Source organism: Pseudomonas sp. JL2 (genome assembly GCF_031570495.1).
GTDB classification, from domain to species: Bacteria; Pseudomonadota; Gammaproteobacteria; order Pseudomonadales; family Pseudomonadaceae; genus Aquipseudomonas; species Aquipseudomonas rhizophila.
The window spans coordinates 1-57671 of record NZ_JAKUDH010000019.1 but is presented as its reverse complement, the minus strand read 5'-3'; the positions used below and the strand labels follow the sequence as shown (position 1 = coordinate 57671).

The window sequence follows — 57671 nt, the reverse complement described above, 5'->3', positions numbered from 1 at the left end:
CCTGCGCACAACCACCATCGAGTGCAGGGATGAGACACCTGACTGACGGAGCTTGTGAACCTGCTGAAAACCTCGGGCGACTAAACCCGATCACTGATGGGCAGTGACGGGATTCAAGTTACCGACGGCCTCCAAGGCGCACAAGCCAGCGGATTCTGGCGTAGTTGTAGGCAGCGGCGCAAGGTGACGTAGCTTGCTGGCGTAGTTCCGACAGGACAGGCTTGTAGGACGGTGCAGGTTTCTGTCAGACCAAATGCCGAAGCCCCTGCAACACCTCATCCACCGTCCCAAATTCCCGATCCACCCCCGGCAACACCGGCCGCTTCAACACCAGCACCGGCAGCCCCCGCTCCCGCGCCACTTCCAGCTTCGGCTCGGTGGCCGTGCTGCCGCTGTTCTTGCTGATCAGCACATCGATCCGCCGCCGTTCGAACAGTTCGCGCTCACCGTCAATATGAAACGGTCCACGGGCACCTATGACTTCGCAGCGCTCATTACCGGGGTAAACCTCCAGGGCCCGCAGGGTCCAGAATTGCTCGGGCGGGATTTCGTGCAGGTGTTGCAGCGGCTCGCGGCCAAGGGTGAAGAGGGGGCGGTGGAACGGCAGCAGGGACTGGATCAGTTCGGCCCAGTCGGCCACTTCGCGCCAGTCATCCCCGGCCTGGGGTTGCCATGCCGGACGGCGCAGGGCCCAGCAGGGAATGCCGCAAGCGCGGGCTGCGTGGGCGGCGTTGTGGCTGATTTGTGCGGCGTAGGGGTGGGTCGCATCCAGCAACAGGTCGATGCCTTGGTCTCGAATGAATTGCGTCAGCCCTTCGGCGCCGCCGTAGCCGCCGACGCGCACCTGACAGGTCAGGTCGGTGGGAACGCGGCCGATCCCCGCCAGGCTGTAGAGGTGTGTTGGGCCCAGGGTGCGGGCGATGGCCAGGGCTTCGGTGATCCCCCCCAGCAGCAGGATGCGTTTCATTTGAAAGCTCCGGCGTGACCGACGATGCCGCCCTGGCGGTCGATGGCGAAGACTTCGACCTGGACCTGGGCCGGTACGATGCCGCGAGCGAAGGCCAAGGCGTGTTCGCAGACTGCGTCGCCGAGGGCGATGCCAGCGGCGCTGGCCATCGCCAGGGCTTGTTGGCTGGTGTTGGCCTGGCGAATGCCTTGCTGCAATGCCTCATCGGCACCGATGGCGGCTGCCCATTGCGCCAGTTGTGGCAGGTCGATACTTGAATGACGGCTGTGCAGGTCCATGTGACCGGCGGCCAATTTGCTGATTTTGCCAAAGCCGCCACAGAGGCTGAGCTTCTCCACGGGCACCTTGCGCACATGCTTGAGCACCGCCCCGACAAAATCGCCCATTTCGATCAGGGCGATTTCCGGCAGGTTGTAGACCCGGCGCATGGTGTCTTCGCTGGCGTTGCCGGTGCAGGCGGCGATGTGCAGGTAACCGTTGGTTTTCGCCACGTCGATGCCCTGGTGGATCGAGGCAATGTAGGCCGCGCAGGAGAATGGTCGGACGATGCCGCTGGTGCCGAGGATCGACAGGCCGCCGAGGATCCCCAGCCGGGGATTCATGGTTTTCAGCGCCAGCGCTTCGCCGCCCTCAACGTTGACCGTGACCTCGAAGCCGCCGGCATACCCGGCTTGCTCGGCCAGCCGTCCCAGGTGGTCGCCGATCATTTTACGTGGTACCGGATTGATCGCCGGCTCACCGACGTCCAATACCAATCCTGGCCGCGTCACGGTGCCCACGCCACGCCCGGCAATGAAGCGCACCCCAGGCTCGGCTGTCAGCCGCACTTGGGAAAACAGCAGCGCGCCGTGGGTCACGTCCGGGTCATCGCCGGCGTCCTTGATCGTCCCGGCTTCGGCGCCTTGCTCGGTCAGGCGGCAGAATTCCAGGCGCATCTGCACGTGCTTGCCTTTGGGCAGCACGATCTCCACGGCATCGGCCTGGATGCCGCAAAGCAGCAGCCGGGCGGCCGCCAGACTGGTGGCGGTGGCGCAACTGCCGGTGGTCAGGCCGCTGCGCAGGGGCGCGGGTTGTTCGGCGGTTTCGTCACGCATCGAAGGGTTTGACCAGGTCGAGCAAGGTGATGGGCAATGCCTGGCGCCAGGTGTCGAACTCGCCCAATGGCTGGGCCTGGGCGATGTGGATACGGGTCAGTTCGCCGCCATGAAGTTCGCGCCAGTTCATCAGCGTCATCTCGCTCTGCAGCGTCACGGCGTTGGCCACCAGCCGTCCGCCGGGCTTGAGTCGAGCCCAGCAAGCGTCGAGCACGCCCTCGCGGGTTACGCCGCCGCCGATGAATACCGCGTCCGGCGGCTCCAGTCCTTCCAGAGCCTGCGGTGCCCGCCCGCGGATCAGTTGCAGGCCGGGCACGCCTAGGGTGTCGCGGTTTCGTTCGATCAACCCTTGGCGGCCTTCGTCGGCCTCGATGGCCAGGGCTCGGCAACTGGGGTGGGCGCGCATCCATTCGATACCGATGGAGCCGCTGCCCGCCCCCACATCCCAGAGCAATTCACCGGGCATCGGGGCCAGACGGGCGAGGGTAATGGCGCGCACGTCACGTTTGGTGAGCTGGCCGTCATGTTCAAACGCAGTGTCCGGCAAACCGGCCAGGCGCGACAGGCGCAACGCCGAGGGTTCGGCGCGGCATTCGACGGCGATCAGGTTCAGGTCCGCGACGGTGGGATCGGACCATTGTGCCGCACAGCTTTCGATCCGCCGTTCGGCGGCGCCGTCCAGATGTTCGAGCACGGTCATGGGGCTGGGGCCGAAGCCGCGCTCGCGAAGTAGCGCCGCCACGGCGGCAGGACTGTGGCGGTCGTTGCTCAGCAGCAACAGCCGGACGCCTGTGGATAAGTGAGCGCAGAGTGCCGCCAGGGGCCGTGCCACCAGCGACAGGGTGACCACCTCCTGTAAGGGCCAACCCATGCGGGCCGCCGCCAGCGAACAGGACGATGGCGCTGGAATGACCCGCATCTGCTCGCCAGGCAACTGTTTGGCGAGGCTGGCGCCTACGCCATAGAACATGGGATCGCCGCTGGCCAGCACGCACACGGGGTCTCCGCGCCGTGCCAGCAGCGGTTCGAGGGAAAATGGACTGGGCCACAGCTCCCGTTCACCGCGGATGCACAGCGGCAATAGCGCCAACTGGCGCTCACTGCCCAGAATACGCGAGGCCTGCAGCAAAGCGTGGCGAGCCGCTCGGCCCAGGCCCTTGAAGCCGTCTTCACCGATGCCCACTACGGTCAGCCAGGGGGTCATCTCTGTTCCTCGAATGGATAGGTTTGATCGGCGGGCTTGTTGCGCACGCGAACCGGGCCGCCATCATACCGTGCGCCTTCGGTTATGGCGTGGGCCGTTGGGAGCCTGCCGGCGTGCGGCACCGATTCAGACAGACCGCTTCGCGAGCAGGCTCGCTCCCACAGTTGTGATTGGGGGAGGCACTAGGTCTGTGTTTGCCACAGGTCCCCTGTGGGAGCGAGCCTGCTCGCGATGGCGTCGGCACATTCAACATCACCTTCTCAAGCAGGCAGCCGATTCATCGGTAGACGTATTTGAGGATATAGGCATACAGATCGTTGTAGACCGAGTCGGGTACGTGTTCAGCATGGGGCTGGGTCTTGAGCAGTGTCAGGTGGCACTCCTTTACCATTTCTTCGCGGTCGCCGATGAGGTGGAGGCGGTTGTTGGTGATGATCTCGAAGGCATTTGCATACACCACCTTCGGTCCCGCGATGAGCAAAGTCCCGTCCGGATCGAGGGTATAGGTGCTTTGGGTGCGCAGGATCCGTTCCTTCAAAGGGCCGAACCCGCGCTCGTACAAGTATATCTGCGAGCCGCTGACTGCTTTGGCCGCCGTCTCGATAGCCAGCAGGGTCGGCTGGGCGTTGCCCAGGCTGGCATTGAGCGCCGATAGCGTGACGAACCTTTCCATCTCCTGTTTTTCCAGGCTTCTGAGGGCTCTTTTGATACTCGATAGATGAGCGAACTCTTTTTTGCAGGCGATGATGTGGGTTTCCAGCTGATAGCCCGCTGCCGTGGCCATCGCCGGGAAGGCCGCGAAATCGATGCTGTCGAACGCGCATTCCATGATGATGTTGTATTTTTTCCTGAACGCCTCTGCGAAGATTTTCGAGCAAACCTCTCGAACAAAGGCCTCTGTATGCTCATAAGCATGCAGCACACCGCGTTTGATCATTTCGGCGTAGTGAGGGTGTTTTTCCCGGTACTCGGGCAGGTACAGGCGCACATGATTGTCGTAGCGTTGGGAGGGCAGGAGGCTTTTTTCCAGCAGATAGGTTTTACCCGATCCCTGCGATCCGGCGACGATCAGCATTTTGGGGACGGACTCGACCGTAATGCCATTGAACAGCGTGTCGGTGATTTCGGTGAATGCGGTCGTGACCTGTTCCGGGGTGTAGGCGTAATTCGATGCGTGTGGCATATCCTGATGTCCTTATCAAAGATTCCCATGAAGTGAAGTGAGTGGTTGCCCTTTGAATAAAGCGGGGTTTTGCGGCTTGTTCAAATGAGCGTGTGTTCCAAGATATATGCCTGTTTTTTAAGGTAAAAATCCCTACATGGAAGGCGCCGTAAACTTACGTCAGCGTGCCTGACACCGAACCCCTTTGGCGTGCTTGCTCGCGAAGGCGTTGGCACATTCAACATCACCCTTTCAGGTGGACCGCTATCGCGAACAGGCTCGCCCCCCCCGTTTTGTGGCCGTGATCGGCTCCCTGGCGCAGCGCGATGCCCGCAATCCGACCAGCAAGCTTTTCATGCCCCCCGGCAAAGCAGGCATAATGGCGGGCCTTCGCCGTTGCGGCGTGCCTTATCGACCGGTTTGCCCTTGAACGAACGTCCATCATCCAGCGTCATACGCCCCTCGGGTTGTCCGGGGTTGCTGCGTGTCGTCCAGGCGCTGGACGGAGGGATCTGCCGGATCAAGCTCGACGGTGGTTCCATCCAGGCGGATCAGGCCGACGCCGTGGCGTTGGCGGCCGAGCGGTTCGCTGGTGGCGTCATCGAGGCGACCAACCGCGCCAACCTGCAAATCCGTGGGATTGGGCCCCAGCACGATGCGTTGATCGAGCCCTTGCTGAACGCCGGACTTGGCCCCCGCAAACTGGCCGGCGATGACGTGCGCAACCTGATGCTCAGCCCCACGGCCGGGATCGACCGGCAGATGCTGCTCGATACCCGTCCGTTGGCCGCGCGGATTCTTTTCACCCTGCAAACCCATGAACGCTTCCATGAGCTGTCGGCCAAGTTCGCCGTGCAATTGGACGGCGGGGAAGGGTTGGCGATGCTTGAACATCACCATGACCTGTGGCTCTCGGCGCTGGTTCGCAACGGCGAACCGTGGCTGGCCTTCGGGCTGGCCGGCACCCCGCTGGATAAGCCGGACGGCGCTGTGCGCCTGGCCCAGGGACATGATTTGGTGGTGGCGGTGCTGGAGTTGTTTCTCGACCTGGCCCGTCCCGACCAGACGCGCATGCGTCACGTGCTGGCCGAAATCCCGAGGGATGAGTTCCTTGTCCAGTTGGCCCGCCGCGTGGCGTTGCAGCCCCCTCCGGATTGGCGGCGGGGCGAGTCCATCGACGGATTGCACATCGGCATCCATTCCCAGCACGACGACCAGGTCTACGTTGGCGCGGCGGCGCCTCTGGGCCGACTCGACGCCGTCATGCTGCGCGGGGCCGCGCAATTGGCGCGGGACAAGGGCGACGCCAGCCTGCGTTTCAGCCCCTGGCAGAGCCTGTTGCTGCCCAACGTGCGCCGCGAGGATGCGCCCGGTGTGCGGGCGCGGCTCGAGGAGCTGGGGCTGTTGTGCTCGCTCGAGCAACCCCTGGCGCAACTCATCGCGTGTACCGGCTCCAGTGGCTGCGGCAAAGCCCTGGCCGACACCAAGGCCGATGCTCGTCAATTGGCCGAGCTGCTGCAACGCCAGGGCCGTGCCCTGAAGATCCATCTCTCGGGCTGTCCGCGTTCCTGCGCAGCGGCCCATGTCGCGCCCGCCACCTTGCTGGCGGTCGCCCCCGGTCGTTACGACCTGTATTTTCGCGATGCGACGCTGCCGGGTTTCGGCGCGTTGCAGGCGCACGATCTAACTATTGAAGCGCTCGGCCACTGGCTCGACGCTCGCCCCCGGAGCCCCCTTGATGCTTGATTACATCCGCGACGGTCAGGAGATCTATCGCAACTCCTTCGCGATCATTCGCGCCGAAGCCAACCTGGCGCGCATTCCGGCCGACTTGGAAAAACTCGCGGTGCGGGTGATTCACGCCTGCGGCATGGTCGAGGCCGTCGATGGCCTGCAGTTTTCCGAGGGCGCCGGCACGGCGGGACGCCAGGCGCTGGCCGCCGGTGCGCCGATCCTGTGCGATGCGCGGATGGTCAGCGAAGGCGTGACCCGGGCTCGCCTGCCAGCGAACAATCCGGTGATCTGTACCTTGCGCGACGAGAGCGTGCCGGCGTTGGCCCTTGAATTGGGCAACACCCGTTCGGCGGCCGCCCTGGAGCTTTGGCGTCCGCATCTGGAAGGCAGTGTCGTGGTGATCGGCAACGCGCCGACCGCCCTGTTCTACCTGTTGGAAATGCTCGATGCCGGCGCGCCGAAACCGGCACTGATCCTGGGCTTCCCGGTGGGCTTCGTCGGGGCCGCCGAGTCCAAGGCGATGCTGGCAGCCAACAGCCGTGGCGTGCCGTTCGTGATCATGCAAGGCCGGCTCGGCGGCAGCGCCATGGCCGCCGCCGCCGTCAACGCCCTCGCTACGGAGATTGAATGATGCAGCAGCCTGGACGTCTGATCGGCCTCGGCGTAGGCCCCGGTGACCCGGAACTGATTACGGTCAAGGCCCTGCGCCTGCTGCGCGAATCGCCGGTGGTGGCGTACTTCGTCGCCAAGGGCAAGAAGGGCAACGCTTTCGGCATCATCGAGGCGCATTTGCAGGAGGCGCAGACGTTGCTGCCGCTGGTCTATCCGGTGACCACCGAAGCGCTGCCGGCCCCGCTGTCCTATGAACAGGTCATCGCCGACTTCTACGACACCGCTGCCGAGCAGTTGGCCGTGCATCTGGATGCCGGTCGTGATGTGGCGGTGATCTGCGAGGGCGATCCGTTCTTCTACGGCTCTTACATGTACCTGCACGATCGCCTGGCCGAGCGCTATGACGCTGACGTGATTCCTGGCGTGTGCTCGATGCTCGGGGGCGCCTCGGTGCTGGGTGCGCCGCTGGTCTATCGCAACCAGAGCCTGTCGGTGCTCTCTGGCGTACTGCCCTTTGAGGAGCTCAAGCGCCGCCTGGCCGACGCCGATGCGGCGGTGATCATGAAGCTGGGGCGTAACTTCCCCAAGGTTCGGCAGGTGCTCCAGGAACTGGGCCTGGACGGTCGGGCGTTGTACGTCGAGCGGGCAACCATGGCCAACCAGAAGATCGTGCCGCTGGATGAAGTCGAGCCGATGTCCTCGCCGTACTTCTCGCTGATCATCGTGCCCGGCGAACGGTGGCAGGGTTGATGACTTCCAAAGTGCCGGCCATTGTCATCCTCGGCCCGGGCAGTCTCGCCACCGCCCGGCGAATCCAGCAGCGCTACCCTGACGCCCTGATTCACGGCCTGAGCGGACGGGTCGAGGGTGTGGATCGTCAATACACCGAGTTCGGCACAACGCTGCGCGAGCTCTACCAACAGGACACGCCGATCATCGCCCTGTGCGCGGCCGGCATCGTCATCCGCACGCTGGCGCCGCTGCTGCTGGAAAAAGGCGTCGAGCCGCCGGTGCTGGCGGTGGCCGAGGACGGCAGCGCGGTGGTGCCGCTGCTTGGCGGGCTGGGCGGGGTCAATGTCATGGCCCGTGATATCGCCACAGCACTGCAAGTCACCCCGGCGATCACCACCAGCGGCGAATTGCGTTTCGGCACCTGCCTGCTCAATCCGCCGAGTGGCTACAGCCTCGGCGATCTGGAGCAAGGTAAGCGTTTTGTCTCCGATCTGCTGGCAGGTGAATCGGTGCGCATCGAAGGCGCCGCGCCGTGGCTGGTTCAGGCGCAGTTACCCGAGGATGAACGGGCACGGTTGGCGATCCGTATCGACAGTGCTGCGGGTACACCGGCGGCGGATGAGCTGCGTATTTATCCGCGCAATGTGCTGGTGGCGTTGAGTGCAGGGGCGTCGGCGGACATCGGCGCGATACTGGAGCAGGCCGGCCTCGCGCCGCAGTCGCTGGCGTGCCTGTTGGCGGCGGACAGCGACATGGCCCGTCCTGAGCTGCACGAAACGGCATCGGCCTTGGGTGTGCCGCTGCGTTTTGCCGCAACCAATGGCAACCTCGTAACATGGTTGAGCGATGCCCTCGGCCAACCGGCATCGCTACAGGTCATGGGCAGCCATGCCATCGCCGTGACTGAGCAGCCCCTCGACCCCGACCAGATTGGCCGCCCGCGCGGGCGTCTTGCCGTGATCGGCCTTGGCCCCGGCGCTGCCGAGTTGATGGTGCCGGCCGTGCGCGCCGAACTCGACCGTGCCACCGATGTGCTGGGCTACGAAACCTACGTGCGCATGGCCGGTCCCTTCCGGTCCGATCAGGTGCAGCACTGCACCGACAACCGCGAGGAAATGCAGCGTGCCCGTCATGCCTTCGAACTGGCGGCCCAGGGCCGTTCCGTGGTGGTGGTGTCGTCCGGCGATCCAGGCGTGTTCGCCATGGCCGCTGCGGTGCTCGAAGCGCTGCACGAGTCGACGGATGCCCATTGGCATGGCGTCGACCTGCAAATCCTTCCGGGCGTCTCGGCTTCCCTCGCCACCGCCGCCCAGGCCGGTGCGCCGCTGGGTCATGATTTTTGCGTGATGTCTCTGTCGGACAATCTCAAACCGTGGTCGATCATCGAGAAACGCCTGGATCTGGCGGCTGAAGCAGACCTGGCCCTGGCGTTCTACAACCCGATCTCCCGTTCCCGACCGTGGCAGTTGGGGCGAGCGTTGGAGATCGTTGCGCAACATCGCACGCCGCACACGCCGGTGGTGTTGGGGCGTGATATCGGTCGTCCGGGCCAGACCCTGAGGATCACGACTTTGGGGCAGTTGACCCCGGAACAGGTGGATATGCGCACCATGGTGCTGATCGGTTCCTCCACCACGTGTGTATTCCCGCGCGCCGAAGGGGGCGACTGGGTGTACACGCCGCGTTGGTATGGCAGCAAACCGCTCTGATAAAACCCGGCGGCCCGCCTGGGCCGCCTCTATCTGACTTCGTCATGTTCGAGACTGCGTGGGTAAAAGACGACCCGCTGTTTGACGCTGTAGACGTCGCGAATACCTGTTTGTTTGAATAATGAAATAAATATTCGATGCGCGAGCGCTAAGTCATTGTGTTCGGAAACTTATTGAATTCCTTGTGAGTTGAACAGCGTTCGAAGTGTGGGCTATGTTTGCTTCCGCTTTGAAATTGATTGGGACTGTAAAGTGCTGTTTGCGGCCTGAGTGAACGCTGTTGTTGGGGCGCACTGGGGATGGCTGCTACTTATCTATTGCAGGAGAGAGCGCGCAACTTCTCCTGACAAGAGTATTTCTTTAGATGACTTGATGCAGAGGCTGCCCGAGTGCTTGGAAGCGCTTGTGGGCGGTCATCGTGCAAGGCTGTCCTGTATTTATATACGATAAATGGAAGTATTGTTTATGAGTGAACCTGAGCGTTCATCGGCGGATGACTACGTCGATTTTGTGAGTTTGTTGAAACTAAAGGATCTTGAACGGGCCTTAATGCCGTACAAGGGTTCCGAACAATATGATTCGGTACTTCGGTATTACTTTGGTTGTATCGCCTTGTTGGATTCTGCGCGCATGTTGGAACCGTTGGGGCTGCTCAAGCAGGCGGTGGGAACCTTGCAGGGAAACAGCCGGCGCCGTCGTGCGCCGGAGCCGCTGAGCACCGATGGCGCCGGGCCTGCGAACCTGGCGCAGATACAAAACAAAATCGAGGGTTTCGAAGCGCGCCTGCACAACAGCTTCGAGCAGTTGAAACTACCCGCTACCGAAGTGCCGAAAAACCTGCATTTTGTCTGGCTTGGGGGCGGCGTCGGGGCGATTCAGCGTGATTACATCAATATCTGGAAAAAGGTGATGGGCCCGCAGGGCTATCGCCTCAGTCTCTGGTATGACAGCGACGCGCTGCTGGCCTATGAGACCAACCGGATCATTGTCGAAGCCGCGAAGGCCGATGCCATGCTCAATGGCGGGCAGGCCAGTGTCGATCCGTTGGAGTTGGGCGACCGTTATGAAGAACGCGCCATCGTCCTGAAGCAGCAGATGTATGCGCATATCACCAAGGTTGTGAAGAACGGCGGCAGTGCTGATGAGGCTCGAATCGATCTGCTGGTTCGCGCCTACGGCCAGGATAAGGCGCGGCTCAATACCCTGATGAACGATAACCGCCTCAGCCTCACGGCCTTGGCTGAGGGTTGCCTGAGCCTGCGCGACGTTGCCGCCGGGCAAGCACCCCTTCACTTGCGGGATATCTACGAGCGCGAGATCAGTCTGCGTGGCATGTTTGCCGGGGGCTCCGACATTGTGCGTGTCGAAGCCCTGTTCGCCGAAGGGGGCAGCTATGTCGATATCGATCACCTGCCGCCCTTGCTGGAGAAACTGGGGGAGGTGGACATTCGTGAGTTCAAGACCGACGCGCGCCTGGGGGTGTTGCAGTTGTTGCTTGATCGAAACCCGGATTGGATGCCCGGCCGTCAGGCATTGCGCAGCCAGTACACGGATTATCTCCACGCGATCCCGTCGCAGCATCGCGATGCGCTGGAGCGGTTCGCTAAAAGCCAGCCCGAGTTGAACCGCGTTTTTCGCCCGCCGGTGGAGCGTCTGGCGCGTCCGTACGAGCTGCGCGCCGTTGCCGCGCGAAACTCGTTGAGCAACGCTTTTTTGATGGGCCACCCTGGGGCGGCGATGCTCAAAACCGTGCTCGAGCGTTTCAGGCTCAACTATGAAATCGTCGATGCCACCGCGCGCCTGGCCGATGAGCAAAACGTTGCCCTTACCGATGCCCAGAGCATGATCGGCCTTGCGCGTCAGGCCGCAACGCAGATTTTCGGTGCGTTTCACGAGCTGTCGCCGGAAGCGGAAATGGCCGCGGCGTTTCTGGTGGAGGCGGCCGCCACTTACTACAGCGACGGTATCCGCCCCCAGAGCGAAGTGACGATCTACCTGACCGGCCCAGCCGCCATGCGCGAGGGGATGGCCGATTACCACCGGGCGCATTTCACCCCGCGAACCGCCGAGCAGTGGCGCGCGGAGGCGGTCATCGCCGCCGTCGGCAGCGTCAATGGGGCCACCGAGGAGGAGCTGGATCACTCCTGGAAGGAAAACGAAAGTGACACCGGGCAATGGCTCGTTAACGAGAAAAAACGCTGGCAAGAGGGCCGGTTCAAGGCTCGTTATGCCGGCGATATGGCCGAGCTGCTCAAATACCGTACGCTCCAGTTCGATGAAGGCTGGCCGGTGATCGAGGGGCGACATGTGTTGTCCACCGAGCTTTTGCAGCATCTGGCCGATGAGCTGGGTAAGCCGTTCATGCAGATGATGAGTCTGGGCCATGACGGGACGGTGATTTTCGACAAGGCGATACCGCTGGGTTTTGATGAACGTCAGTCGATCCTCGCCCAAAGCGCCAGTGCGTTGCCGCCAGCATCGTTGAGCGATCAGCAAACGCGCCGGTTGTCCGTCGTTGAGCTTCTGGAGCGCCTCGCCAAAGGTGATTTTGAAGTCGCTCAATTGAGTCCCCTGCAACGTCTGCTGCTGGGGGGCTTGACCGGTGCGACGGCCTTGGATAATCGCAGCTTCGATGCGGTACGCCCGCAGTTGGATAACCTGGCCAACAACGTCGCGAACCAGGGAAGCGCTGGCGGCTATGCAACGATCGAGCATGCGTTGTACCAACGTAAGGCGCCGGCTTTTCTGGCCGGGCTTGCCAGTGCGGCCGAGTATCCGCCAGGGCATGAGGAAACCGCCCTGGCCCTGAAGAAAAACGCCCTGGAGCAGCCTTTGACATTGTGCCAATGGGGCCAGCACGTCGCGCGGATCCGCCAGGTGGCGAAGCTTGAATACCGTGTCCGGGTCGTTGAACGCCTCGGTACTGTCCTGGACGATTTCGATGCCGACACAATCAAGCTTGTACCTCAGGATCTGCTGCTCCAGGGCGATGGCGACAGGGTGGGCGGACGTTGTTATCCCTTGGCCCTGGCAATGGCGGCAGCCTTGTCGCAGGACAAGGTTGCGGTCAACACCTTGCGTGAGCGGTTCTACCTGGGGGTGATCGAGCCTCAGGCCAGTGATTCGCAGACGTTCCTCAACTGCGTGGAGTCGTTGCGCGATGTGCAGATCGGCGACGTCGGCCGTGGGTTGGCGCGCTCGGATCTGAATGCGGTGGTGGACATTCTGCAAGCCAGGACAACGACCAGCACGCTGATGCTCAACTCCGACAATCACGCCATGCTGGTGGCCAAGACCCTAGAGGGGGAGCGCAGTACGTATCACTTCTACGATCCGAATTTTGGCGTATTCGAGTTCCAGCAGGCGACACGCTTCAGGCAAGCCTTGGAGCAGTTCTTCCTTCAGCACGAGATGGCCAGTTATTACGCCGCGTATGGCGATGCGGCGCGCCCGACCTTCGATCTCATCGACCTGGACGGTGCCAAGGTGGCGAGCCTGGCATTGTCTGGTGCAATTGAAGTTTCCAAACTGCTGCAACCCGGCGCGCTGCCCGGGCAGGCGCAGCGCCCGGTCAGACAGCGCCTGGCCAATGCCCGGGGGCAGTCGCTGCAGAGTAATCCTCGATTGGGCAACTGTCTGCTGGCGCTGGATGGCCAGTGGTGGGGGCAACAGATCGCGCAGGCAACGGCCCATCTTCAGCAGGCGGGTCAATTGGCATCAGGCCTGGTGCCGTTGTTCGAAACCCTGGAGGTCATGTCGAACGGATCGTACCGCATAAGCCTGATCGATCCTGAGAGTCCCGAGCACCTGGTACGGGTCGTCACTGACGACCATCGACTCTTGCGTATAAAAAGCTACCTCTCGGAACGTTTTTCAGCCTTGGCCAATAAACCGTCCGTGCCCAGCGATCCCACCGAAGTGGGCAGCGTCCATACCCTGAACGCCGGTTTCGCCATACAAGCATTGATGAATGCATTGAGACGGCAGGAAGGGCCTGATCGCTCCCTGACGCTGGCGGTGCGCTTGCATGGCTATGTCAATTACGCGCAATTGGTTCACGGCAACGTGGTGGATATCGCGGGCCTGGTGGGGCTGGTGCGTCAGGCACTGGCTGAAGAAAAACTGATTGCCCGTACCGTCGCGCCAGTGGTGAAGGCGGCGGTGGGAAGCAGCGTGAGCGAAGCGACAGGGGGGCTGCTGCAACTGGCGAATGTCGGCTTCGACATCTATCAGTTGTCGACTGCCCGAAACGAAGTGGAACGCGCGCAGTTCGGCACCCAACTGGCGTTCGACTCGGCCGGTCTGGCGTTGTCGGTAGGCGCTTACGCCGCCGGTGCCACCACCGCCGGAGCGTTTCTGGGCGGCGCCGCGGTGATGCTGGGCGGGCTGGCGGTGGGGGTGGCCGCGCTGGCCCAGGGGTTCGCCACCATTGCTGAAGAAGCCAAACAAGTCGGGCTTTTCTTCGATGAGGCTACAAAAGCTCATCTTCAGCCTTATCACTTTGATGTCCCCAGTGGGGCATGGCTGCCGCGTTCTTCGTTGATCGTTCAGACGCTGGACCTGACCCGCTCCGAGCTCGTGCTGGACAGCCCCAGGCTGTATCCGCTACGTGATCATTTCGGCGTGCCGACCTTTGATGACGATTACCGCCGGGCAATCGATATCCGTCGAGAGCTGAATCTGCCAGGTCGGGTCAAGTTCACGCCGCCGGCAGGCCAGGTCGTCCTGCCTTGCACACCGCAAACCTGTTATCGCTACGAGTACAAGGCGCTGCCCTTCGCGAGCCTGCGCCATGACACCGGTTTCGACACGGCCCGGCGTCTGGAAAAAAGGAAAGCGGATGGTGGCTGGCTGTTCCTGTTTTCGTTCTATTCGTTTCCCAGCGACTACATCCTCTACCGCATGGTGCCTGACTATCGGCCAACAGTGATCGATGTGTGGCTCGATTCCGTCGATCGCTCGCTGGTGGTGCCCGTTCTCCCTGCCGTCTGGCACGCAAAGGTAGCCTATCGGATTCGGGGTGCCGGAAAACGCTGCGCGTTGGGACTCAATCCCGGCGTGGGCCTGATCCTTGAGTCGGGGCCTGCGCAGAAGTCCAGTTGGGTATTGGACGCCCCTTGGGTCGGCGAGAGCGACATCCGTTTCGAGGGTTCAGGGAAACTGTTTATCGGTGAGCTCCAGGTGACGCTCACGGGAACGGGGAGCCATGAAATTGTGCTCAAGATCTCCGACAATCAAGTGTTTCAGGTTGAGCTGCAGGCGCGCAAACTCACCCTCGTCGAGCAGGATGTGCCACCGGGCATGAGTCGACAGGCGTTGCAGGGGCACCTCAAGACTCTGGCTCAAAAGCACCGCCTGGTGATGCCGTATACGGCGGTGCACCATTATCTGATTCCGTTCGAGGCACCGGACGAGCCCCGCTACGTTACGGCCTGGTATGACGCGAAGGAGGACCGCTTCCTGTACATCCGTGACGATATGCCGGGTGTCGATGGCGCTGTGTTGGGAGCGGTGGCGGGTGCTTCCTGTTACTTCTACGACCCGCAGAACCTGATCATCTGGCAAGTCGACGCGGTGACCGGGCTGTTGAGCCATCGTTATTGGCTGTGGGGCGCAAGCAATGTCGCAAGCACCATCAAGCGCGTCGAGGTGGATGCACAGGGGGTGATTCATGTCGTTCAGCAAATCACCCGCAAGGATCAGGCCCGCGATGTTCTCGTTTATGTGATACATGAGGGGCAACTGCTGCTCAGTTCGATCACTCGGGACCTGGACCTGGCATTGGAGTCGGTCCTGAGTGCCAGCGAAACACTGGCCGACTGGTCGCTGATCCTTGGTAACGGCTACCCCTTTACCCCATCCGCCAGCGAAAAGGACAGCTTCATCACCGTCAACTGGCGGCCTGCCCCCTTTGTTTCGGTTTGCTGGAAGCCCGAGGCGCAGTGGCGGGACATGGCCTGGGTTCGCCGCGGCGATCACTTGATCATCCGTCCCTCACCTCGCCGCAATCATCACCGTGGCTGGGCCGACTCGATCAAGCACATGACTGACCTGACGTTGCTGACACCGGCGGGCGACAGCGATGTGTTTGTCATCTATGACCGGCTCAGACAGGAACTGTGTCGCAAGCAACGTACCGAGGTGGCGGGAAAGGGACACTGGTCCGAAACATGGATGCGCCCGCAGAAGCTGGAAAACGTCATGGCGGTTGACGGCGGCTACGTCGCCCTGACGTCAGAGGGCCTGTTCTTCAACCTGACGAGCCAGGGCAGACTGGCCTTGGGCGGTTTGAGTGAAGTGTGGCTCAAGGATCGGGCGCACTGGTGGTCCGCATTGGAGCCCTTGGCCCGGCAATACGCAACCGACAGCTTTGCCCTGATCGGCTTGACCCACTTGAACGGTGACGCGAGGTTGTGTGCCTGGTACGTCGGCAACCGATTGTTGCTGGCTGAATGGGGGCATGCAAAGCAAGTGCGCCTGCTCGGCGTTACCCCGGATAGCGAAGCGGCCTGGCTGTTCGATGTATCGAGTGGCGAAGTCTATCGCCAGGCATTCATCGATCCGCAGAAACTGGAGTCCGCTTTTGGCCAGGGTTCGCAGTTGCTGCAGGCTGATGCATTACCCCCCGCGGAGCGTGCATGGGCGCCCTGGCAGTTTGTCGAACTGACGGTCGAAGGAGTGGGGCTGCGTGGCGTGACATTCGAGGGCGTGGTGGTTGTGCTGCGAGACCGGGAGCCGGCGTTGATTACCGGCGTCACTCACGAATGGGTCGTCGCACAAGGTGGCCGGAAGCTCGAGGGCCTCAAACAGCTGGCGGCCCAGCCATTTCGCAGCGCACTGCTGTCAGTGGAGGAGCCCGGTAACCTGCAATGGTTCGTCGCCGAGACCGAGCGTGTGATTCGGGTTCCCAAGACGGCCATTCCAGAGTCCTTTGAACTATTGGGTACCCAGCAGCGGAGCAACGTGCTGCTTCATGAAAGCAGGAACGGAAAGCTGCTGACCTTGCCGGTTATGGAGCATCTTGGGCCACTCAGTTACATCCGGCGTGATGCCGAGGTTCTGGCCATTGAGGGCCAGATGAAGATCGATGATCTTCTTGCGCTGATGCCGGATGATGTTACGACTCTGGTCCTGCGCATGGGGCAAGGCGCGGTGAGTTACAGGTTGTCGAAAGCGGCCTGGTTGAGAGTCAAGTCGGTCATTCTCGATTGCCGGCACTCGCTGGGCAGCGCGCAGACAATCCCCGGTAAGTTGATCTGGGAGCACGATGAGCCTGACCAGTTGTTGCTGAGCCCCATCCATGAACATCTGGTGATCATCGACCCGAACAGTGGGCACAGTGTGATTTTTCGTGAAGTGTATGCGGCGGATGTCAACTTGCGCGGAGAAGTCGTGCTCAGCTTTGGAGGAAACCGGCATTACACCGTCTCGACACTGATTGAGCAGTTGGGTGCTTTGCAGAATGCCAGCAACGGTGTCGCGCTCAAAGAGTTGTCACACGTATCGTATGAGGAGGAAAGCAATCTGGTGAGTTGACCACGGTCCGATATTCGCGCTGGGGTCTTACGTCGCAAGCAGACCGCTGCTGTGTCAGGGCACCAGATAGCCTCTGACCCCGGTAAAGATGATCTGCGCGGCCAACGCGCAGACAAACAACCCCATCAGGCGGCTGACAATCTGTAAGCCCTGGTCACCGAGAATCCGCTCGATGCGGCTGGACAGGTAAAGCACCACGCCGACGGTAAAGCTGGCCAGGGCGATGCTGATGATGGCCATGAGTTTGTCGTCCCAGTGCGGCTGGCTCACGCCCATCACCAGCAGGGCGCCAATGGTGCCGGGGCCGACCGTCAACGGAATGGTCAGCGGGACAATGGTCACGTCCTGCTGAACATTATCTGTCTGTACGGCTGATTTGCCTTGGGCCATGCCCAGCGCCGAAATGAACAGCACGCTGCCGGCGCCGATTCGGAACGCATCCACGGTGATGCCGAACACGCTGAAAATCACCCGTCCGAACAAATACAGCAATACGCTGGACACCAGCGTCGCGATCGCGACTTTCCAGGCCAGGCGCCGTTGTTCCTTGCGCGAGTAGCCGCGAGTCAGGCTGATAAAACACGACAGCACGAAGAAGGGGCTGTAGAGCACCAGCATCTTCAGATAAACGCTGAACAACACATGAAGCATGGTCGAGGCTCAAGGCGGAGAAAGACGTCGGGGAGTCTATCAGGCGTTTTGGTGTCTGTCGGCTCAGGACGTCTGCGCTGTACGATTCTGCTGGTCGCGCTGGGCCACCCAGTGTTCGATCAGCTCGCGCAGTTGCGACAGTTCCACCGGTTTGGCCATATGGCCGTCCATCCCGGCCTGACGGGCGCGTTCCTTGTGTTCGGCCAGGATGTGCGCGGTGAGCGCGACCACGGGGGTGCGGGTGCGCTGGTTACCCATTTCCCAGGCGCGTAGCTGTTGCGTGGCGGAAAAGCCGTCGAGGATCGGCATTTCGCAGTCCATCAAGACCAGGTCGTAGCGCTGCTCCTTCATGGCCTTGAGGGCTTCCTCGCCGTTGCTGGCGGTATCGGGTTGCAGGTTGAGCTTGCCGAGCATGCCACGGATGACCTTGGTGGAAATGCTGTTGTCTTCGGCCACCAGGATGCGGAAGTCGCTGGGCACTTTTACCGGAACGACAGGACCGGCGCCCATCGGAATGCTCGGCGCCTGGCCTTTGTTGCGCTGGTTGAGTTCGTCCGCCAGGGTGGTCTTGAGGGTATAGCCGGCCACCGGTTTGGCGAGGATGCGCTTGACCCCGCTGTTGCGTGCCACGACCTTGCTCGGCGCGTTGCTGATGCCGGTGAGCATGATCAACAGGATGTCGTGATTCAGGCTCGGGTCTTCCTTGATCTTGGCCGCCAGTTGCATGCCGGTCATGCCGGGCATGTTCTGGTCCAGCAGCACCACGTCGAAGTAGTCCCGCAGGTGCGCCTTGGTGCGCAGCAGCGCCAGGGCTTCCTTGCCCGATGGTACGGCGCTGACGTTCAGGCCCCAGGCGCTGCATTGCTGCACGAGCACTTTGCGGCAGGTGTCATTGTCGTCGACGATCAACACCCGCGCCCCTTGCAGCGGACTGTCGAGGTCGGAGGTCGGATGTTCGAGGCGATCCCGGTCCAGAGGCAAGGTCAGCCACAAGGTACTGCCCTGGTTGCTGCCGCTTTTGATGCCGAACTCGCCGTGCATCAGCATGATCAATTGACGGGCGATGACCAGGCCCAGGTTGCCGCCCAGGCGGGTGGCCGAGAGGAAGTTCTTGCTGTGCAATTCGGCATGCATCAGCGTGTCGCGCTCTTCGGCGTCCATGGGCGTTCCGCTGTCCTGCACCGCGATGCGCAGGCGCGGCTGATTGCTGCGCTCGTCCAGCGCCACGACGATCAACACTTCGCCCTCGTCGGTTTTTTTCAGGGCGTTTTCCAGCAGGCTCAGTAGCGCCTGGCGCAACCGTGTCGGGTCACCGCTGATCACTCGCGGCACCTGGGGCTGGATAAAGCTGATCAGTTCGACATTCTGCTGTTCGGCCTTGGCGCGGAAGATACTCAGGCAGTCCTCGATCAGCGCATTGAGGTCGAACTGCACGTCGTCCAGTTCGATCTGCCCGGACTCCAGCCGGGAAATGTCGAGGATCTCGTTGATCAGGGTCAGCAGTTCGTTGCCGGCGCTGTGGATCGTCTGCACGTAATCACGCTGCTTGACCGACAGCGGCGTGCCCAGCAGCAGTTCGGTCATGCCCAGTACGCCGTTCATCGGCGTACGGATTTCGTGGCTGATCTTGGCCAGGAACTCGGCCTTGGCATTGATCTCGGCATTGCTCGCCGCCAGGTCGCGGCTGATGCTGAAACGGCTCTCGTTGATCGAGCGCTGGCGCTCACCCAGGGCGACACTCATGAGCAGTCCGCTGACGCAGATGAACCCCAGCAGGGTGATGATCAGGCCCTGGGGAGCGACTTCCGTCAGCCCTTGCAGGGCCGGCAGGATGATCAGCGTGCCCAGGTTGAAAACCACCATGGCGGCGACAAACAGCCGTGCCGGGCGATAGCCCTTTTGCCAGTGCCAGGCGCTGACAAACAGCATGCTCAGGCCGGCCAGCGCGACCAGGGCATAGGTCATGATATTGAGCGGCAGTGTGTTCACGAACAACAGCAGCAGGCTGCAGAGCGTGATGAACACGATGTCTCCCAGCAGCAGCCGGTTCAACGGGTGCGGCCCCAGTGGGGCGAAGAAGCGGTAGGCGAACATCAGGCCGCAGGGCGCGGTCAGCAGCAGGGCCAGATAGGCCCCCGGCGTCTGAATGGCCGGCCAGTCGGGCAGCCAGGCTCCAGCCAGGTTCAACAGCAGCACCAGGCTGAGCATCAACAACCCTTCGCAGGCCGCCAGCCACAGGCAACTGCGTGAGCGGGTATAGGCGTAGCGGGTCAGGTTGTGCAGGATCAGCATCGCGATGCAGCCGAACAGCAACCCGTAGATCAGCGTCTGGTTCTGGTTGGCCGCCGCCTGAATCGCCGTTTCCAGGGTGACATAGGGCCGCAGTTCGTGCCGGGACGCCAGGCGCAGGTAGACGTCCAGCTGTTTGTCGCTGCGCGGCAGGGCCAGCATGTAATCGCTGCTGGGCAGGGGCTGTTCGATACGGGGCAGGGCATCCCCGCCGACCTGTTGGTCCACCAGGGTATCGCCGTCCAGCACATAGAGGTTCAGGCGAGACAGGTCGGGTGCAAAGATACGCAGTATTTGTTCATGTGGGTCGGGGGCAAGCCGGAAACGCAACCACAATGCCCCACCCGGCTCGGCGGCCTTCAGGCGGTCCAGGTCGATGGGGCTGAATTGATTGGTGTAGCGGGCAGAACGGATGTCGCTCAGCTTCAGGTCGCCCTGTTCGTCGAGCAATACCGCCCAGCCACTGCCTGGCGCGGCCTGGGCCGGGAGCGTGCAGAGCAGTGTCAGCAGGGTGACGGTTAAACCTATGGCAATCCTGAGCCAGCGCACGGCGAAATCCCTTCGTAGGTTGATGCCAGATTATAACTATGCGCGGCGCCGGAGCAGACAGGCAAGGGCCATGGGCGCTTGCCGGTCTGAATGGCCGGGTTATTCCAGATTTTCGCCACGCTCGCGGGCAATGGCACGGTAGCCAATGTCCTTGCGGTAGAAACAGCCTTCCCAGTCGATCTCGGCGGCAAGCTTGTAGGCCTGCTGCTGAGCCGCGTCGACACTGGACCCCATGGCGGTGGCGCAAAGTACGCGACCGCCGGCGGTGACCACCTGGCCATCCTTCAGCGCGGTCCCCGCATGGAAAACCTTGCCTTCAAGCCCGGCTGCAGCCTCCAGGCCTTGTATCGCATTACCTTTAGCGTAGTCGCCCGGATAACCCCCGGCTGCCAGTACCACACCGACGCTCGGACGCGGATCCCACTGGGCTTCGACCTTGTCCAGAGCCTGGGCCAGGGCCGCTTCGACCAGCAGCACCAGGCTCGATTGCAGGCGCAGCATCACCGGCTGGGTCTCAGGATCGCCGAAACGGCAGTTGAATTCGATGACTTTTGGGTTACCAGCCTTGTCGATCATCAGGCCGGCATACAGGAAGCCGGTGTAGACGTTGCCTTCCTCGGCCATGCCGCGCACGGTCGGCCAGATGACCTGGTCCATGACCCGCTGATGGACCTCGGTAGTGACCACCGGGGCAGGGGAGTAGGCACCCATGCCACCGGTGTTCGGGCCGCTGTCGCCATCGCCAACACGTTTGTGGTCCTGGCTGGTGGCCATTGGCAGGACGTTCTTGCCATCGACCATGACGATGAAGCTGGCTTCTTCGCCGTCGAGGAACTCTTCGATCACCACCCGGGAACCGGCGTCCCCGAAGGCATTGCCGGCCAGCATGTCGCGCACGGCGTCTTCGGCTTCGGCCAGGGTCATGGCTACGATCACGCCTTTACCGGCGGCCAGGCCGTCGGCCTTGATCACGATCGGCGCGCCTTTTTCGCGCAGGTAAGCCAGGGCCGGATCGATCTCGGTGAAGTTCTGGTAGTCGGCGGTCGGAATCTTGTGACGTGCCAGGAAATCCTTGGTAAAGGCTTTCGAGCCTTCCAGCTGTGCGGCGCCGGACGTCGGGCCGAAGCAGTCCAGGCCACGGGAACGGAACAGATCGACCACGCCGGCGACCAGCGGCACTTCCGGGCCGACGATGGTCAGCGAGACGTTCTTCTCGGCGAAGTCGGCCAGTTGTTCCAGGGCCAGCACGTCGATGGCGACGTTTTCGCATTTGGCTTCGATGGCGGTACCGGCATTGCCCGGTGCCACGAAAACCTTCTGCACACGCGGATCCTGAGCCACTTTCCAGGCCAGGGCGTGTTCACGGCCACCGCTGCCAATGATCAAAACATTCATTTCAAAAACCTCGGATGACGCTGATTCTGTTTGGAGCCTAGGGCGTTTTGCGCCATAGGAGGTCGCAATGAAGTCGGTAGATGCAAGGCGGAGTCGACCTTGATGAGCGGAGTTGCCTTTTGGCAATGAGCATCATCGAGGTCGGCTCCAACGCAGCAGATGCCGGCTTCAGTGCGGCCGTTGTCTTGTTAGTGACGGAAGTGGCGCATGCCGGTGAATACCATGGCGATGCCGGCTTCATCAGCCGCCGCAATCACTTCAGCGTCACGCATCGAACCACCCGGCTGGATCACCGCAGTGATGCCGACCTTGGCCGCGTTGTCGATGCCGTCGCGGAACGGGAAGAACGCATCGGAGGCCATGACCGCGCCCTGTACCTGCAAACCGGCGTGTTCAGCCTTGATCGCGGCGATGCGGGCCGAGTTCACGCGGCTCATCTGGCCGGCGCCGACGCCGATGGTCTGGCGGTTCTTGGCGTAGACAATGGCGTTGGACTTGACGTACTTGGCGACTTTCCAGGCGAAGATCAAATCGTTGATTTCCTGCTCGCTTGGGGCGCGCTTGGTCACCACTTTCAAATCTTCGCTGCCGATCATGCCGATGTCGCGACTTTGTACCAGCAGGCCGCCGTTGACACGCTTGTAGTCCCAGGCCGGCGCGCGGTCGGCCGACCATTGGCCGCAGGCCAGCAGGCGCACGTTGGCCTTGGCGGCGACGATGGCACGGGCTTCTTCGCTGACCGAAGGGGCGATGATCACTTCGACGAACTGACGCTCGACGATGGCCTTGGCGGTTTCGGCGTCCAGTTCACGGTTGAAGGCGATGATGCCGCCGAAGGCCGATTCGGTGTCGGTGGCGTAGGCCAGTTCGTAGGCTTGGCGGATGCCGCCCTCGGCGTCCGGGCTGACGGCCACGCCGCACGGGTTGGCGTGCTTGACGATCACGCAGGCGGGCTTGACGAAGCTCTTGACGCATTCCAGCGCCGCATCGGTGTCGGCCACGTTGTTGAACGACAGTTCCTTGCCTTGCAACTGGGTGGCGGTGGCGATACCGACTTCGGCCGGCTTGGCTTCCACGTAGAACGCCGCGCTCTGGTGCGGGTTCTCGCCGTAGCGCATTTCCTGAGCCTTGATGAACTGGGTGTTGAAGGTGCGTGGGAATTCGCTGCGGCCTTCGGTCGACAGGGTTTCAGCGGCCTGGTTCACGGTGCCCATGTAGTTGGCGATCATGCCGTCGTAGGCGGCGGTGTGTTCAAAGGCCTTGAGCATCAGGTCGAAACGCTGGGCGTAGGTCAGGCCACCGGCCTTGAGGTTTTCCAGCACGCTGGCGTAGTCACTGGCGTTGACCACGATGGCCACGTCTTTGTGGTTCTTGGCCGCCGAGCGGACCATGGTCGGGCCGCCGATGTCGATGTTTTCAATGGCGGTCGGCAGGTCGCAACCTGGCTTGTTGATGGTGGCTTCGAACGGGTAGAGGTTGACGGCCACCAGGTCGATCGGCTTGATGCCGTGCTCGTTCATGATGGCGTCGTCGATGCCGCGACGACCCAGGATCCCGCCGTGGATCTTCGGGTGCAGGGTCTTGACCCGACCGTCCATCATTTCCGCAAAACCGGTGTAGTCCGCGACTTCCACTGCGGCGACGCCGTTGTCCTGCAGCAGCTTGAAGGTCCCGCCGGTGGAGAGGATCTCGACACCCAACTGTTGCAGTTCGCGGGCAAATTCGAGGATCCCGGTCTTGTCGGAGACGCTGATCAAGGCGCGGCGGATCGGCAGGCGGGTGGTCTGGTCGGTCATTTCAATTTCCATCAAAAGCAAGGGAAGTCAGCAAAAAAGGCGACCGTTTTTTACGCGGGCGCCTTTCTGGTTTGATTGAATGCTTACAGCAGATCGTACTGCTTGAGTTTCTTGCGCAGGGTGCCGCGGTTCAGGCCCAGCAGCTCACTGGCCTTGGTCTGGTTGCCCTTGACGTAGTTCATCACGCTCTCGAGCAGAGGTGCCTCGACTTCCGAAAGCACCAGGTTGTACACATCCGTGACGGCAGCGCCCTCAAGGTGGGCGAAATAATTGTGCAGCGCCTTCTCGACACTCCCGCGAAGGGTCTGACCTTCTTCGCTGGGCGTATTGAGGTGCTGTTTCAAATTTACGTTGTCGCTCACGGGTGTTATTCCACTCACTAAAGTCTCGGTCATCATCGTCATGCGGCCACCCCTTCGTCCCCTGTCAGGCTCTTGTAACGCTCAGCGAAGAACGCCTGAACGTCGGCGCATTGTGCTTGCGTACCATCCAAACGATTGAAACGGGCGCGAAACTCCCTGGCGCCCGGCAGGGTTGCGAGATACCAGCCCACATGCTTGCGAGCGATGCGTACACCCATGACTTCTCCGTAGAAGGCATGCAGCGCGGCCAGATGCTCTAGCAGAATACGTTCCACCTCGGACAGTTGCGGCGCAGCGAGCTTTTCGCCGGTGCGCAGGAAGTGTTCGATTTCACGAAAAATCCATGGCCGCCCCTGGGCAGCCCGGCCGATCAACAACCCGTCGGCACCCGTCGCGTCCAGCACGTACCGGGCCTTTTCGGGCGAGTCGACATCGCCGTTGGCAAAGACCGGCATCGACACCGCCTGCTTGATCGCGGCAATGGTGTCGTACTCGGCCTCGCCGGTGTACAGGTCGGCACGGGTGCGGCCATGCACCGCCAACGCCGTGATGCCTGCCTGTTCGGCGATCTTGGCCACCGTCAGGCCGTTCTTGTTCTCCCGGTCCCACCCGGTGCGGATCTTCAGGGTCACCGGCACATCGACTGCGGCGACGACCGCCTGCAGGATCTCGGTGACCAGCGCTTCATCCTTCAACAGTGCCGAGCCTGCAGCCTTGTTGCAGACCTTCTTCGCCGGACAGCCCATGTTGATGTCGATGATCTGTGCGCCCAGCTCGACATTGGCCCGGGCCGCCTGCGCCAGCATCTGGGCATCGCCACCGGCGATCTGCACCGAGCGGGGCTCGGGATCGCCTTCGTGGATCATGCGCAGACGCGATTTGCGGGTGTTCCACAAACTCATGTCGCTGCTGACCATTTCCGAAACTACAAGCCCGGCGCCCAGTCGCTTGCACAGCTGACGAAAGGGCTGGTCGGTGACGCCCGCCATTGGGGCGAGAACCAGGCCGTTCTGTAATGTATATGGGCCGATGCGTACCGCCGACATAGGACTTCCCTGAAGTGGGGCCGGATCATGAGACTTCGAAAAAGGGTTGGCATGATACCCGCTCTCGATGACTGGATAAAGGTCGAATTGGATAAAATCTGAACAGCTATTTTGTTATCGCCAGCGGTTTGGTTCGGGTGCGCTGAGTCAGAAAGCTGCCGCCAATCGCCCGGCCCTGGTGTGCATCACTCTGGTGAATGAAAGCTCAGGCTGTAGTTCACCGCTTTAGGTCCCGGGTCGAGGATATCCAGGGCAATATGAATGGGCGTCTGCGGCGGCATTTCCCCCAGGCCTTCGACATCGCCGCCCAGATATTCACCGGGCTTGAAACGGCGACTGGCGATCAGATGCCCGTTGAGGTCGGCGAAACGCAGCTCCAGCAGCGGGAAAGGCTGGGAGAACGGCGCACGGTTGTAGATGATTGCGTCCACCACCAGGGCGCCGCTGAACTCCGGATGGCTGCGCACCACCAGGTTGCTGCTTTTGATTTTGCCGATGTCGACCTTGGACGGCACGTCGCAGCCGATGGTCGGGCAAATCTGCAGGAACCACGGGCGATACTGATCCTGACGGGCCAGTTCTTCGAAGTGGTAGGCGATGTACTGGCCGGCCAGGGCCGCGGCGGCGAACAGGATCAACAGGCCCCACAGCAAACGCCGGCCCCAGGGCGAGCGACGCTTGCGCCAGTCCAGTTGCAGCGGATCGTCATCCAGGTCCTGAAGGGCCTCGGCGCGTAATCCGGGTTCATGGCGCTCGCGTGCCTTGCGCGTCGGCACCGCTTGCAACGGTGCTTCGTCGTGATCATCGTGATCATCGCTGGCAGACAGACTTTCCAGGTGTTCGTGGGGCTCGTCGTCCGGCTCCAGGCGTAGCGGGGTGACCGGCTCGTCGTCCGGTTCCAGCGGTTCCAGGGTCAGGGGCAAGGACAAGGACGGTTCGGTGCGCGGTGGGCGGGCCGGTTCATGGGGCTCGAACGGTTCGACCGGGGTTTGTAGGGCCGTTTCGTCGCGCTCGCTGGCGGATTCGCTGTACAGGCTGTCGGACCAAGGCTCCTGATCGTTCGAGAGCGGGTCGCGTTGCGCGCTCAGGTTGTCTTCACGACGTCGGCCGAAGGTATCCGGCGCACGCTTGTCACGCCGCTCCAGTCGAGCCAGTTCCTTGTCCAGATCATCGAGGTCCAGCTCGGCGGCGGTCCATTGCTTCTGGCTGATCGCACGGGGCGGGGATTTGGCGGCGGGCGTCTTGATTGGCGGTGCCAGGGGCGTGACGGTTTCCTTGGCAGTATGCTGTTCCAGCAATTGCCGTGCGGCATTGAACACTTGCAGGCACGAGCCACAGCGAACCACCCCGCGGGCCACGCTCAATTGAGTATGGCTGACGCGAAAACTGGTGTGGCAATGCGGGCACTGGGTGACGAAACTGTCAGTCATGCGGCAATCCGGTTGATACAGGCGGCCATTCTAGCGCCGACGACCGGTGATGCGCACCCAGCCATCGCGATTGGCAATGGGGTCCAGATCAAAGTCCGCGGCATAGGCCGCAGCGACTTCTTCACCCTGTTCGGCCAGGATGCCCGACAGCGCCAGGCGTCCGCCCGGCTTGACCAGGCTCGACAACTGCGGCGCCAGGGACACCAGCGGACCGGCCAGGATGTTGGCCACCAGTACGTCGGCCTGAACCTGTGGCAGGTCTTGCGGCAAGTACAGGGGGAACAGCTCTGGGGCAATGTTGTTGCGCCCGGCGTTGTCGCGGGAGGCTTCCAGGGCCTGGACGTCGATGTCGGTGCCGACCGCTTCCTTGGCGCCCAACAGCAGCGCAGCAATCGCCAGGATCCCCGAGCCGCAGCCGAAGTCGAGCACGTTGCAGTCTTTAAGGTCCTGGCCGTCGAGCCATTCCAGGCACAGCGCGGTGGTCGGGTGCGTGCCAGTGCCGAACGCCAGCCCTGGGTCCAGCAGCAGGTTCACCGCATCCGGCTGCGGCGCGGCATGCCAGCTCGGCACGATCCACAGGCGCTGACCGAAGCGCATCGGCTGGAAGTTATCCATCCAGCTGCGTTCCCAATCCTGGTCTTCGATCACTTCGCTGTGATGCTCGGGCAACGGGCTGCCGGTGAGCAGCTCCAGATGTGCCAGCACGCTGGTCGGCTCGGTGCCACCTTCGAAAAGGGCCAGCAGGTGAGTGTGGGACCATAACGGCGTGGTATTGAGTTCCGGCTCGAAGATCGGCTGGTCTTCGGCGTCCATGAAGGTTACCGATACGGCGCCTACTTCAAGAAACGCGTCTTCGTAGGTTTCGGCTTGTTCCGGGCTGATGGCCAGACGTACTTGCAGCCAAGGCATGGCGGGCACCTTTGGAAAAAAATCTACAGGAGGCAGCGCGGGGCTGCAAAGGCGCGCAGTGTACGCCAGGTCGCCATCAAAGTGGATAAGCGAGTCTCGTGCCGCCGGCGTGGTGTTTCGATATATATATGTATGACATGGGGGCAATGCAGGGCGGATAAGGTGCGGGTCCACACAACAGGGAGGAATGTGATGGACAACACTGCCGAACGGCACAGCAACACGAGCGGCGCGGGGACGGTCTCTTCCCCGCAGGCGGAAACAGCACAAGTCATTCTGGAGAAGTTGGCACGTTGGCAGGCGGCTATCGACCAGCGATTACACGCTCAGATGCCCTTGCTGGAGGTGCTGGAAGAGTACCTGCTGGTCCAACTGCGCACCCATTATTACCAGGGCAACATCGATCCATACTTCATCGGCACCCTGCTCGATGCGGTGCTGCAACGGATGATCGACCAGACACCGGTGGCTTTTGACGAAGAACAGGATGCTCCTTACCGCTGGCCCGGCGGGGCTGATCCGGGGTTTGCGGCTGAGCGTCGGGAAGTCATCGTACAGGTGGTGGAAGCAAGCGCCGCGGGCTTTACCCATCACTACAAAGACTATCTGCAACGTCACTGGCGCATGGCCGGGAGCGACGCCTCTCTTGAGGAGGTGGTCAAGCACAGGCTCGCTGAATTCCTGGCCCGGATCGATAGGATTTTCCAGCCGGAGCAACTGACGGGGGTGGACGTCGATGAGCTGAGGGAGAAGCTTGAAAACCTTCAGGCGCACTGGCGTCTCACTAACCAGATCACCTCGTTGGCAACCGCTCAGGAACGGCGGAGTCTTCAGGCAATCGCTGGGGGGCAATTGCCTGGCTGGCTGAAGGCGTTGAGTGAAGTCGAGCGTAAACAGTTGAAGGCTTTTGAGGCGCGGACCTCGCAGGCGCAGGCGCTGGTGGATGAGTTGCTCGACGGCCTGGGCTCGCTGCAGGCGTTTGCCCGGCGGCTGGCCAGGGACTATGTCAGGCGTGAGCTGGACATGGAAGTCGAGCCTGACGGCATTCGAGTGCAGTTGCAGTGGCGAGGGATCATTGACCAGCCGGTGCAGACCCATAGCCTGAGCGAATTGCTGGCGGCAGGTCCGATAAGATCGGACGCCATATCGGTGTTCCTGGTGGAAAATGGCGCCATGCTGCGCAACCAGCCTCTTTCGCCGGCGTTCATTACCCAACTGCTGGCAGACGTGGATGCCCCCGCTGGGTATGGGGCAGCATTGGTCAGCCAATATGGCCGGGCAGACCTGAAGGACGCCATGCTCGATTGGTTCGTGGCGCGCCTGGAGCAAAGCGCGTTCGTGGCACGTTGTGCGGGCCATTTGAAGGTGAGCCATCACGAGGCGCTCAAAACCTTATGGGCAAACGAGACGTCGGCGCAATCGGCCAGTGCCTGGCGTGTGGCCTGCCTTGCGCTTCCAAACGCACTGAAGTGTTCCGATCTTCTGTTGTTCTACCGCGAGGACCGGTCGGGCGAGGTCAGTGATCTGTTGTTGTACGCCCCCGGCAAGCCAGATGGGCAGGAGTGGATCGAGTTGCCCTCGCTTCGGTCCGTGAATGCAGAGATAGGCGCCTGGATTGAAAGCCAGGCGGGTCGCGAATACCTGTTGCAACAACTCTCTGCAGTCGGGCGTGATGTGGCTCGGGAGTACTTTGCCGGCGTGGCGGACAAGCCGGTGGCATGGGATCTGAACAAAGACCTCAGGAGCACTGCGATGGCCTTCAAAGCCTGCCTTGAGGCGTCTGTTGCAATGGGCCTGGCCAACAACCTGGCGCAGGTGGAGCAGGACGAATCGCCCCAGTGGTACGCGGCCCTGCCGCTTGACTCCCGACGTATCATCAGCAGCTTGAGCCAGGAGCTCCTGGTTCATCAGCAGGTCTTCAACGAGCAGATCGCCGGCTATGAGGTCTTTGTGGACTTCGCCAAACGTACCGTCACCCAAGCCATCGCACCGTACATGCGTAGCAAGGGGGTGCAGGAACCGGTCGATCCTGCCACGGTGCTCATCGACTACACACCCGGTCTGGCGAGTGGCAAGACCCAGGTTGCCAGCTTGCTGGAGCTGGCCATCCATGGGTATGACGACAACTCGGGCATCGACAACCCCAGAAAAGGCGTGCGCTCATCGATCGGGCAGGACCTGGGGCAGGTTCGCAGTGCGGAGCTGGCGACCTACATCCGGCGGGCCTACGTGGGCGAGCAGTATGCGCGGCAGATCCGCGCCAGGTTCCTCGATGCCAGCGCTGCCGAATACACCAAGCGGCGTAATGCCTACCGCAACCTGTTGCTGACCCGGATGGATCGCGACCTGCGGATCGCGACGGGCAAGTCCTTGTTGAACGCCCGTGAGTTCTGGTGGCTCACCCGGCAAATCACGCTGCTGAGTGAGTCGACGCCGGTGACCGGCTCAGTGAGTTCGCAGGCGGTGGTGCGGCGCGAAGGTCTGATCCGGTTTACCGTCGGCGGTCATGTGGTATTGGGCGTCTATGTCTTTGCCTACTTTGATCCCAAAGGCGCCTATTGGCTGTACACGCCCGACGCTCCCGACGGCGTCACGTTTCGCCAATACCAGGACTTCTCCGGGACGGTCGCCGCACGCCTGCGTGATTACGTGCTGGAGCGGGTGGCCGTCGGTGCCCGTGCCACGGTAAGACGCTCGCTGACGGCTTTGGCGACCACGACCCGTGGCCTCGATGTATTGCGCGAACTCAATCGGGTGATGGATATCTCGTCGCAGTTCGATGCCTACATCGAGCGCGCTGTCACTGACGTGGAGGACGTCACCAAAAGTCGTGGCGAGGTGATCAGGGATCAGGTGCTCAAGGGCCTGCTCTTCGCCTCCGCGCCGGTGTGCATGGTTTACCCGCCCTTTGCCCTGTTGCTGGATGCCGGCTTCATTGCCCTCAGTTCCAGGCAGGCGATCGAGGCGCATGGGCAGGGCGATACCGATCGGGCCCTCGGCCATTGGCTGCAAGCGACCTGGGGAGCGTTGTTCGGCATGCTTGGGGCAATGAGCATGACCCGGCTGCTCGGTCAGGCTGTCAGGAGTCTGAAGCTCGCCGTAAGGCCCATGTCCTTGGCCGCTCAGCGCCTGCGGCAGGTGACATCAGTCGCTGCCAGGGAGAGCGGGCCGCTGATCCAGCCTATCCGTTTCGATCCGAAACAGGCGGTCAGGGAAACGCCGAAGAATTTGCAGCAGGTGACCGAGGGGGCTTTCAAAGGCACCTATCTCAGCCCGTCCAGCGCTACGCAGCCGCGAAATGCTTTCTACATACTCGACAAGGGCAGGTACTACCAGGTGAGGGGGAATATCTACTTCGATGGTCTGTGCCTGGTGGATGCCCGTTATCCCGGCGCCTTTTACAAACCGCCTGTGTACAGGATGGCGAATGGCAAGTGGGCGCGTAAACCCGTTGGAATGAGTGGCGGCAATGATGATGTGCGTAACCTTGGGCGAGTGAGCGATCTTCGCGAAGCGTTTCCCGGGCATGTCTTCCCGGACGTGGCGCGGGGCGCGTTGCAGGGCGAGGCGGTGGTCGCCAGGTTCAGCGAGACGGCGGCAGACAACTATCTGTTCTCCCTGAACGCCCAGACATGCGTGATCGCTTCCTTGTACAACCCGACCACCAAGGTCGGGGCGGTCATTCATTTTGATCACAACATCCGCGCACTGATCGAGCGCAGTGTTCGCGAAGTGAAGCAGCGTTTGGGAGGGGCAGCGAAGGATATTCGCGCCATTCTGGTGGGCGGCGATTGGCTGACAGGCGCTGATATTGGCGAGCCGGTCAGATCGGTGATGAGGCGCCAGGGGCTGCAGCCAACCTGGGATCACTGGTCGTATTCTTCCTGCTTCGGTAATACCTATGGTGTGTCGCTGGATCTGCGCACTGGGGTGACGTCGGTGTTCAAGACATCACAGAGTCAGGTTGAGCGCTACTACATACCGGTGCTGGCGAGGGCGAAACAGAGTTCCGACCCGGTGTCGGTGCGTGCGCGTGGGTTCATGACGCGCTTGCGTAGTGAGCCGTTGGTAGCCAATGCCAACGGTAGCGTTCGCACCCAGCAGGGCAGGGCGGCGACGAGGGCGCAGATCGAAGCACAGGCACTCCCTACGGTAGCGCTGAGCTGAGTCATTCGCCGCCATTGTGAAAGGCAGGCAAAAAAAGACCCCGGCCAATGGACCGGGGTCTTTTTTACATCACTCGGAACATCAAGCCTGATCAGCCAGCTTGTGTTCCAGGTAATGGATGTTGACGCCACCTTTGCAGAAGCCTTCGTCGCGGACCAGGTCGCGGTGCAGCGGGATGTTGGTCTTGATCCCGTCCACCACGATTTCGTCCAGCGCATTGCGCATGCGCGCCATGGCTTCGTCACGGGTTGCGCCGTAGGTGATCAGCTTGCCGATCAACGAGTCATAGTTCGGCGGAACCGCATAACCGCTGTACAGGTGCGAGTCGACGCGAACGCCATTGCCGCCTGGAGCATGGAAATGCTTGACCGTGCCTGGGCTTGGCATGAAGGTTTTCGGGTCTTCGGCGTTGATCCGGCATTCCAGCGAGTGGCCGCGGATCACCACGTCATCCTGGGTGAACGACAGTTTGTTGCCGGCGGCGATGCTGAGCATCTCCTTGACGATGTCGATACCAGTGACCATTTCCGAAACCGGGTGCTCCACCTGAACACGGGTGTTCATTTCGATGAAGTAGAAACGACCGTTCTCGTAGAGGAACTCGAAGGTGCCGGCGCCGCGGTAGCCGATGTCGATGCAGGCCTTGACGCAGCGTGCCAGGACTTCCGCGCGAGCCTGCTCGTCGATGCCCGGTGCCGGTGCTTCTTCGAGGACCTTCTGGTGACGACGTTGCAGCGAGCAATCGCGGTCGCCCAGATGGATGGCCTGGCCCTGGCCGTCGGACAGCACCTGGACTTCGACGTGACGCGGGTTGGTCAGGAACTTTTCCAGATAGACCATCGGGTTGCCGAACGCCGCGCCCGCTTCGGAGCGGGTCAGTTTCGCCGAGGAAATCAGGTCTTCTTCCTTGTGTACCACACGCATGCCGCGACCACCGCCACCACCGGCAGCCTTGATGATCACCGGATAGCCGACTTCGCGGCCAATGCGCAGGGCGGTTTCTTCGTCTTCAGGCAGCGGGCCGTCGGAACCTGGAACGGTAGGTACGCCGGCGGCGATCATGGCGTGCTTGGCCGATACCTTGTCGCCCATCAGGCGGATGGTGTCGGCTTTCGGACCAATGAAGGCAAAACCGGAGTTTTCGACCTGTTCGGCGAAGTCGGCGTTTTCCGCCAGGAAACCGTAGCCAGGGTGAATGGCGGTGGCGCCGGTCACTTCAGCGGCGGCGATGATCGCCGGGATGTGCAGGTAAGAGTGCGCAGCCGACGCCGGACCGATGCAGACGGATTCGTCCGCCAGGCCCAGGTGCATCAGTTCTTTGTCGGCCTTGGAGTAAACGGCGACGGTCTTGATGCCCATCTCTTTGCAGGCACGCAGAATCCGCAGGGCGATCTCACCGCGGTTAGCGATCAGAACTTTTTCCAACTTCGCAGTCATCAAAGGCTCTCCGCGGTTCAAACGATGGTGAACAGCGGTTGGTCGTACTCAACCGGCTGGCCGTCTTCAACGAGGATGGATTCGATCACACCGCTGGTTTCAGCTTCGATGTGGTTCATCATCTTCATGGCTTCGACGATGCACAGGGTGTCGCCTTTCTTCACGGTCTGGCCGACTTCAACGAAGGACGGCGAGGACGGGGAAGACTTGCGATAGAACGTGCCTACCATTGGCGAACGGGCCACGGTGCCGTTGAGCGTTGGCGCGGCAGGTGCTGCTGGAGCGGCGGCAACTGGCGCTGCTGCCGGAGCAGGCGCGGCGGCTGGAGCCTGCATCGGTGCTGGCGCGTAGAACTGCTGGGCCGGGGTCTTGCTGTGACGGCTGATGCGTACGGACTCTTCGCCTTCCTTGATCTCGAGCTCGTCGATGCCGGACTCTTCCAGCAATTCGATCAGTTTCTTAACTTTACGGATATCCATGAATCATCAACTCCCAAGGGTCGGTCAGGGGCGTTTAACGCTTGTTGTTCAAGCTGTTGCCTGTTTTTCAAGCTGCTCTAGGGCGGCCTCCAGAGCCAGTCGGTAACCGCTGGCGCCAAGGCCGCAGATCACTCCCACCGCTACATCGGAGAAGTAGGAGTGATGGCGGAAAGGTTCGCGTTTGTGCACGTTGGACAAATGCACTTCGATGAATGGGATGCTCACTGCCAGCAGCGCGTCACGTAATGCGACGCTTGTGTGCGTAAAAGCAGCGGGATTGATCAAAATGAAGTCCACGCCTTCGCCACGCGCGGCATGGATGCGGTCGATCAATTCATATTCGGCGTTGCTTTGCAGGTAGAGCAAATGATGGCCGGCATTGCGGGCCCGCTGTTCCAGGTCCTGGTTGATCTGGGCCAGTGTCACGGCCCCGTAGACGCCCGGTTCGCGGGTGCCCAGCAGGTTCAGGTTGGGTCCGTGCAGGACCAATAGGGTCGCCATCTGCTGTTCCTTGTTATCTGTGAGCAGGTGTCAGAACCCGGCGACTATGCCGCAAAGCCTTTATGACTGTCCAGTTCTCTGCAATAGCCAGCACGATGACCGATGTTTGCGCGAAATTTGTGACCATGCTCCAAGATCCGGTCACCGACCCCTGGGATGCCTGCGCTAAACCCTGTGGGAGCGAGCCTGCTCGCGATGGCGGCGATACATCCAACATTTCTGCAAGCTGTCCCACTGCAATCGCGAGCAGGCTCGCTCCCACAGGGGGGGCTGTGGTGAACATCAAGGTTGGGAATAACCCGACACCCGCGTGGGAGCGGGCCTGCTCGCGATGGCGGCGATAGATTCAACATTTCTGCAAGCTGACCCACTGCAATCGCGAGCAGGCTCGTTCCCACAGGGGGGCTGTGGTGAACATCAAGGTTGGGAATAACCCGACACCCGCGTGGGAGCGGGCCTGCTCGCGATGGCGGCGATAGATTCAACATTTCTGCAAGCTGACCCACTGCAATCGCGAGCAGGCTCGTTCCCACAGGGGGGCTGTGGTGAACATCAAGGTTGGGAATAACCCGAAACCCGCGTGGGAGCGGGCTTGCTCGCGATGGCGGCGGCACATTCAAAACGGATGCAAGCTGACCCACCGCAATCGCGAGCAGGCTCGTTCCCACAGGGGGTCTGAGGTGAACATCAAGGTTGGTAAGAACCCGACACCCGGGTGGGAGCGGGCCTGCACGCGATGGCGGCGATAGATTCAACATTTGTGCATGCTGACCCACTCCAATCGCGCGCAGGCTCGTGCCCACCGGGGGGCTGTGGTGAACTTCAAGGTTGGAACACCCCGACACCCGCGTGGGAGCGGGCTTGCTCGCGATGGCGGCGGCACATTCAAAACTGATGCAAGCTGACCCACCGCTAGCGCGAGCAGGCTCGCTCCCACAGGGGGTCTGAGGTGAACATCAAGGTTGGGAATAACCCGACCCCCGCGTGGGAGCGGGCTTGCTCGCGAAGGCGGCGGCACATTCAAAACGGATGCACGCTGACCCCCCGCTATCGCGAGCAGGCTCGCTCCCACAGGGGGGCTGTGGTGAACATCAAGGTTGGAACACCCCGAAACCCGCGTGGGAGCGAGCTTGCTCGCGAAGACGGAGGCACATTCAACACCGATGCAAGCTGACCCACCGCTTTCGCGAGCAGGCTCGCTCCCACAGGGGGGCTGTGGTGAACATCAAGGTTGGAACACCCCGATACCCGCGTGGGAGCGAGCTTGCTCGCGAAGCCGGAGGCCCATTCAACACCGAGGCAAGCTGACCCACCGCTTTCGCGAGCAGGCTCGCTCCCACAGGGGATCTGTGCTGCTTAAACCCGAAATGCCTGCACTGCCGTGTGCAGCCGCCCACCGAGCACCAGCAGGTTGTCGCCCTGTTCCCGCCCCTGACCAATGCGCAGCAGATTATCCCCACCCAGTTGATGAATCCGCTCACTGTGATCGCGGATTTCGCTGACGGCGCCGCTTTGTTGGGCGGTGACGTCGGCGATGCGCACTGCGGTTTCGGAAATGGTCTGGATGGCCCCGACGATTTTATCCAGTGCGCCGTCGGCCGCTTGTGCCTGGTTGGCGGTGGCTTCGGCGTGTTCGACCTGAGCGCGCATGCCGTCCACCGACTGGCGCGCGGCCAGTTGCAAGCGGGCGATCAGTTCCTGGATCTCGGCTGTGGCGCCCGCCGTGCGTTGGGCCAGGGAGCGGACTTCCTCGGCCACCACCGCGAAACCCCTTCCCATGTCCCCGGCGCGGGCGGCTTCGATGGCGGCGTTGAGGGCCAGCAGGTTGGTCTGATCGGCAATCGAGCGAATCACTGTCAGCACGCCGCCGATGGTGGCCGATTCCTCGGCCAGTTGTTCGATCATTTGTGCATTGCCTTGCACTTCGCCCACCAGCGCATGCAGGCCGGTGAGGCTCAGGCCGATGACTTTCTGCCCTTGCTCCACCGCATGTCCGGCGCTGCGGCTGGCGTCGGCGGCCTGGCTGGCGTCACCGGCCACCTGTTGAATGGTCGCTTCCAGCTCGCTGAGAGAGTCGCGGATCAGTGCCGTGTCACCGGCCTGGTGCTCGGCGCCGCTGTGCAATTCTCCACTCAGTTCGGCCAGTGCCCGGCTGCTGCCAGCGACCTGCTCGGCATTCAGGCGAATGGTGCCGACCAGATCCACCAGATACGCCCGCAAGCGATTGAGCGAGGCCTGGATGTCTTGTAACTCGCGGTTGCTGGCGCCCACATGAATGTCGCGGCTGAAATCCCCTTCGGCCCAAGTCGACAGGGCGGGTGCCAGATTCGTCAAAGTCCGGGCCAGGCGCCGCTGCAAGGTGTCGATGAGCAATGCGATCAGCAGAATCAGGCCGATCATCAATCCCTGAATCAGCCGAACTTCGCCCTGGATCTGGCCATGTTGGGCGCGAACCGCCGACTCCATGGCATCGATCGCCTGTTGCACATCGGCGATTTTCAAGTGCGTGGCGCTGCTCAGTTCTGTGCGCTTCTGGATCAATGCGCGAGTGCGCCCCAGTTCGGCGGGGTAGCGGCCGAGCAGGCTGTTGAGTTCGCGCTTGAGGGCGATGCCGGCGTCTTCGGCGACGGTTTCTTCCTGGGTCTGCAAGCCCATCAGCGCAGCGAAATCATCGCCCTGCGCTTCGTTGCTGGCTGTCACGCCCAGCAGCGGCAGGCTGTCGAGGCTCTCGGCCTGTGTGCGGATGCTCTGCAGTTCCCGTTCGACATCGGCGGCCAATTCGCTGCGTCCGCTGCTGACCAGTTTGTCCCGGGCGAGGGACAGTCGGCCCAGATGTTGCGAAGCGGCGAACAACGGCGGCAGGTAGGCCGGGGCGCCATTGGCGTATTGCGCAAGGCGGTCCAGGCTCGCGCTCAGCTCCCGTTCGGCCTGCAACAGCAGGGCTTGCGGATCGCCCGCCAGCTTACCGGCGGCCAGCAGATCGGTCTTGCTGAAGCCGTCGAGGCTGGACAGGCTTGGGCGCAAGCTCTTGGCCAGTTCGGGCGGAAATTGGTCGAGGTCCTTTTGCAAGGTATCAATGGACTGGGTCGCTGCGCTGAGGCGCAAGGCGTCGCCGCTGGCCAGGTAATCTTCGATGTTGCGCGCCACCTCGCCCTGGAACTGCCGCGACAGGCTCAGGTAGCGCTCCATCAACAGATAGGGGCGCTCCAGGGCGATTTGCGACCACCACAGGGTGCAAGCCAGGCCAAGGCACACGGCAACTAAAAGAAGGGTATTGAGATTGGTCAGCAGCTTCAGGCGCATCAAGGGTCTACCAAGGGCAGAATCGTAAGTGCTTGAAGTTATTGCGTTTGGGTTACAGGTTTATGACTGAATCGGTGGATTCCGATGAAAAGGTGGCACTTTGCTTTGACTGCCGCGCGCTTTGTACCCGATTGCGCCCTGCGTGCTTGGCGCGGTACAGCGCTTCGTCCGCCTGGCTGGCCATCATCAGGCTGTCGGACTCTTCGCTCATCTGCACCACGCCCGCGCTGAAGGTGCACCACAGGTCCTGGGGCTGCGCCGGGTAGTGAATTTCGGCAAAACGCTGGCGGATTTCATCCAGTACCTTGTAGGCCGCATCGATATCCGTGTCTGGCATGACGATGGCGAACTCTTCACCGCCGTAACGGCCGATGAAGTCGGTCTTGCGCAGACGCTGCTTGAGAAACAGCGCCAGGCTTTTGATCACCCGGTCGCCCATGGGGTGGCCGTGGCTGTCGTTGACCCGTTTGAAATGGTCGATGTCCAGCATGGCAAAGCTCAACGGCTTGCCTTCGCGGCGAGCGCGGAAGCAGCAGTCTTCGAGCAATTGCAGGATATGGGTGTGGTTGTAAAGACCGGTGAGGCTGTCGCGGACCATCCGCGCCTTGAGGTTGCGCGCCCGGGCCGCTCGGTTGCGCACGGTGGTGATCAGGTGCCGGGGTTTGATCGGTTTGGTCAGGAAGTCGTCGCCGCCTTCACTCATGGCGTCGAGCTGTTTGTCCAGGTCGTCTTCGGCGGACAGGTAAATGATCGGCACGCTGACATAGCGGTCATTGTGGCGGATCACCTTCGCCAGCTCCGTGCCGGTGCAGGCGGGCATGTACATGTCGAGGATGATCAGATCAGGCTGGAAATCCGCCAGCTCGGCCATGGCCTGGATCGGTTCGATCAGCGTGCGGGTGACGATACCGGCGCTGTTGAGCAGGCGCTCGGTGTGCAGGGCCTGGGCACGGGAGTCATCAATGATCAGCACTTTGTAGGGTTCGTACTGGGCAACGCAGGTCAGCACTTCGATCTTTTCCAGCAGGCTCGAGGCTTCCAGGGTGCCGGTGAGGAACTCCTGCCCGCCGGCGCGCACCGCCGCCAGGCGTGTCGGCGTGTCGGTTTCCAACAGGCTGAAGAACAAGAGCGGCAACGGCTGATCCAGGCCTTCCTGAGCTTCGGCGGCCAGTTTCAGGCCGATGCCGGGGCCGCTGAAGTCCACGTCCATGACAATCGCGGCCGGCAGGCGCTCGACCATCGAAGCCCGAAACGCCGCTACGCTGTCGAGCGCCTGGGCGCTGAGGCCGAAGAACTCCAACTGCTTGGCCAGCCGCTCGGCGCGGTCATGGTCCTGCAACATCACGTAGATGGGTTTGCGCAGCGGCGGCAGGAAGGTCTGTTCGAGCTGATCGCCATGGCGCAGGCCGGTGCGGGACAGGCGCTGCATCAGTCGATTGATTTCAGTGATCAGGTGGCTGCTCAGACGCCCGCGATTGGCTTCCACCGCTTGCAGCGATTGACTGATGCCCTGGGCGAGCTGGCAATGCTCCGGTTGCTCGAAGCGCTCGGCAAAGCGCAGCAGACGCAGGTTGGCTTCGCTGAGCTCCGACAGGTCGATGCCTGACCATTCACTGCGTTGCAGGCGCTGCCAGATCTCCAGGATCTGACGAGCCTGGTGAATTACCCGCTGGGCAAAGTGGTGCTTGAGGCGCTCACGGCTGGGGTCTTCTGGCTCGGTCATATCCTGACTACTAGTTAGGGTGCATGCTGAGATCGACTGGTGGCTCTATGCTAGCACCTCTTTTCATTCGCATGAGTGTCATACGTCAATAATCTGTCTTGGGAGGGTATTCAGTTTATGACCGGTCAGTCTCGTAGGCTGGTGACAGCGCTTCCTTTATAGTGGCCGTTCGATCGCCCTGTCGTGGTCGGCATGATTTGCGCCGCATTATCGCGTTTCAAATCAGGCACGATGGCGTAGGGTTGTGGTCGAACCGTGAACTCAAGTGATTGAAGGGACATCGCCATGCTGGACTGGAAAAACCGCGCGGGCAGCGCGCCTGAACGTGCCGCCGAGCCGAAATCGGCCACCCGCAGCTACCTGGGTGGGCTTTTTTTCAGCCGGGCACTGGCCACCCTGGTCGGCCTGTACTTGCTGGTGACCATTGCCGTCGGCTGGTACTGGAGCCAGGAGCCCGCCCTGTTCCCCGTGCAGCAGAACGCCCAGGCGGCCGCGGAGAAGGAAGGCCGGCAAATGGTGATCGGCTACACCACCGTCGAGACCCTCAAGACCGTGGCCGAAACGCTGCTGACCAAGCCAGGTGGCTACATTTCCAACGACCGTTTCCCGCCGGGCCTGTGGATGGACAACATGCCGAGCTGGGAATATGGCGTGCTGGTGCAGGTACGCGACCTGAGCCGCGCTCTGCGCAAGGACTTCGCCCGATCCCAGTCCCAGTCCGCCGAGGACGCCGACCTGGCCAAGGCCGAGCCGCGCTTCAACTTCGATAACCGCAGCTGGGTGCTGCCCTCCAGTGAGTCGGAGTACCAGGAAGGCATCACTCTGCTGAGCCGCTATCAGGCGCGCCTGTCCGATCCGAACCAGAAAAGCGCGCTGTTCTATGCCCGCGCCGATAACCTGAATAATTGGCTGGGCGATGTCGGCACTCGTCTGGGTTCGCTGTCCCAGCGCCTGTCGGCCAGCGTGGGCCGGGTCAAGCTCAACACCTCGCTGAAAACCGAAGTCACGGCCCCGGGCCAGGTACCGCAAGTGGACGAGGAGGTGGTCGAAACCCCGTGGATGCAGATCGACAACGTGTTCTACGAAGCTCGCGGCCAGGCCTGGGCGCTGTCGCATTTGCTGCGCGCAATCGAAGTGGATTTCGCCGATGTGCTGGCAAAGAAAAACGCCACGGTCAGCGTGCGGCAGATCATTCGTGAACTCGAAGCCTCCCAGGAGCCGGTCTGGAGCCCGATGATCCTCAATGGCAGCGGCTTCGGTGTATTGGCGAACCATTCGCTGGTGATGGCCAACTACATTTCCCGCGCCAACGCGGCGGTGATCGACTTGCGGCAACTGCTGAACCAGGGCTGACAGATGGAAGAAAGCCCGCGGGAGGTCGCTCATCGAGTGGCCTCGGATGCCGAGCTCATCGCTTGGGTCGATAAAGACGACAACCTGCTTGGCAGCCTGGTGCGTGCGGACCTGCGTGAGCGCGGTCTGATCGGACGCGGCACCTACATCATGCTGTTCAACTCGGCCGGTGAGTTGTGCGTTCATCGGCGGACCCTGAGCAAGGCGATCTATCCGGGCTTCTGGGACGTGGCGGCCGGCGGGATGGTGCAGGCCAACGAGACCTACGCCGAGTCGGCGGCTCGAGAGCTGGCGGAAGAGTTGGGCGTGAGCGGCGTCGAACTGACGGCCCATGACCATTTTTATTTCGAAGACAGCGGCAGTCGCCTGTGGTGCTCGGCGTTCTCGGCCGTGTGGGACGGGCCGCTGATTCTGCAACCTGAAGAGGTACTCGAGGCGCGTTTCCTGGCGGTCGACCAGGTGCTCGATGAAATCCAGCACAAGCCTTACTGCCCGGACTCTCTGGCGGCACTGGAGCGCTATTTGCGAGCCCATGGCGATGATGTCGCAAAGAAGCGCTAAATTGGCGCCGATTGGCCCTTAGCAAGTTAGCTTTTTGCCGTTACACTGCGCGACTTTTCAAGCTGAATCGCTGTCTGCGATCCAGTAGCGCTGCCCCTGCCTGAGTGGGGCTTCGCGGTCGGGGCACTTACTTTTGCCCGGCCAGTCTTTGTCCTCCCAAGAGGATTGCCGGTGGCCAAAAAAGCCGCATCCTTCGCCGCCTTGGGCGGCCTGGTATTTTCTACCGACGCCGGTCGTCATTGCCCTGATTGCCGCCAGCCGGTGGATGCCTGCATCTGCAAACAGACCACCATTCCGGAAGGTGACGGTATCGCTCGCGTGCGCCGTGAAAGCAAAGGCCGCGGCGGCAAGACGGTGACCACGATCACTGGCGTGCCGCTGGCCGAGGACGCGCTCAAGGAACTGGCCACCACGTTGAAGAAGCGCTGTGGCACCGGTGGCGCTTTGAAAGACGGCATCATCGAGATCCAGGGCGATCACGTCGAGCTGCTGCTGGCGGAACTGACCCGACACGGCTTCAAGGCGAAAAAGTCCGGCGGCTAGCAGCCTCTGTGAAAACCACCCTCGGCTTGATTCGAACCCTTTCTACGAAGCACGGTTCGAAGTCGCCCACATGGTTTTCACAGAGCCTGTTCTGAACGGGTTTCTAAACTCAGCGCTGTGAGCAGGGTCTACCTTGCTTACAGGCAAATCGTCATTTCCATTCTCTAGACTGCTCCAGCCTCCTACCGGATGGTGCATTTTGACTTCTTTATAGGGGACTTCGATGTCCGTACGACGCACACGCAAAGACGATGGCAGCCAATGGACAGTTGCGGACAGCCGCAGTGTTTACGGGATCCGCCATTGGGGGGCCGGGTATTTCGCGATCAATGACGCCGGTCGCGTCGAAGTCCGTCCGAACGGTCCAGGCAGTTCGCCCATCGACCTGTTCGAGCAAGTCGACCAGTTGCGCCAGAGCGGCCTGTCGCTGCCCTTGCTGGTGCGCTTCCCCGACATCCTGCAAGACCGCGTGCGCCAGCTCACCGGTGCGTTCGACAGCAACATCGCGCGCCTGGAATACCAGAGCCAGTACACCGCGCTCTATCCGATCAAGGTCAACCAGCAGGAAGCGGTGATCGAAAACATCATCGCCACCCAGAACGTTTCCATCGGTCTTGAGGCCGGCTCCAAGCCCGAGCTGCTGGCGGTGCTGGCCCTGGCGCCCAAGGGCGGGACTATCGTCTGCAACGGTTACAAGGACCGCGAGTTCATTCGCCTGGCGCTGATGGGCCAGAAACTGGGCCATAACGTCTTCATCGTGATCGAGAAAGAATCCGAAGTCGGCCTGGTGATCGAAGAAGCCGCGTCGCTCAAGGTCAAGCCACAGGTCGGCCTGCGGGTACGCCTGTCGTCCCTGGCGTCGAGCAAGTGGGCCGATACCGGTGGCGAAAAGTCCAAGTTCGGCTTGTCTGCCGCGCAACTGCTGTCGGTGGTCGAGCGCTTCCGCGCCGCTGGCCTGGATCAGGGCATCCGCCTGCTGCATTTCCACATGGGCTCGCAGATCGCCAACCTGGCGGACTACCAGCATGGCTTCAAGGAAGCGATCCGCTACTACGGTGAGCTGCGCAACCTCGGCCTGCCGGTGGATCACATCGATGTTGGCGGTGGCCTGGGCGTGGACTATGACGGTACGCACTCGCGCAATGCCAGTTCGATCAACTACGACATGGACGATTACGCCGGTGTCGTGGTTGGCATGCTCAAGGAGTTCTGCGATGCCCAGAGCCTGCCGCATCCGCACATTTTCTCGGAAAGTGGTCGCTCCCTGACCGCCCACCACGCGATGCTGGTGGTGCAGGTGACCGACGTCGAGAAGCACCACGACGACGTGCCGGTGATCGAAAACAAGGAAAGCCTGCCGGAGACCGTGCAGTGGCTGGTTGACCTGCTGGGCCCGACCGATATCGAGATGGTCACCGAGACCTACTGGCGCGCCACCCACTACATGAGTGACGTGGCCGCCCAGTACGCCGACGGCAAGCTGACCCTGGCGGAAAAAGCCCTGGCCGAGCAGTGCTACTTCGCCGTGTGCCGTCGCCTGCATAACTCGTTGAAGGCCCGCCAGCGTTCCCATCGCCAGGTGCTGGATGAACTCAACGACAAGCTCGCCGACAAGTACATCTGCAACTTCTCGGTGTTCCAGAGCCTGCCGGACACCTGGGCCATCGGTCAGGTGCTGCCGATCCTGCCGCTGCATCGCCTCGATGAAGAGCCGTTGCGCCGCGCCGTGCTGCAAGACCTGACCTGCGACTCCGACGGCAAGATCAAGCAGTACGTCGACGAGCAGAGCATCGAAACCAGCCTGCCGGTGCATTCCCTCAATCCGGGCGAAGATTACCTGTTGGGCATCTTCCTGGTGGGTGCCTACCAGGAAATCCTTGGCGACATGCACAACCTGTTCGGTGACACCGACTCGGTGAACATCTACCAGAATGCCGACGGCAGCGTGTACCACGCCGGTATCGAAACCCACGACACCATCGAAGACATGCTGCGCTACGTGCACCTGTCGCCGGAGGAGTTGATGACCCACTACCGCGACAAATGCGCCAGCGCCCGTATCAGCGCCGCCGAACGCACCCAGTTCCTGGATGCCCTGCGCCTGGGGTTGACGCGGTCGTCCTACCTGTCTTCCTGATGGCGGCCTGAACGCCCTCCGGGACTGTCAGAAAATACACCGTGTGCTGCGGGTTTTTTCGGATAGTCCCGGAGGGCGTTTTTATTTGTGCCGCGGTTATTTCCGAACACTGGTGCATTTAACCGGTGGTGTCCTTATTTCGTGTAGTCCCTTTCCTAACTTGTACTTGGGCTCTCTACTCGGCCATGGCTCTCAGCGAGAATCCTCAGCCGCCCCTCCTGTAGAGAAACGCCGATGTCCGATCCAGCCAGCGAGCCGTCATTTCGTCTGGAGATAGCCGGTCTGCCCGAATCCTTTGTTGTCGTGGCCTTCACGGGCAGCGAAGCCATCAGCGAACCCTTTGTCTTTGATGTGGAGCTGTTGATCGGCGATACGCCCCTGGACCTTGCCGGGTTGCTCTACCGCAGCGTCTGGTTGAGTTTCGACGCTGGAGGGCGGGGCATCCATGGGCAGATTCACGAGCTTGTCCAGCATCGTCAGGGCGCTGGTTGCCGGGTGCGCATCGGGCCGAAGCTGACGTGCCTGGCGCAACGATTCAGCCAACGGGTGTTCAGTGCCCGCTCAGTGCCGCAAATCATTCGCCAGGTGCTCAAGGCCCACGGCATTGCCGGTCGCCAGGTGTGCCTGGCTTTGAGTGGCGATTATCCGCTGCGCGATTTCTGTACCCAATATCGGGAGTCAGATCTGCAATTTCTCCAACGCGTGTGCGCCGAGGCGGGCATTTACTTCCATTTCGAGCAGGCTCGGGATGGGCATTGCCTGGTTTTTGCTGACAGCACGGACGACTCCCTGCCCGATGGCGAGACGCTTTACAGGCTCGAGGGAACGGCTCCGGCGGTGCGCAACTGGCGTGTACAAAGCGATGTTTCGGGGGAGCAGGTAGCCTTGGGCCGCAGCGATCTGATGGGGCTGCATTGCGGCCGGACGCTGTCGCTGGCAGGGCACCCTGTCGAAGGCTGGAACCAGCCCTGGCTGTTGACGAAAGTCGAGCATCGCGCGCAGGCCGGCGTGTATGGCAACCATGTTCGCGCCATTCCTGCGGGATGGCCGTTCGTGGCGACCGGGGTTGCGGCAAAACCTCGCATGCTGAGTCGGCAGCGCGGCTGGGTGGTCACGGTCGATGAGCCGCAGATGCAGGTGGCGGGGCGAGTGGCGGTGCAGTTCGACTGGGTCTATCAGGGGGAGGGAGCCAGTCCCAGTCATTGCTGGCTGCCGTTGGCCCCTGAGCTGGCCGCTTGGGGGCACGCCATTGGCAAGGGCACCGAGGTGTTGGTGAGTTTTATCGAGGGCGACCCGGATCGTCCATTGATCAGCGCATTGCTCGACGCGCCGGCATCTCGGGAAGAAGGGGATGAGTCACTCCTGAGCGAAACATCCCGACCAGTCCATGAGGCCTCTGGCATCGACCCGCTTCTGTTGGCGGCGATCCAGAGTGCCGAGCCGTTGGTGTTGTTGTGTCTGTTGCCCGGAGGCGGCAGCTTCAACCCCTGTAGCCAGCCGTTGTGCACCTGCCGCATGCTCACGCAGCTCGGCGCGGGCGCTGCTCCATGAATGCTGCCGCCATGTCTGCATCAGCGCCGCAATGGCTGCTGCTCGACGTACCCGGTGCGCCGGACGCCGCGCAGCGTTTGCAGGAGCAGTTCGCCGAGATCCGGCGCTTTGCCTTGTTCGAAGGCACCGAATTGCACGGGCTGAGAGAGCATGGTCCGTTGCTGGTGGATTTGCAGCAATCGCCGGCACTGGCCAGCCTGTGTCACCTGGATGCCGGCGCCTGGCCGGGGCTGTTGTTGGTCAGCCGAGCGTCAGAGGCGCAATTACTGGCGCATCTGCGACGCATGTTGACGGTGACGCTAGGCCTGCATCACAAGGCCTTGCTGAACTATTACAACCCTCACACGGCCAGCTATTTCTTCGACGGTTGCGATCCTCGGGAACTCAGTTGCTGGCTGGGGCCGATCAGCCTGGTGCGCTGGTTCGGCGGGACCTGGGGTGACAGGACCATCGGCAGCCAGGGCTGGCAGCAACTTTGCAATCCGGGGCTGGCAGTACCGGCACTGGAAAATGAACACAGTCTCAGCGACTGGCAGCAAAGTCAGTTGCAGCGATGTCTGCTGGAACGCCACGTCTGGCAGTGGTCTTGTTCTACCGGACGGGATTTTCGCCTGCTCTGGGAGGACTTGCAGCAAGGGCTGACCCTGGGGTTCACCGAACGACCGGTACTCGACGACTGGTTATGGCTGCGCCTGCAATACCCCAATGCCCGACCCGTGCCGGGGCTCAAAGGCGGTTCGCAGCGCGAACGCCTGGATCACCTGCGGCGGCTGTGGCAGGACAATCAAGGTTGAAAAGGTCAATGGGCGCCGGCACCGAACCAGCTATCGCGCTGTTGCATGCGCCAGGCGAAAGCACCCAGGGTCAGGCTGCGCAAAGCCATGAACAGCAGGAAAGTGATCCACAGCCCGTGGTTGCCCAGCGCTTGCAGTACCCAGGCAAACGGCGACACCAGCAACAGGGTCAACAGCATGCCGTTGCGCATTTCCCTGGCACGAGTGGCGCCGATGAACAGGCCGTCGAGCAAATAACTCCAGACCGCAATCAACGGCAGCGCTGCCAGGTAAGGCAGGTAGCGGTAAGCGGTGTCGCGCACGTCCGGAATATCGGTCTGCATATCGATGAACAGGTGGCCGGCGAGCAGAAACAGTAAGGCAAACCCCACGCTGGCAATCAATGACCATCCGCAGGCCACCACCAGCGAGCGGCGCAGGGCCAGGCGGTCGCGGGCGCCGATGGCGTGACCGCACAGCGCTTCGACGGCATGGGCCAGACCGTCCAGGGCGTGGGCTGTCAGCAGCAGACCATTGAGCAGCAGCGCGTTGGCTGCCACGGTCGCATCCCCCAGACGCGCGCCTTGCACCGTGATCAGGAAGAACACCGCTTGCAGCGCCAGGCTGCGAATGAAAATGTCCCGGTTCACCGCCAGCAACGGACGCCAGCTTTGCCACACCCCCAGGGCCGCCCAGGCGATCTGCCCCGGCCAGGCCCGCAGCGTGTTGCGCGCCAGGATCAGACCGACCAGGGCGCCGGTCCACTCGGCAATCACCGACGCCCGGGCCGAACCGGTCACGCCCCAGTCCAGGCCGATCACGAACCACAGGTTCAGGGCGATGTTCACCAGGTTGGTCACCAGCAGGATCGCCAACGGCGCCCGGGCATTCTGAGCACCGAGAAACCAGCCCACCAGCGCATAACTGGCCAGCGCCGCTGGCAAGCCAAACAGCCGGGTGTGGAAAAAGTCCCGGGTCAACTGCTCAAGCTCGGCGGATGGCTGCATGAAATGCAACGCCACGCCACTCAACGGCACGCCGACCGCCCCCAGCACCAGCGCCAACCCCATCGCCAGCAGCAGACCTTGCAGCAGCACCTGCCGCAACGCCGCTCCATCCCCACGCCCGGCTGCCTGGGCGGCGAACCCGGTGGTGCCCATGCGCAAGAAACCCATGGCCCAGGCCAGCACCGTATACAAACTCGCCCCGACCGCCACCGCGCCTAACTGATGGGCATGGGGCAAGTGGCCGATGACGGTGCTGTCCACCAGTGCCACCAGCGGCACGGAAATGTTCGAGAGAATCATCGGCGCGGCCAGCGCCCATACCCGGCGGTGGGTAAGACGGTCGCGCCAGTCGGTGATCAGGTTGGACATGCGAGCTCCTTGGCGGAGCGCGATTGTAGCGGGTTCTCGCATGATCGTTCTCATGCTCCGCGTGGGAATGCCTCTAGGGACGCTCCGCGTTCGATCTCAAAAAACTCTGTGGGAGCAAGGCTTGCCCGCGATGAAGATGACGCGGTCTTTCAGGGCGCCGAGGCGCCTGTATCGCGAGCAAGCTTTGCTCCCACACAGTGCTCTCGGCCCTAGTGAATGATCCAGCTCAACAACCACAACCCCAACACCAACCAGATAATGCCCAGGATGATCGACGCCCGCATGAAGGCGCGGATTGCCGAGTACAGCAGCATCAGCCCGAGGATCAGCGCAATGATGCTGATGATCGAGGTGTCCATGCCCAGTGTGCGCGACAGGCCATCGACAAAGTTGCCGCCAGCATTGGCCAGGGTGTTGAACAGGCCGCTGAGCAGGTCGACGATAAACCGGATCACCGAACCGAGCGCCTGGCCGAGCCATTCGAAAAAGCTTTCTACCTGCATGTGTACATCCTGATGAGAGAGATCGGAATCGAGCCTTGGGCTTCTGGTTGTAAGAGCGGCTGAAGGCCAAGATCGTTCGATTATGGGGCAAAACGCCGCTTCGTACCGAGACGCTTGCCTTCCCTCGTCATCCCCCCGAAGCTATGCGCATTCAGGAGACCCCGATGAACCTTGTTGAACTGACCGAACGCCTGCATGCCATTCGTGACCGTAACGATTGGCGGCAATTTCACAGCCCGAAAAACCTCGCCATGGCCGCCAGTGTGGAAATGGCCGAACTGGTGGAGATTTTCCAGTGGCTGACCGAGGACCAGTCGCGCCAGTTGCCGGCGGACAAGCTGGCCCACGCTGGGCAGGAAGTCGGTGACATTGTGTTGTACCTGTTGCTGCTGTGCAGCGAGCTGGGGTTGGATATGGAGGCTGTGGTGCGCAGCAAGCTGGCCGACAGCGAGCGGCGGTTCGGCCAATGAGCGATCGCCATTTCGATCAGCTCGCCACGCGCTTTGCTGAAAAAATCTACGGTGGGGCCAAAGGTGCGATCCGCCTGGCGGTGCTGCAGGCCGATCTGCTTGAAGCCTTGCCTGAGCGTCCGTTGCGTGTGTTGGACATAGGCGCCGGCTTGGGCCACATGTCGTTGTGGCTGGCCGAGCGCGGCCATCAGGTGACCCTGGCCGAGCCAGCCGAGCCCATGCTCGAAGGTGCCCGTCAGCGGTTCGCCGATGCCGGTCAGAGCGCAACGTTCATTCAGGCTCCGTGGCAGGCGCTGCCCGACCAGCTCACTGAGCCTTACGACCTGGTGCTGTGCCACGCGGTGCTGGAATGGCTGGCCGAACCCCATGCGATCCTGCCGGTGCTGCATCAACTCACGGTCCCGGGCGGCTGGTTGTCCCTGGCGTTCTACAACCGCGACGCGCTGGTTTATCGCAACCTGCTCAAGGGGCATTTTCGCAAGTTGCGCAAAAATGACATGGCCGGTGAAAAACAGAGCCTGACCCCGCAACAACCCCTTGATCCGCGGGAATTGGCGGCGCAACTTGAAGGCGTGTGGCAGGTCGAAACTCAAAGTGGCGTGCGGGTTTTCCATGACTACATGCCGGTGGAGTTCCAGGGCCGCGTGGAGCTGGCGCAGTTGCTGGAGATGGAGCTGGCTCACCGCCGCCATCCGGCGTTTGCCGGGTTGGGGCGTTATCTGCACTGGGTCTGCCGTCCCCTCTGATCTGAAAGAGCAAATCGGAGCGCGAAATGAAAGGTCGTTCAGGGTTGTTGGTGTTGTGCCTGGGACTGGCTGCCTGCCAGGGCAGCAACCCGTATGTCGCCACGTCTAACCCGCTGCCACCGGCGCCGCCGCAGGCCGCCACGGTGTTTGACCGCAGCGCTTACCCCGCGCCACCCCGTGACTACGGGCGCTATCGCAGTTGGGCCTGGCTCAACGGGCGACTGCCACCGGGCACCGCTTGGGCAGACTCGGCCCAGGTGGCTGAAGCGGTGAGCAACGCCCTGGATCAACGCGGCCTGCGTCCATTGCATGACAACCGCCCGGCCGACCTGTTCGTCAGTGCCGACCTGCGCCTGGAAACGCGCGTGCGTCAGGTTCGGGACGACTATGATTCCGGTTACTACGGCGGCTACAACCGTTACGACCGCTACGGCCCCGGCTATGGCATGTATCACTCGGTGCCGGTGGTGCGCACTTATCGGGAGCAGGTCGTGGTGGTGCGAGTGGACCTGTTCGATGCCCGTAATGGTCAGCCGGTGTGGAGCGCCAGCGCCGAGACCAGCCAGCGCGGCAGTCAGAGCGCGCGCACCGATGCCATTCGCGAAGCGGTGGAAAAAGCCCTGTCGGCTTATCCTCCAAGTTGATTACGCAACGGAGAAAAACCATGTTTCGCCGTATCGCTCTACTGGCTTTTACCCTGTTGCTCGGCGCCTGTGCGGGTACCCCGGTCAACCACGACTTTGACACCAGCCGGGATTTCTCGGCTTACCGCAGTTGGAGCTGGAAAGAGCCGGCGCTGCAATATCGTCCCGATGATCCGCGCATCAAGAGCGACCTGACCGAACAGCGGATCCGTCAGGCGGTTGCTGATCAACTCGACCAGCGCGGTCTGCGCCCGGCCCAGGCTGGCGGGCGAGGGGATGTGATGGTCCAGGCCTACCTGATCGTCGAGGATCGCCAGCAACAGATCACGACCAACTACGGCGGTGGTTGGGGCAGCCCTTGGAATGGCTATTGGGGCGGGCCGATGTACAACGAAACCCGCAACATCAGCTACAAGGTCGCCACGGTGCAGATTGACCTGCTCGATGGCAAGGACGGCAAGCTGGTGTGGCGTGGCAGTGATGAACGAATGCTCAGCAACTCACCCAATCCGACGGATCGCAGCACCGCAGTGCGTGAGACGGTTGCGCGGATCCTGGCGAACTATCCGCCGCGGTAGGCGGATTCAGCATCGAAGCCAACTGACCCACCGCTATCGCGAGCAGGCTCGCTCCCACAGGGTATTTGTTTCGAACGCAGGCCCCATGACCGCCCGAGAACCCATGGGGGAGCGAGCCTGCTCGCGATGACGGCGGCCCATTCAACATCGATGCAAGCAGACCCACCGCTATCGCGAGCAGGCTCGCTCCCACAGGGATTTGTGCCGAACGCAGACCCCATGAACACCCGAGAACCCATGTGGGAGCGAGCCTGCTCGCGATGACGGCGGCCCATTCAACATCGATGCAAGCTGACCCACCGCTATCGCGAGCAGGCTCGCTCCCACAGGGATTTGTGCCGAACGCACACCCCATGAACACCCGAGACCCCTGGGGGTCGCGCGCCTGCTCGCGATGACGGCGGCCCATTCAACATCGATGCAAGCTGACCCACCGCTATCGCGAGCAGGCTCGCTCCCACAGGGATTTGTGCCGAACGCACACCCCATGAACACCCGAGAACCCATGTGGGAGCGAGCCTGCTCGCGATGACGGCGGCCCATTCAACATCGATGCAAGCTGACCCACCGCTATCGCGAGCAGGCTCGCTCCCACAGGGGATTTGTTTCGAACGCAGGCCCCATGAACGCCCGAGAACCCATGTGGGAGCGAGCCTGCTCGCGATGACGGCGGCCCATTCAACATCGATGCAAGCAGACCCACCGCTATCGCGAGCAGGCTCGCTCCCACCGGGGCTTTGTTTCGAACGCAGGCCCCATGACCGCCCGAGAACCCATGTGGGAGCGAGCCTGCTCGCGATAGCCATCGCACATTCAACAAAGATGCCGGTCCTCAGCCAGCCGGCCGCCAGCTCCCCACCATATGCTCCAAGTCCCCCGAACCGATCAATCGCAAGTCCCCAATGGACCCCGCGGCACTCGCCAGCAGTGTCACTTCGCTGGGCAGGCGCACCGGCTTCTTGAAGGTGACATCGATCTCGACGTTGGCATCGGGCAAGTGTTCGTCCAGCGCCGCCAGGGTCCTGGCCTTGTTCCACAGGCCGTGGGCGATGGCGGTGGGGAAGCCGAACAGCCGTGCGCTGAGGCCGCTCAGGTGGATCGGGTTGTAATCGCCGGACACCTTGGCATATTGCCGGCCAATGTCAGCCGGCGCGGTCCAGTGCGCCACTTCAGTCAATGCCTGGATCTCTTGCAGCGGCTCTTCCACCAACGCGCCGTCAAGCTGGACGCCCTTGCAAAGCATCTGGCTCTCGGCCTCCCACAACGGCCCCAATTGATCATCGATGCGAGTCACAAGGTCGAACACCGCGCCCTTGGGGTGAGCTTGCAGATTCTGCACGTTGACGCGAGCCTGCACTTGGCTGACCCCGCCCATGGGCCGCAGTAGGCGGATGCGATTGCTCAAGTGGATCAGCCCCAGCAACGGGAACGGAAAGTCCCGGGCGGTGAGCAATTGCATCTGCAGGGCAAACGCCAGTACGTGGGGGTAGGTCGGCGGCAGCAGTCCGTTTTCGGCAAAACCGCAGACTTTGCGATAGGCCGCCAGGCGTTGCGGATCGACCTGTATCACTTGGCGCAGTCCGTCCTGGGGCAAGGTTTTTCCAGTGACCTTGCGCCGTGTCGCGGCTTTCACGTACAGCGAGGACATACCGGGCGCGGCGTTTACTTCATGCCATTGGATCGTCATGGTCATGCTCCCAGGAGGCTTTGCCCGCACACCCGCAGCGTTTGGCCGGTAACGGCGCCCGTCCCCGGCTGGGCGAGCCAGGCCACGGCTTCGGCGACGTCCTGTGGCAGGCCGCCCTGGCCCAGGGAACTCATGCGCCGCCCGGCTTCGCGCAGGGCGAAAGGGATGTCGGCGGTCATGCGGGTTTCAATGAAACCCGGGGCTACGGCGTTGATGCTGATCCCCCGAGGTTGCAGGACCGGCGCCCAGGCCTGGGCCAGACCGATCAACCCGGCCTTGCTCGCCGCGTAATTGGTCTGGCCGCGATTGCCGGCGATGCCGCTGATGGACGCCAGCAGAATCACTCGGCCATTGTCCCGCAGAGTGCCACTGTCGAGCAGGGCCTTGGTCAGCACCTGCGGCGCGTTGAGGTTGACCGCCAGCACCGCGTCCCAGAATTCCGGGGTCATGTTGGCGAGCGTCTTGTCCCGGGTGATGCCAGCGTTGTGCACCACGATGTCGATGCCGTCGGGCAGGTGTTCAGTCAACTGTGTAGCGGCGTCTTCAGCACAAATGTCCAGCGTCACGCTGCGCCCGCTAAGGCGCGCAGCCAGGGCTTCGAGATCGGCCTTGGCCTGCGGGACGTCCAGCAGGATCACGTCGGCGCCATCGCGGGACAGGGTTTCGGCAATGGAGGCGCCGATCCCCCGGGCCGCGCCGGTGACCAGAGCCTTGAGGCCGGTGAGCGGACGCGTCCAGTCCTGGACCTGGGCCTGGCAGGCATCAAGGCGAATGACCTGCCCGGAAACGTAGGCGCTCTTGGGCGACAGGAAAAACCGCAGCGCACCTTCCAGTTGGGCCTCGGCGCCGTCACCCACATACAGCAATTGCAGCGTCCCGCCGTGGCGCAACTCTTTGGCCAGGGAACGGCTGAAGCCCTCCAAGGCCCGCTGCGTGCTGGCGGCAAACGGATCGGCGAGACCTTCCGGAGCGCGGCCGAGGATGACGACATGGGCGCTGTGGTCGAGGTTCTTCATCAGGGGTTGGAAGAACTCGCGCAGTTGCTTGAGCTGGTCGGCCTGCGCCAGATGACTGGCGTCGTACACCACCGCCTTGATTTTCGGACCGTGACCGGGGATCCATTCGGTGGCCAGTGTCGGTTCGCCCCCGTAGATGAAGATCGCATCGGTCAGGCGCTTGGCAAATGCACCGATCTGTTCGGTCAACGGCCCGCCGCCCAACAGCAACGCACCTTCGATCGGCCGCAGCCGCCCGGCCTGCCAGCGCTCCAGGCGGGCCGGCGATGGCAGGCCCAGCGCACCGACCAGACGCAGGCCCAGAGGCGAATTGGCGAAGTCGATATAACGGTCTGACATGGAACACACTCCGGCTGATGAGGTTCAAAGTGTGGACCATGATTGGCAATCAGTCGTTCGATTGGCCAGATAAAGCCTAAGCTTGTGCGGGAGCCGGGTTTCCGCAGGCCCATTGGCGCATCCGGACATACACAGGGAGTTCTTCATGACACAGCTACGCCGCGTCGCGATCATTGGTGGTAACCGCATCCCCTTCGCCCGCTCCAACGGGGCCTATGCCACCGCCAGCAACCAGGCGATGCTGACCGCCGCGCTCGAGGGGCTGATCGAGCGCTATAACCTGCATGGCCTGCACATCGGTGAGGTGGCCGCCGGTGCGGTGCTCAAGCTTTCCCGGGATCTGAACCTGACCCGCGAATGCGTGCTCGGCTCGCGGCTATCGCCCACCACCCCGGCCTACGATCTGCAACAGGCTTGCGGCACGGGGTTGGAGACTGTGCTGTTGACGGCCAACAAGATCGCCCTCGGGCAGATCGACAGTGCCATTGCCGGCGGCGTAGACACAACCTCGGATGCGCCGATTGGCGTCAACGAAGGGCTGCGCAGAATCCTGCTGCAAGCCAATCGCGCCAAAACCACCGCTGAGAAAATCAAGACCTTCCTGCAACTGCGTCCCCAGCACCTCGTTCCCGAACTGCCGCGCAATGGCGAGCCACGAACCGGCCTGTCCATGGGCCAGCATTGCGAACTGATGGCTCAGACCTGGCAGATTCCCAGGGAGGAGCAGGACCAATTGGCCCTGGAAAGTCATCAGAAAATGGCCGCGTCCTACGCCGAAGGCTGGCAGAACGACTTGATGACGCCGTTTCTCGGCCTGACACGGGACAACAACCTGCGTCCAGACCTGACCCTGGAAAAACTCACCGCCCTCCAGCCGGCCTTCGAAAAAAGCGCCAAGGGCACGATGACGGCGGGCAACTCCACACCATTGACCGATGGCGCGTCACTGGTGCTGCTGGGCAGCGAAGAGTGGGCCAAGTCCCGGGGGTTGCCGATCCTGGCGTATGTGCGCGACGGCGAAACGGCAGCGGTGGATTTCGTCAACGGAGCAGAAGGGTTGTTGATGGCGCCGGCCTACGCCGTGCCTCGGTTACTGGCGCGCAACGGCCTGACGTTGCAGGACTTTGATTACTACGAGATCCACGAGGCATTTGCCGCTCAAGTGTTATGCACACTCAAAGCCTGGGAAGACCCGGATTATTGCAAGACGCGCCTGGGCCTCGACGCTCCGTTGGGCAGCATAGACCGCAGCCGGCTGAACGTGAAAGGCAGCTCCCTGGCCGCCGGCCACCCGTTTGCCGCCACGGGTGGAAGAATCGTCGCCAACCTCGCCAAGTTGCTGGACGCGGCGGGGCGGGGCCGCGGTCTGATTTCCATCTGCGCGGCCGGTGGCCAGGGTGTGACGGCAATCATTGAGCGTTGAGGGACGCCTCGCGTTGTTGATGAATGAGTTCCCGTTGGCGGTTGGCGTAGCGTTCGGCCAGGATCGAACAGACGATCAGCTGCAGCGGGTGATAGATCATGATCGGCAACAGGATCAGCCCCAGGCCGGGGTTGTTGCCGAAAATCAACGCGGCCATCGGCACCCCGGCCGCCAGGGATTTCTTGCTGGCGCAGAACACCGCGGCAATCTCATCGGCGTTGCTGAACCGCAGGGCCCGGGCGGTACGGGTGGTCATCCACAAAATGATTGCCAGCAACCCGGCACTGCCAAGCAATGCACTGAGCAGCACGGTGTTGCCTTGTTGTTGCCAGATCCCGGACACCATCGAATTGCAGAACGCCGCGTAGACCAGCAGCAGGATCACCAGTTTGTCGATGATGCTGGTGTAGCGTTTGTACCGCCCGAAAAAACCGGCCAGCCAGCGCCGCAGTGACTGTCCGAGCACCAGCGGCAGCAGCAACATCAGGCAAAGGTCGAGCAAAGTCGCACCCAGATCGATCCCCCCGGCGCCGCTGCCGACCACGAAACTGACCAGCAGTGGCGTCAGGAAAATCCCCAGCACGCTGGACAGGCTCGCGTTCAGAATCGCCGCCGGTACGTTACCGCCGGCGCTGCCGGTCAGGGCCACCGAGGATGAAATGGTCGAGGGCAGGACGCACAGGTAGAAGAACCCCAGCATCAGCAGTGACGGCACATGGCGGCCCAGAAGCCAATCGCTGACCAGCCAGATCAACGGAAACACGCCGAAGGTAAAGACCTGCACCATCAAGTGCAGTCGGGTGTTTCTCAGACCGTGGCGGATCTGCTCGCCGGACAGGTTTATCCCGTGCAGGAAGAACACGACAAAGATGCCGATATTGACCACCCACTCGGCATGCATGGCGCCACCCGTAGCGCCAAAGCTGGGAAACAGATACGCCAGCAACGTGGCAAGCAGCATGCCGCACAGGAACCAGTCGGTTACCAGGCGTTTGAGGTGTCTGAAAATGTGCATACGGCACCGCAAGTTGTAAGAAAAGTCGACTTAGCCTAACGTCGGCACTTGCATCCGTCTTGCGACATAAGGCCAATCCATGCCGACTAACGGACACCAACAACTCGAAAGGCGCATTCCCGACCTGACGGAATTGCCCAGGCCGCTTTATGCCCGTGTCGAAAGCTTGAGCGCCGGTTCGTGGACCCAGGCCCATCGTCATGACTGGGTGCAGTTTTCCTACGCCATCAGTGGCGTGCTGGGTGTGCACACCGCCGAAGGCAGTTTTTTCGCCCCGCCACAATGGGCCATCTGGATTCCTGCCGACCTGGAGCATCATGTGGTGACCTCCACCCGGGCAGAAATGCGCAGCCTTTATGTCCGTCGCGAAGCCTGTCCGTGGGCCGATGAACGCTGCCGAGTGCTGGAGGTCACGCCGCTGGCGCGGGAGCTGATCAAGGCTTTTTGTCAGTTGCCGGCCGATTACGCTCAGGGCGATACCCAGCAAGCGCGACTGGTGCAAGTGCTGCTGGACCAGTTGGCAACACTGCCGGAGGTTGGCTTTTGCCTGCCACTTCCCCGGCATGCGCGTCTGCTGGCGTTGTGCAACGAATTGATCGAACAGCCCGACCAGAACGTGACTTTGCAAGTGTGGGCCGAGCGCTTGGGCACATCGGAAAAAACCCTGATGCGTCTGTTCCAGCGCGAAACCGGCCTGAGCTTTCGCGCCTGGCGCCAGCGTACGCGGCTGTTGTCGTCCCTGGGGTCGTTGGAAAAAGGCGATAGCGTGACCGGCGCGGCGTTGTCCTGTGGCTACGATTCCACGTCCGCTTTCATAGTGGCGTTCAAGGGGATGTTTGGATTGACCCCGGGGGAGTTGTTTAAACATTGAATCAGCTGCACTGAGCATGGCTGTCAGCTCTTGTCGCAAACGCCTTTGCATTCAGTTGCCAACGCTATGCGCTGTCTCGGCTATGATTCGGCTCGGTCGATTTAATCCGGCACATTGTGTGCATCGAAGGGTTCATAAGTCGGCAACCCCTCCCCGTGGAGGGAGGATTGCCGTATAACGACTGTCATTCGCGTGTTCGGTAATAAAGGACCCACAATAAAAGCTGATGAAGACTCCAAAACGCATTGAACCCCTGATCGAGGACGGTCTGGTCGACGAGGTGCTGCGCCCACTCATGAGTGGTAAAGAAGCAGCTGTTTATGTGGTGCGCTGCGGCAACGAGCTACGTTGCGCCAAAGTCTACAAGGAGGCGAACAAGCGAAGTTTTCGTCAGGCGGCCGAATACCAGGAAGGCCGCAAGGTGCGTAACAGCCGCCAGGCCCGGGCCATGGCCAAGGGCTCCAAGTTCGGGCGCAAGGAAACTGAAGACGCCTGGCAGAATGCCGAAGTGGCGGCGCTGTTCCGGTTGGCCGGTGCGGGCGTGCGAGTGCCCAAGCCGTACGACTTCCTCGAAGGCGTGCTGCTGATGGAGCTGGTGGCTGACGAATACGGCGATGCGGCACCGCGTCTGAACGATGTGGTACTGGAGCCGGATCAGGCCCGTGAGTATCACGCGTTCCTGATCTCCCAGATTGTGTTGATGCTGTGTACCGGTCTGGTGCACGGTGACCTGTCGGAGTTCAACGTGCTGCTTACGCCGACGGGCCCGGTGATCATCGATCTGCCGCAGGCGGTGGACGCCGCTGGCAACAATCACGCCTTCAGCATGCTGGAGCGGGATGTGGGCAACATGGCGTCCTACTTCGGCCGGTTTGCCCCGGAGCTCAAGCGCACCCGGTACGCCAAGGAAATGTGGGCGTTGTATGAGGCCGGCACCTTGCACCCGGCCAGCGTGCTGACCGGCGAGTTCGATGAGCCGGAAGAGCTGGCGGATGTCGGCGGGATCATGCGTGAAATCGAGGCTGCCCGTCTGGACGAGGAACGCCGCCAGGCCGTCCGTGCCGCTGACGACGCTCCACCCGGCAAAACCGAAGAACCGCCTCCGCCGTGGATGCAGTGAGCGCTTGACCAGAAACCCGGCCCAGGCCGGGTTTTTTGTGGCCGCCCAAAAAATCCCACAGTGTTTTTGTGAGGCCCTCAACACCTGCGTCCGCCACCAACTCCCTGTGGGAGCGAGCCTGCTCGCGATAGCGATGTATCAGCTTGCATGGATGCAGGATATGCCGGCGTCATCGCGA

General features: G+C 62.0%; 40 protein-coding genes and 1 pseudogene. 19 read left to right on the top strand and 22 right to left on the bottom strand.

What is annotated here, in order from left to right; translation table 11 throughout:
* Positions 1-244 precede the first annotated feature (244 nt).
* The 4 genes from MKS85_RS21500 to MKS85_RS21485 form a co-directional block, all read right to left on the bottom strand.
* On the bottom strand, positions 245-967 hold the full coding sequence (locus tag MKS85_RS21500) for a cobalt-precorrin-6A reductase (RefSeq protein ID WP_188252138.1): 723 nt from the start codon (positions 965-967) through the stop codon (positions 245-247).
* Entirely contained in the window at positions 964-2061 is a 1098-nt protein-coding gene (locus tag MKS85_RS21495; protein ID WP_139048487.1) for a cobalt-precorrin-5B (C(1))-methyltransferase, read from the bottom strand. Before MKS85_RS21495 ends, MKS85_RS21500 begins: the two co-directional genes overlap by 4 nt.
* On the bottom strand, positions 2054-3265 hold the full coding sequence (cbiE, locus tag MKS85_RS21490) for a precorrin-6y C5,15-methyltransferase (decarboxylating) subunit CbiE (RefSeq protein ID WP_188252137.1): 1212 nt from the start codon (positions 3263-3265) through the stop codon (positions 2054-2056). Before cbiE ends, MKS85_RS21495 begins: the two co-directional genes overlap by 8 nt.
* Before the next feature lie 277 nt (positions 3266-3542).
* Positions 3543-4448, bottom strand: a complete 906-nt coding sequence (locus MKS85_RS21485) for a zeta toxin family protein (RefSeq protein ID WP_188252136.1) — start codon at positions 4446-4448, stop codon at positions 3543-3545.
* A gap of 405 nt (positions 4449-4853) precedes the next feature.
* Between MKS85_RS21485 and cobG the strand changes: the two genes are divergently transcribed.
* The 5 genes from cobG (at position 4854) to MKS85_RS21460 (ending at position 16750) form a co-directional block, all read left to right on the top strand.
* The gene (cobG, locus tag MKS85_RS21480; protein WP_223194550.1) at positions 4854-6173 is read left to right on the top strand and encodes a precorrin-3B synthase; all 1320 of its coding nucleotides are present in this window, start codon (positions 4854-4856) and stop codon (positions 6171-6173) included.
* Positions 6166-6792 carry a precorrin-8X methylmutase gene (locus MKS85_RS21475; protein ID WP_047227378.1) on the top strand — a complete coding sequence of 209 codons (627 nt, stop codon included), beginning with the start codon at positions 6166-6168 and terminating at the stop codon, positions 6790-6792. Before cobG ends, MKS85_RS21475 begins: the two co-directional genes overlap by 8 nt.
* Positions 6789-7523, top strand: coding sequence for a precorrin-2 C(20)-methyltransferase (locus MKS85_RS21470; RefSeq protein WP_188252134.1), 735 nt, complete (start codon positions 6789-6791; stop codon positions 7521-7523). Before MKS85_RS21475 ends, MKS85_RS21470 begins: the two co-directional genes overlap by 4 nt.
* A complete protein-coding gene (cobJ, locus tag MKS85_RS21465) occupies positions 7523-9214 on the top strand; it encodes a precorrin-3B C(17)-methyltransferase (protein WP_188252133.1) in 1692 nt (563 codons plus the stop codon). The genes MKS85_RS21470 and cobJ overlap by 1 nt, the downstream gene beginning before the upstream one ends.
* Before the next feature lie 465 nt (positions 9215-9679).
* Positions 9680-16750 (top strand): TcdA/TcdB pore-forming domain-containing protein, encoded by a 7071-nt coding sequence (locus tag MKS85_RS21460; RefSeq protein ID WP_188252132.1) that lies wholly within the window; start codon positions 9680-9682, stop codon positions 16748-16750.
* A gap of 54 nt (positions 16751-16804) precedes the next feature.
* On the opposite strand, the gene MKS85_RS21455 is transcribed toward MKS85_RS21460, so the two are convergent.
* From MKS85_RS21455 to prmA, 8 genes are all read right to left on the bottom strand, one after another.
* The gene (locus tag MKS85_RS21455; RefSeq protein ID WP_076382842.1) at positions 16805-17401 is read right to left on the bottom strand and encodes a MarC family protein; all 597 of its coding nucleotides are present in this window, start codon (positions 17399-17401) and stop codon (positions 16805-16807) included.
* Between the two features lie 63 nt (positions 17402-17464).
* The gene (locus tag MKS85_RS21450) at positions 17465-20239 is read right to left on the bottom strand and encodes a response regulator (protein WP_310663130.1); all 2775 of its coding nucleotides are present in this window, start codon (positions 20237-20239) and stop codon (positions 17465-17467) included.
* A 99-nt stretch (positions 20240-20338) separates the two neighbouring features.
* A complete protein-coding gene (gene purD / locus MKS85_RS21445) occupies positions 20339-21634 on the bottom strand; it encodes a phosphoribosylamine--glycine ligase (RefSeq protein ID WP_047227384.1) in 1296 nt (431 codons plus the stop codon).
* A gap of 188 nt (positions 21635-21822) precedes the next feature.
* Complete coding sequence (gene purH, locus MKS85_RS21440) at positions 21823-23430, bottom strand: bifunctional phosphoribosylaminoimidazolecarboxamide formyltransferase/IMP cyclohydrolase (RefSeq protein WP_047227385.1); 1608 nt, start codon at positions 23428-23430, stop codon at positions 21823-21825.
* A gap of 83 nt (positions 23431-23513) precedes the next feature.
* Positions 23514-23834 carry a DNA-binding transcriptional regulator Fis gene (gene fis, locus MKS85_RS21435; protein WP_025211617.1) on the bottom strand — a complete coding sequence of 107 codons (321 nt, stop codon included), beginning with the start codon at positions 23832-23834 and terminating at the stop codon, positions 23514-23516.
* Entirely contained in the window at positions 23831-24838 is a 1008-nt protein-coding gene (gene dusB, locus MKS85_RS21430) for a tRNA dihydrouridine synthase DusB (RefSeq protein ID WP_047227386.1), read from the bottom strand. Before dusB ends, fis begins: the two co-directional genes overlap by 4 nt.
* A 185-nt stretch (positions 24839-25023) precedes the next feature.
* Positions 25024-26268, bottom strand: a complete 1245-nt coding sequence (locus MKS85_RS21425) for a DUF3426 domain-containing protein (RefSeq protein ID WP_188252130.1) — start codon at positions 26266-26268, stop codon at positions 25024-25026.
* A 30-nt stretch (positions 26269-26298) separates the two neighbouring features.
* Entirely contained in the window at positions 26299-27177 is an 879-nt protein-coding gene (gene prmA, locus MKS85_RS21420; protein ID WP_188252129.1) for a 50S ribosomal protein L11 methyltransferase, read from the bottom strand.
* Positions 27178-27369: 192 nt separating this feature from the next.
* On the opposite strand from prmA, the gene MKS85_RS21415 reads away from it, so the two are divergent.
* Entirely contained in the window at positions 27370-31344 is a 3975-nt protein-coding gene (locus MKS85_RS21415; RefSeq protein ID WP_188252128.1) for a dermonecrotic toxin domain-containing protein, read from the top strand.
* Between the two features lie 81 nt (positions 31345-31425).
* Here MKS85_RS21415 and accC read toward each other — a convergent pair whose 3' ends face one another.
* The 5 genes and pseudogenes from accC to MKS85_RS21390 all read right to left on the bottom strand — a co-directional run bounded on the left by accC (position 31426) and on the right by MKS85_RS21390 (position 38787).
* The gene (gene accC / locus MKS85_RS21410; protein ID WP_047227390.1) at positions 31426-32781 is read right to left on the bottom strand and encodes an acetyl-CoA carboxylase biotin carboxylase subunit; all 1356 of its coding nucleotides are present in this window, start codon (positions 32779-32781) and stop codon (positions 31426-31428) included.
* A 17-nt stretch (positions 32782-32798) separates the two neighbouring features.
* Entirely contained in the window at positions 32799-33260 is a 462-nt protein-coding gene (accB, locus tag MKS85_RS21405; RefSeq protein ID WP_047227391.1) for an acetyl-CoA carboxylase biotin carboxyl carrier protein, read from the bottom strand.
* A 48-nt stretch (positions 33261-33308) separates the two neighbouring features.
* Entirely contained in the window at positions 33309-33761 is a 453-nt protein-coding gene (gene aroQ, locus MKS85_RS21400) for a type II 3-dehydroquinate dehydratase (protein WP_018605716.1), read from the bottom strand.
* A 1356-nt stretch (positions 33762-35117) separates the two neighbouring features.
* Positions 35118-35624: pseudogene (locus MKS85_RS29035) on the bottom strand (methyl-accepting chemotaxis protein); the annotation flags it as partial.
* A 1492-nt stretch (positions 35625-37116) separates the two neighbouring features.
* Complete coding sequence (locus tag MKS85_RS21390; protein ID WP_188252127.1) at positions 37117-38787, bottom strand: diguanylate cyclase; 1671 nt, start codon at positions 38785-38787, stop codon at positions 37117-37119.
* A 285-nt stretch (positions 38788-39072) separates the two neighbouring features.
* Between MKS85_RS21390 and MKS85_RS21385 the strand changes: the two genes are divergently transcribed.
* The 6 genes from MKS85_RS21385 (at position 39073) to MKS85_RS21360 (ending at position 45726) form a co-directional block, all read left to right on the top strand.
* A complete protein-coding gene (locus MKS85_RS21385) occupies positions 39073-40140 on the top strand; it encodes a DUF2333 family protein (protein WP_047227394.1) in 1068 nt (355 codons plus the stop codon).
* 3 nt (positions 40141-40143) lie between these two features.
* Complete coding sequence (locus MKS85_RS21380; RefSeq protein ID WP_139048474.1) at positions 40144-40701, top strand: NUDIX hydrolase; 558 nt, start codon at positions 40144-40146, stop codon at positions 40699-40701.
* A 171-nt stretch (positions 40702-40872) separates the two neighbouring features.
* Positions 40873-41244 (top strand): translation initiation factor Sui1, encoded by a 372-nt coding sequence (locus tag MKS85_RS21375; RefSeq protein ID WP_047227396.1) that lies wholly within the window; start codon positions 40873-40875, stop codon positions 41242-41244.
* A 223-nt stretch (positions 41245-41467) separates the two neighbouring features.
* Positions 41468-43381: an arginine decarboxylase gene (speA, locus tag MKS85_RS21370; protein ID WP_047227397.1), complete on the top strand. Its 1914-nt coding sequence runs from the start codon at positions 41468-41470 to the stop codon at positions 43379-43381.
* Between the two features lie 234 nt (positions 43382-43615).
* Positions 43616-44932, top strand: a complete 1317-nt coding sequence (locus MKS85_RS21365; protein ID WP_310663129.1) for a contractile injection system protein, VgrG/Pvc8 family — start codon at positions 43616-43618, stop codon at positions 44930-44932.
* On the top strand, positions 44929-45726 hold the full coding sequence (locus MKS85_RS21360; RefSeq protein WP_188252125.1) for a DUF4123 domain-containing protein: 798 nt from the start codon (positions 44929-44931) through the stop codon (positions 45724-45726). Before MKS85_RS21365 ends, MKS85_RS21360 begins: the two co-directional genes overlap by 4 nt.
* Positions 45727-45731: 5 nt before the next feature.
* On the opposite strand, the gene MKS85_RS21355 is transcribed toward MKS85_RS21360, so the two are convergent.
* A complete protein-coding gene (locus MKS85_RS21355; RefSeq protein ID WP_107321485.1) occupies positions 45732-47081 on the bottom strand; it encodes an MATE family efflux transporter in 1350 nt (449 codons plus the stop codon).
* A gap of 209 nt (positions 47082-47290) precedes the next feature.
* On the bottom strand, positions 47291-47584 hold the full coding sequence (locus MKS85_RS21350) for a hypothetical protein (RefSeq protein ID WP_047227401.1): 294 nt from the start codon (positions 47582-47584) through the stop codon (positions 47291-47293).
* Between the two features lie 164 nt (positions 47585-47748).
* Here MKS85_RS21350 and MKS85_RS21345 point away from each other — a divergent pair, with 164 nt between their 5' ends.
* From MKS85_RS21345 to MKS85_RS21330, 4 genes are read left to right on the top strand one after another with little or no spacing between them, the layout of a single operon-like run.
* On the top strand, positions 47749-48054 hold the full coding sequence (locus MKS85_RS21345; protein ID WP_092395915.1) for a MazG-like family protein: 306 nt from the start codon (positions 47749-47751) through the stop codon (positions 48052-48054).
* Positions 48051-48800, top strand: coding sequence for a methyltransferase (locus MKS85_RS21340; protein WP_047227403.1), 750 nt, complete (start codon positions 48051-48053; stop codon positions 48798-48800). Before MKS85_RS21345 ends, MKS85_RS21340 begins: the two co-directional genes overlap by 4 nt.
* Positions 48801-48826: 26 nt before the next feature.
* Positions 48827-49444 carry a DUF4136 domain-containing protein gene (locus MKS85_RS21335; RefSeq protein WP_076382818.1) on the top strand — a complete coding sequence of 206 codons (618 nt, stop codon included), beginning with the start codon at positions 48827-48829 and terminating at the stop codon, positions 49442-49444.
* Between the two features lie 20 nt (positions 49445-49464).
* Positions 49465-50022 carry a DUF4136 domain-containing protein gene (locus MKS85_RS21330; protein ID WP_047227405.1) on the top strand — a complete coding sequence of 186 codons (558 nt, stop codon included), beginning with the start codon at positions 49465-49467 and terminating at the stop codon, positions 50020-50022.
* 832 nt (positions 50023-50854) lie between these two features.
* Here the strand turns inward: MKS85_RS21330 and MKS85_RS21325 are convergent.
* Both MKS85_RS21325 and MKS85_RS21320 read right to left on the bottom strand, forming a co-directional pair.
* Positions 50855-51709: a MaoC/PaaZ C-terminal domain-containing protein gene (locus tag MKS85_RS21325; RefSeq protein WP_310663128.1), complete on the bottom strand. Its 855-nt coding sequence runs from the start codon at positions 51707-51709 to the stop codon at positions 50855-50857.
* A gap of 2 nt (positions 51710-51711) precedes the next feature.
* Complete coding sequence (locus tag MKS85_RS21320) at positions 51712-53064, bottom strand: 3-oxoacyl-ACP reductase (protein WP_076382814.1); 1353 nt, start codon at positions 53062-53064, stop codon at positions 51712-51714.
* A gap of 145 nt (positions 53065-53209) precedes the next feature.
* On the opposite strand from MKS85_RS21320, the gene MKS85_RS21315 reads away from it, so the two are divergent.
* Complete coding sequence (locus tag MKS85_RS21315) at positions 53210-54487, top strand: acetyl-CoA C-acetyltransferase (protein ID WP_047227408.1); 1278 nt, start codon at positions 53210-53212, stop codon at positions 54485-54487.
* On the opposite strand, the gene MKS85_RS21310 is transcribed toward MKS85_RS21315, so the two are convergent.
* Positions 54474-55502 carry a bile acid:sodium symporter family protein gene (locus tag MKS85_RS21310; protein WP_188252123.1) on the bottom strand — a complete coding sequence of 343 codons (1029 nt, stop codon included), beginning with the start codon at positions 55500-55502 and terminating at the stop codon, positions 54474-54476. The genes MKS85_RS21315 and MKS85_RS21310 overlap by 14 nt on opposite strands.
* Before the next feature lie 79 nt (positions 55503-55581).
* Here MKS85_RS21310 and MKS85_RS21305 point away from each other — a divergent pair, with 79 nt between their 5' ends.
* Together MKS85_RS21305 and MKS85_RS21300 are read left to right on the top strand one after the other, a co-directional pair.
* Positions 55582-56373 (top strand): helix-turn-helix transcriptional regulator, encoded by a 792-nt coding sequence (locus MKS85_RS21305; RefSeq protein ID WP_076382810.1) that lies wholly within the window; start codon positions 55582-55584, stop codon positions 56371-56373.
* Positions 56374-56599: 226 nt separating this feature from the next.
* Complete coding sequence (locus MKS85_RS21300) at positions 56600-57493, top strand: PA4780 family RIO1-like protein kinase (RefSeq protein WP_047227411.1); 894 nt, start codon at positions 56600-56602, stop codon at positions 57491-57493.
* Positions 57494-57671: the final 178 nt, after the last annotated feature.

Coding starts and splice junctions, on each gene's coding strand:
- MKS85_RS21500 (WP_188252138.1), bottom strand. CDS start 967: ATGAAACGCATCCTGCTGCTGGGGGGGATCACCGAAGCCCTGGCCATC.
- MKS85_RS21495 (WP_139048487.1), bottom strand. CDS start 2,061: ATGCGTGACGAAACCGCCGAACAACCCGCGCCCCTGCGCAGCGGCCTG.
- cbiE (WP_188252137.1), bottom strand. CDS start 3,265: ATGACCCCCTGGCTGACCGTAGTGGGCATCGGTGAAGACGGCTTCAAG.
- MKS85_RS21485 (WP_188252136.1), bottom strand. CDS start 4,448: ATGCCACACGCATCGAATTACGCCTACACCCCGGAACAGGTCACGACC.
- MKS85_RS21475 (WP_047227378.1), top strand. CDS start 6,166: ATGCTTGATTACATCCGCGACGGTCAGGAGATCTATCGCAACTCCTTC.
- MKS85_RS21470 (WP_188252134.1), top strand. CDS start 6,789: ATGATGCAGCAGCCTGGACGTCTGATCGGCCTCGGCGTAGGCCCCGGT.
- cobJ (WP_188252133.1), top strand. CDS start 7,523: ATGACTTCCAAAGTGCCGGCCATTGTCATCCTCGGCCCGGGCAGTCTC.
- MKS85_RS21460 (WP_188252132.1), top strand. CDS start 9,680: ATGAGTGAACCTGAGCGTTCATCGGCGGATGACTACGTCGATTTTGTG.
- MKS85_RS21455 (WP_076382842.1), bottom strand. CDS start 17,401: ATGCTTCATGTGTTGTTCAGCGTTTATCTGAAGATGCTGGTGCTCTAC.
- purD (WP_047227384.1), bottom strand. CDS start 21,634: ATGAATGTTTTGATCATTGGCAGCGGTGGCCGTGAACACGCCCTGGCC.
- purH (WP_047227385.1), bottom strand. CDS start 23,430: ATGACCGACCAGACCACCCGCCTGCCGATCCGCCGCGCCTTGATCAGC.
- fis (WP_025211617.1), bottom strand. CDS start 23,834: ATGACGATGATGACCGAGACTTTAGTGAGTGGAATAACACCCGTGAGC.
- dusB (WP_047227386.1), bottom strand. CDS start 24,838: ATGTCGGCGGTACGCATCGGCCCATATACATTACAGAACGGCCTGGTT.
- MKS85_RS21425 (WP_188252130.1), bottom strand. CDS start 26,268: ATGACTGACAGTTTCGTCACCCAGTGCCCGCATTGCCACACCAGTTTT.
- prmA (WP_188252129.1), bottom strand. CDS start 27,177: ATGCCTTGGCTGCAAGTACGTCTGGCCATCAGCCCGGAACAAGCCGAA.
- MKS85_RS21415 (WP_188252128.1), top strand. CDS start 27,370: ATGGACAACACTGCCGAACGGCACAGCAACACGAGCGGCGCGGGGACG.
- accC (WP_047227390.1), bottom strand. CDS start 32,781: ATGACTGCGAAGTTGGAAAAAGTTCTGATCGCTAACCGCGGTGAGATC.
- accB (WP_047227391.1), bottom strand. CDS start 33,260: ATGGATATCCGTAAAGTTAAGAAACTGATCGAATTGCTGGAAGAGTCC.
- aroQ (WP_018605716.1), bottom strand. CDS start 33,761: ATGGCGACCCTATTGGTCCTGCACGGACCCAACCTGAACCTGCTGGGC.
- MKS85_RS21390 (WP_188252127.1), bottom strand. CDS start 38,787: ATGACCGAGCCAGAAGACCCCAGCCGTGAGCGCCTCAAGCACCACTTT.
- MKS85_RS21385 (WP_047227394.1), top strand. CDS start 39,073: ATGCTGGACTGGAAAAACCGCGCGGGCAGCGCGCCTGAACGTGCCGCC.
- MKS85_RS21380 (WP_139048474.1), top strand. CDS start 40,144: ATGGAAGAAAGCCCGCGGGAGGTCGCTCATCGAGTGGCCTCGGATGCC.
- speA (WP_047227397.1), top strand. CDS start 41,468: ATGTCCGTACGACGCACACGCAAAGACGATGGCAGCCAATGGACAGTT.
- MKS85_RS21365 (WP_310663129.1), top strand. CDS start 43,616: ATGTCCGATCCAGCCAGCGAGCCGTCATTTCGTCTGGAGATAGCCGGT.
- MKS85_RS21360 (WP_188252125.1), top strand. CDS start 44,929: ATGAATGCTGCCGCCATGTCTGCATCAGCGCCGCAATGGCTGCTGCTC.
- MKS85_RS21355 (WP_107321485.1), bottom strand. CDS start 47,081: ATGTCCAACCTGATCACCGACTGGCGCGACCGTCTTACCCACCGCCGG.
- MKS85_RS21350 (WP_047227401.1), bottom strand. CDS start 47,584: ATGCAGGTAGAAAGCTTTTTCGAATGGCTCGGCCAGGCGCTCGGTTCG.
- MKS85_RS21345 (WP_092395915.1), top strand. CDS start 47,749: ATGAACCTTGTTGAACTGACCGAACGCCTGCATGCCATTCGTGACCGT.
- MKS85_RS21340 (WP_047227403.1), top strand. CDS start 48,051: ATGAGCGATCGCCATTTCGATCAGCTCGCCACGCGCTTTGCTGAAAAA.
- MKS85_RS21335 (WP_076382818.1), top strand. CDS start 48,827: ATGAAAGGTCGTTCAGGGTTGTTGGTGTTGTGCCTGGGACTGGCTGCC.
- MKS85_RS21330 (WP_047227405.1), top strand. CDS start 49,465: ATGTTTCGCCGTATCGCTCTACTGGCTTTTACCCTGTTGCTCGGCGCC.
- MKS85_RS21325 (WP_310663128.1), bottom strand. CDS start 51,709: ATGACGATCCAATGGCATGAAGTAAACGCCGCGCCCGGTATGTCCTCG.
- MKS85_RS21320 (WP_076382814.1), bottom strand. CDS start 53,064: ATGTCAGACCGTTATATCGACTTCGCCAATTCGCCTCTGGGCCTGCGT.
- MKS85_RS21315 (WP_047227408.1), top strand. CDS start 53,210: ATGACACAGCTACGCCGCGTCGCGATCATTGGTGGTAACCGCATCCCC.
- MKS85_RS21310 (WP_188252123.1), bottom strand. CDS start 55,502: ATGCACATTTTCAGACACCTCAAACGCCTGGTAACCGACTGGTTCCTG.
- MKS85_RS21305 (WP_076382810.1), top strand. CDS start 55,582: ATGCCGACTAACGGACACCAACAACTCGAAAGGCGCATTCCCGACCTG.
- MKS85_RS21300 (WP_047227411.1), top strand. CDS start 56,600: ATGAAGACTCCAAAACGCATTGAACCCCTGATCGAGGACGGTCTGGTC.